Source organism: Micromonospora sp. NPDC005087 (assembly GCF_042872965.1).
In the GTDB taxonomy this organism is placed as follows: Bacteria; Actinomycetota; Actinomycetes; order Mycobacteriales; family Micromonosporaceae; genus Micromonospora.
Genome location: NZ_JBIALB010000015.1, coordinates 57672 through 115342, shown reverse-complemented (window position 1 = coordinate 115342; position 57671 = coordinate 57672). Strand labels below are relative to the sequence as shown.

At 71.0% G+C, this 57671-nt stretch carries 52 protein-coding genes (1 of these 52 only partly in view); 30 read left to right on the top strand and 22 right to left on the bottom strand.

Annotation, left to right across the window (positions count from 1 at the left end; translation table 11 throughout):
• Positions 1-1771 carry the 3' portion of a DEAD/DEAH box helicase gene (locus tag ACFYPS_RS28360; RefSeq protein WP_387328321.1) on the top strand. Its footprint begins 350 nt before the window's first position, so the window shows 1771 of its 2121 coding nt (coding positions 351-2121); its start codon lies beyond the left edge, outside the window; it ends in the stop codon at positions 1769-1771.
• Positions 1772-2226: 455 nt separating this feature from the next.
• Here the strand turns inward: ACFYPS_RS28360 and ACFYPS_RS28355 are convergent, their stop codons facing one another.
• The 4 genes from ACFYPS_RS28355 to ACFYPS_RS28340 form a co-directional block, all read right to left on the bottom strand.
• A complete protein-coding gene (locus ACFYPS_RS28355) occupies positions 2227-2424 on the bottom strand; it encodes a hypothetical protein (RefSeq protein WP_387328410.1) in 198 nt (65 codons plus the stop codon).
• A gap of 496 nt (positions 2425-2920) precedes the next feature.
• A complete protein-coding gene (locus tag ACFYPS_RS28350; RefSeq protein WP_387328318.1) occupies positions 2921-3259 on the bottom strand; it encodes a hypothetical protein in 339 nt (112 codons plus the stop codon).
• Between the two features lie 470 nt (positions 3260-3729).
• Positions 3730-3930 carry a hypothetical protein gene (locus tag ACFYPS_RS28345; protein ID WP_387328315.1) on the bottom strand — a complete coding sequence of 67 codons (201 nt, stop codon included), beginning with the start codon at positions 3928-3930 and terminating at the stop codon, positions 3730-3732.
• A gap of 815 nt (positions 3931-4745) precedes the next feature.
• Complete coding sequence (locus tag ACFYPS_RS28340; RefSeq protein ID WP_387328312.1) at positions 4746-5033, bottom strand: hypothetical protein; 288 nt, start codon at positions 5031-5033, stop codon at positions 4746-4748.
• 490 nt (positions 5034-5523) lie between these two features.
• On the opposite strand from ACFYPS_RS28340, the gene ACFYPS_RS28335 reads away from it, so the two are divergent.
• Positions 5524-5742, top strand: coding sequence for a winged helix-turn-helix domain-containing protein (locus ACFYPS_RS28335; protein ID WP_387328309.1), 219 nt, complete (start codon positions 5524-5526; stop codon positions 5740-5742).
• 115 nt (positions 5743-5857) lie between these two features.
• Here ACFYPS_RS28335 and pcaD read toward each other — a convergent pair whose 3' ends face one another.
• The 9 genes from pcaD to ACFYPS_RS28290 form a co-directional block, all read right to left on the bottom strand.
• A complete protein-coding gene (pcaD, locus tag ACFYPS_RS28330; protein WP_387328306.1) occupies positions 5858-6727 on the bottom strand; it encodes a 3-oxoadipate enol-lactonase in 870 nt (289 codons plus the stop codon).
• A gap of 14 nt (positions 6728-6741) precedes the next feature.
• The gene (locus ACFYPS_RS28325) at positions 6742-7920 is read right to left on the bottom strand and encodes a thiolase family protein (protein WP_387328304.1); all 1179 of its coding nucleotides are present in this window, start codon (positions 7918-7920) and stop codon (positions 6742-6744) included.
• A gap of 85 nt (positions 7921-8005) precedes the next feature.
• On the bottom strand, positions 8006-8725 hold the full coding sequence (locus ACFYPS_RS28320) for a sulfite exporter TauE/SafE family protein (RefSeq protein ID WP_387328301.1): 720 nt from the start codon (positions 8723-8725) through the stop codon (positions 8006-8008).
• A 6-nt stretch (positions 8726-8731) separates the two neighbouring features.
• Positions 8732-10255, bottom strand: a complete 1524-nt coding sequence (locus tag ACFYPS_RS28315) for a methylmalonyl-CoA mutase (RefSeq protein WP_387328298.1) — start codon at positions 10253-10255, stop codon at positions 8732-8734.
• Complete coding sequence (locus ACFYPS_RS28310) at positions 10255-11802, bottom strand: class I adenylate-forming enzyme family protein (RefSeq protein WP_387328295.1); 1548 nt, start codon at positions 11800-11802, stop codon at positions 10255-10257. The genes ACFYPS_RS28315 and ACFYPS_RS28310 overlap by 1 nt, the downstream gene beginning before the upstream one ends.
• A 22-nt stretch (positions 11803-11824) precedes the next feature.
• Entirely contained in the window at positions 11825-13057 is a 1233-nt protein-coding gene (locus tag ACFYPS_RS28305) for an FAD-dependent monooxygenase (RefSeq protein ID WP_387328292.1), read from the bottom strand.
• A gap of 83 nt (positions 13058-13140) precedes the next feature.
• On the bottom strand, positions 13141-13905 hold the full coding sequence (locus tag ACFYPS_RS28300) for an ABC transporter ATP-binding protein (RefSeq protein ID WP_387328290.1): 765 nt from the start codon (positions 13903-13905) through the stop codon (positions 13141-13143).
• Positions 13902-14774 (bottom strand): ABC transporter permease, encoded by an 873-nt coding sequence (locus ACFYPS_RS28295; protein WP_387328287.1) that lies wholly within the window; start codon positions 14772-14774, stop codon positions 13902-13904. Before ACFYPS_RS28295 ends, ACFYPS_RS28300 begins: the two co-directional genes overlap by 4 nt.
• A gap of 47 nt (positions 14775-14821) precedes the next feature.
• Positions 14822-15802 (bottom strand): ABC transporter substrate-binding protein, encoded by a 981-nt coding sequence (locus tag ACFYPS_RS28290; protein ID WP_387328284.1) that lies wholly within the window; start codon positions 15800-15802, stop codon positions 14822-14824.
• Between ACFYPS_RS28290 and ACFYPS_RS28285 the strand changes: the two genes are divergently transcribed.
• Together ACFYPS_RS28285 and ACFYPS_RS28280 are read left to right on the top strand one after the other, a co-directional pair.
• Positions 15801-16718, top strand: coding sequence for an IclR family transcriptional regulator (locus tag ACFYPS_RS28285; RefSeq protein ID WP_387328281.1), 918 nt, complete (start codon positions 15801-15803; stop codon positions 16716-16718). The genes ACFYPS_RS28290 and ACFYPS_RS28285 overlap by 2 nt on opposite strands.
• The gene (locus tag ACFYPS_RS28280; RefSeq protein ID WP_387328279.1) at positions 16706-17746 is read left to right on the top strand and encodes an NAD(P)H-quinone oxidoreductase; all 1041 of its coding nucleotides are present in this window, start codon (positions 16706-16708) and stop codon (positions 17744-17746) included. Before ACFYPS_RS28285 ends, ACFYPS_RS28280 begins: the two co-directional genes overlap by 13 nt.
• Positions 17747-18248: 502 nt before the next feature.
• On the opposite strand, the gene ACFYPS_RS28275 is transcribed toward ACFYPS_RS28280, so the two are convergent.
• Positions 18249-18755: a site-specific integrase gene (locus tag ACFYPS_RS28275; protein ID WP_387328276.1), complete on the bottom strand. Its 507-nt coding sequence runs from the start codon at positions 18753-18755 to the stop codon at positions 18249-18251.
• Between ACFYPS_RS28275 and ACFYPS_RS28270 the strand changes: the two genes are divergently transcribed.
• Complete coding sequence (locus ACFYPS_RS28270; protein ID WP_387328273.1) at positions 18754-18960, top strand: DUF6924 domain-containing protein; 207 nt, start codon at positions 18754-18756, stop codon at positions 18958-18960. The two genes, ACFYPS_RS28275 and ACFYPS_RS28270, sit on opposite strands and share 2 nt — an antisense overlap.
• Positions 18961-19168: 208 nt before the next feature.
• Here ACFYPS_RS28270 and ACFYPS_RS28265 read toward each other — a convergent pair whose 3' ends face one another.
• From ACFYPS_RS28265 to ACFYPS_RS28235, 7 genes are all read right to left on the bottom strand, one after another.
• A complete protein-coding gene (locus tag ACFYPS_RS28265; protein WP_387328270.1) occupies positions 19169-19894 on the bottom strand; it encodes a hypothetical protein in 726 nt (241 codons plus the stop codon).
• 141 nt (positions 19895-20035) lie between these two features.
• Positions 20036-21499 carry a tyrosine-type recombinase/integrase gene (locus tag ACFYPS_RS28260; protein WP_387328267.1) on the bottom strand — a complete coding sequence of 488 codons (1464 nt, stop codon included), beginning with the start codon at positions 21497-21499 and terminating at the stop codon, positions 20036-20038.
• A 130-nt stretch (positions 21500-21629) separates the two neighbouring features.
• Positions 21630-21941: a helix-turn-helix domain-containing protein gene (locus tag ACFYPS_RS28255; RefSeq protein WP_387328264.1), complete on the bottom strand. Its 312-nt coding sequence runs from the start codon at positions 21939-21941 to the stop codon at positions 21630-21632.
• Complete coding sequence (locus ACFYPS_RS28250) at positions 21938-22831, bottom strand: hypothetical protein (RefSeq protein WP_387328260.1); 894 nt, start codon at positions 22829-22831, stop codon at positions 21938-21940. Before ACFYPS_RS28250 ends, ACFYPS_RS28255 begins: the two co-directional genes overlap by 4 nt.
• Positions 22800-23348, bottom strand: a complete 549-nt coding sequence (locus tag ACFYPS_RS28245) for a DNA cytosine methyltransferase (protein ID WP_387328257.1) — start codon at positions 23346-23348, stop codon at positions 22800-22802. The genes ACFYPS_RS28250 and ACFYPS_RS28245 overlap by 32 nt, the downstream gene beginning before the upstream one ends.
• Positions 23345-24415 (bottom strand): TRM11 family SAM-dependent methyltransferase, encoded by a 1071-nt coding sequence (locus tag ACFYPS_RS28240; RefSeq protein ID WP_387328254.1) that lies wholly within the window; start codon positions 24413-24415, stop codon positions 23345-23347. The genes ACFYPS_RS28245 and ACFYPS_RS28240 overlap by 4 nt, the downstream gene beginning before the upstream one ends.
• Complete coding sequence (locus ACFYPS_RS28235; RefSeq protein ID WP_387328252.1) at positions 24408-25307, bottom strand: hypothetical protein; 900 nt, start codon at positions 25305-25307, stop codon at positions 24408-24410. The genes ACFYPS_RS28240 and ACFYPS_RS28235 overlap by 8 nt, the downstream gene beginning before the upstream one ends.
• Positions 25308-26106: 799 nt before the next feature.
• On the opposite strand from ACFYPS_RS28235, the gene ACFYPS_RS28230 reads away from it, so the two are divergent.
• The 8 genes from ACFYPS_RS28230 to ACFYPS_RS28195 all read left to right on the top strand — a co-directional run bounded on the left by ACFYPS_RS28230 (position 26107) and on the right by ACFYPS_RS28195 (position 37274).
• Entirely contained in the window at positions 26107-26976 is an 870-nt protein-coding gene (locus ACFYPS_RS28230; protein ID WP_387328249.1) for a hypothetical protein, read from the top strand.
• Positions 26977-27741: 765 nt separating this feature from the next.
• A complete protein-coding gene (locus ACFYPS_RS28225; RefSeq protein ID WP_387328246.1) occupies positions 27742-28128 on the top strand; it encodes a pilin in 387 nt (128 codons plus the stop codon).
• Positions 28128-29045: a hypothetical protein gene (locus ACFYPS_RS28220; RefSeq protein ID WP_387328407.1), complete on the top strand. Its 918-nt coding sequence runs from the start codon at positions 28128-28130 to the stop codon at positions 29043-29045. Before ACFYPS_RS28225 ends, ACFYPS_RS28220 begins: the two co-directional genes overlap by 1 nt.
• Positions 29042-29992, top strand: a complete 951-nt coding sequence (locus ACFYPS_RS28215; RefSeq protein ID WP_387328244.1) for a PrgI family protein — start codon at positions 29042-29044, stop codon at positions 29990-29992. The genes ACFYPS_RS28220 and ACFYPS_RS28215 overlap by 4 nt, the downstream gene beginning before the upstream one ends.
• Positions 29989-31779 carry a VirB4 family type IV secretion system protein gene (locus ACFYPS_RS28210; protein WP_387328241.1) on the top strand — a complete coding sequence of 597 codons (1791 nt, stop codon included), beginning with the start codon at positions 29989-29991 and terminating at the stop codon, positions 31777-31779. Before ACFYPS_RS28215 ends, ACFYPS_RS28210 begins: the two co-directional genes overlap by 4 nt.
• An 86-nt stretch (positions 31780-31865) precedes the next feature.
• A complete protein-coding gene (locus ACFYPS_RS28205; protein WP_387328404.1) occupies positions 31866-34301 on the top strand; it encodes a type IV secretory system conjugative DNA transfer family protein in 2436 nt (811 codons plus the stop codon).
• 251 nt (positions 34302-34552) lie between these two features.
• Positions 34553-35509, top strand: a complete 957-nt coding sequence (locus ACFYPS_RS28200; RefSeq protein WP_387328238.1) for a replication-relaxation family protein — start codon at positions 34553-34555, stop codon at positions 35507-35509.
• A gap of 556 nt (positions 35510-36065) precedes the next feature.
• On the top strand, positions 36066-37274 hold the full coding sequence (locus ACFYPS_RS28195) for a low temperature requirement protein A (RefSeq protein WP_387328235.1): 1209 nt from the start codon (positions 36066-36068) through the stop codon (positions 37272-37274).
• Between the two features lie 311 nt (positions 37275-37585).
• Here ACFYPS_RS28195 and ACFYPS_RS28190 read toward each other — a convergent pair whose 3' ends face one another.
• Positions 37586-39643, bottom strand: coding sequence for a glycogen debranching N-terminal domain-containing protein (locus ACFYPS_RS28190; protein WP_387328232.1), 2058 nt, complete (start codon positions 39641-39643; stop codon positions 37586-37588).
• 1177 nt (positions 39644-40820) lie between these two features.
• Between ACFYPS_RS28190 and ACFYPS_RS28185 the strand changes: the two genes are divergently transcribed.
• The 17 genes from ACFYPS_RS28185 to ACFYPS_RS28105 all read left to right on the top strand — a co-directional run bounded on the left by ACFYPS_RS28185 (position 40821) and on the right by ACFYPS_RS28105 (position 57621).
• Positions 40821-41639 (top strand): hypothetical protein, encoded by an 819-nt coding sequence (locus ACFYPS_RS28185; protein WP_387328229.1) that lies wholly within the window; start codon positions 40821-40823, stop codon positions 41637-41639.
• 148 nt (positions 41640-41787) lie between these two features.
• A complete protein-coding gene (locus tag ACFYPS_RS28180; RefSeq protein WP_387328226.1) occupies positions 41788-42366 on the top strand; it encodes a hypothetical protein in 579 nt (192 codons plus the stop codon).
• Between the two features lie 624 nt (positions 42367-42990).
• Positions 42991-43854, top strand: a complete 864-nt coding sequence (locus ACFYPS_RS28175) for a MarR family transcriptional regulator (RefSeq protein WP_387328224.1) — start codon at positions 42991-42993, stop codon at positions 43852-43854.
• A gap of 89 nt (positions 43855-43943) precedes the next feature.
• Entirely contained in the window at positions 43944-44582 is a 639-nt protein-coding gene (locus ACFYPS_RS28170) for a GGDEF domain-containing protein (RefSeq protein WP_387328221.1), read from the top strand.
• Positions 44583-44670: 88 nt separating this feature from the next.
• A complete protein-coding gene (locus ACFYPS_RS28165; RefSeq protein ID WP_387328219.1) occupies positions 44671-45516 on the top strand; it encodes a hypothetical protein in 846 nt (281 codons plus the stop codon).
• A 218-nt stretch (positions 45517-45734) separates the two neighbouring features.
• The gene (locus tag ACFYPS_RS28160) at positions 45735-46235 is read left to right on the top strand and encodes a hypothetical protein (protein WP_387328216.1); all 501 of its coding nucleotides are present in this window, start codon (positions 45735-45737) and stop codon (positions 46233-46235) included.
• Positions 46236-46838: 603 nt separating this feature from the next.
• Positions 46839-47339 (top strand): C40 family peptidase, encoded by a 501-nt coding sequence (locus tag ACFYPS_RS28155; protein WP_387328401.1) that lies wholly within the window; start codon positions 46839-46841, stop codon positions 47337-47339.
• 343 nt (positions 47340-47682) lie between these two features.
• Complete coding sequence (locus ACFYPS_RS28150; protein WP_387328213.1) at positions 47683-48585, top strand: hypothetical protein; 903 nt, start codon at positions 47683-47685, stop codon at positions 48583-48585.
• 89 nt (positions 48586-48674) lie between these two features.
• Positions 48675-49541, top strand: coding sequence for a DUF4314 domain-containing protein (locus ACFYPS_RS28145; RefSeq protein ID WP_387328210.1), 867 nt, complete (start codon positions 48675-48677; stop codon positions 49539-49541).
• A gap of 43 nt (positions 49542-49584) precedes the next feature.
• Positions 49585-49890, top strand: coding sequence for a hypothetical protein (locus tag ACFYPS_RS28140; protein WP_387328207.1), 306 nt, complete (start codon positions 49585-49587; stop codon positions 49888-49890).
• A gap of 256 nt (positions 49891-50146) precedes the next feature.
• On the top strand, positions 50147-51268 hold the full coding sequence (locus ACFYPS_RS28135; protein ID WP_387328204.1) for an AAA family ATPase: 1122 nt from the start codon (positions 50147-50149) through the stop codon (positions 51266-51268).
• A gap of 14 nt (positions 51269-51282) precedes the next feature.
• The gene (locus ACFYPS_RS28130; RefSeq protein ID WP_387328201.1) at positions 51283-52881 is read left to right on the top strand and encodes a VWA domain-containing protein; all 1599 of its coding nucleotides are present in this window, start codon (positions 51283-51285) and stop codon (positions 52879-52881) included.
• Between the two features lie 228 nt (positions 52882-53109).
• Positions 53110-54324 carry a monooxygenase gene (locus ACFYPS_RS28125; protein ID WP_387328199.1) on the top strand — a complete coding sequence of 405 codons (1215 nt, stop codon included), beginning with the start codon at positions 53110-53112 and terminating at the stop codon, positions 54322-54324.
• 150 nt (positions 54325-54474) lie between these two features.
• Positions 54475-55479 (top strand): DUF4192 domain-containing protein, encoded by a 1005-nt coding sequence (locus tag ACFYPS_RS28120; protein WP_387328196.1) that lies wholly within the window; start codon positions 54475-54477, stop codon positions 55477-55479.
• A gap of 227 nt (positions 55480-55706) precedes the next feature.
• On the top strand, positions 55707-56135 hold the full coding sequence (locus tag ACFYPS_RS28115) for a DUF3085 domain-containing protein (protein ID WP_387328194.1): 429 nt from the start codon (positions 55707-55709) through the stop codon (positions 56133-56135).
• Between the two features lie 77 nt (positions 56136-56212).
• Positions 56213-56743: a hypothetical protein gene (locus tag ACFYPS_RS28110; RefSeq protein ID WP_387328191.1), complete on the top strand. Its 531-nt coding sequence runs from the start codon at positions 56213-56215 to the stop codon at positions 56741-56743.
• Between the two features lie 59 nt (positions 56744-56802).
• Positions 56803-57621, top strand: a complete 819-nt coding sequence (locus ACFYPS_RS28105) for a hypothetical protein (RefSeq protein WP_387328188.1) — start codon at positions 56803-56805, stop codon at positions 57619-57621.
• Positions 57622-57671 lie beyond the last annotated feature (50 nt).

Genomic DNA, 57671 nt, shown 5'->3' with positions numbered 1-57671 from the left:
GGCTGCCCGCCCGGACGTGCTTCTGACCACGCCGGAATCCCTGGAATCGATGCTGGTCAGCCGTAACGTCGACCATCGGGCGTTCTTCGCTGGCCTGCGGACCGTGGTCGTCGACGAGGTGCACGCCTTTGCCGGCGACGACCGTGGCTGGCATCTGCTCGCTGTCCTGGAACGTCTGACCCACCTGATCGGCCGTCCCGTTCAGCGGATCGGGCTCTCGGCAACCGTGGGCAATCCGGATCGCCTGCTGACCTGGCTGCAGGGCTCCGGCGCGGGTGTTCGGGCCGGACGCGTCATCGCTCCTGACCTGCCGGTCGCCGCGACAGCGACTGCGGCGACACCTCCGCCGGGCGAGATCGAACTCGACTTCGTCGGATCCCTGCAGAATGCTGCCACCGTGCTCGCCGGGCTGCACTCCGGTGAGAAACGGCTGGTCTTCTGCGAATCCCGCCAGGCCGTAGAACAGCTCGGGAGTCTCCTGCGGGAGCGCGGCATCACCACCTTCCTGTCACACGCCTCGCTGTCCGCTGACGAAAGAAGACGCTCGGAAGAGGCGTTCGCCGAGGCGCGTGACTGCGTCATCGTTTCGACCAGCACACTCGAACTGGGAATCGACGTCGGTGACCTCGACCGCGTCATTCAAATCGACGCCCCATCGACCGTGGCGTCATTCCTGCAACGACTCGGACGTACAGGTCGGCGTCCCGGCAGCATCCGCAACTGCCTCTTTCTCACCCGCAGCGGCGACGCCCTGCTGGAGGCAGCGGCTCTGCTGCTGCTCTGGGGCCGCGGATGGGTCGAGCCAGTCGTCGCCCCGCCCGAGCCACGGCACATCGTCGCCCAGCAGATGCTCGCGCTCTGCCTGCAAGAACACCGAGTGGGAGATCAGAACTGGCCGCAGTGGTGGAACGGTCTCGACCCCTTCGGCCGCGGCGCCACCCCGATCATTCGCCATCTGATTGATCAGGGCTACCTCGACAGCGACAGCGACATGCTTTACATCGGTCCCGAAGCTGAGCGGCGCTTCGGGCACCGACACTTCATGGGCATGACAGCAGTATTCGTCGGAGCACCCGAGTTCACCGTCCTGGTAGGCCGCGACGAGCTGGGCCGCGTCGACCCCGCGCTGCTCACGGAGGAGGTGCAGGGCGACCGCCGACTGCTACTCAACGGGCGAAGTTGGCGGGTCACCTACATCGACTGGCGGCGCCGGCGCTGCTTCGTCGAACCCGCCGAGAACGGCGGAAAGGCTCGCTGGACGACCGGGGGCTGGGCAGGCCTCGGATTCGAGCTGAGCCGCGCCATGCGGGAGGTGCTTCTCGGTGCTGATCCCCCTGTGAAGCTCACTCAGCGAGCAGCGAAGCGGCTCGCTCACGAACGGGATGAACGATCCTCGCTGGTGCATCCGGGAGGCAGCGTCATCCTCCGCGATCGGAATGGTGGTGACCTGCGGTGGTGGACCTGGGCCGGTTTCCGCGCGAACGCCACCTTGGCGGCCACGTTGACCGAGGTGGTCGACCCGGTCCAACGCTTCGATGACTGCCAGGTCCGCCTGCGGGCGAATCTCTCTCGGGACGAATGGCGGACACTCATCGCCGACGCAGATCAGCGTCTGTGCTTGCCCGAGGTCAACAAGAACGCTCTTGACGGACTCAAGTTCAGCGAAGCGCTGCCGGAGCGGCTCGCGCTGGCGACGTTAGCGTCTCGCCTCGCCGACCTCGGTGGCGCAACTGCTGTCCTGCAGGAGCCGACGCGGTTCGTTCAGACATAGCCGGGCAGTGTGTCAATCTGGCTGTGTGACGTGTTCGAGTTCGGCTACGAAGTTCGCGAATGTGGCCTCTCCAGTCTCGGGCTCGAGGGGGACCTCCGACACGACGCTCTGGCCCTCTAGAGTGCTGACCCTGGCACACCTCACCCTCACCGACCGGGCCCGCCGGCTGGGCGACAGCGACGGGGGCCTGCACGTGCAAGGGCTCGTGGAGGTGTATCAATAATTGTCGTTCCGGGCGCGCCCAGGTCCGGTGCTGCTCCTGCCGAGTTCTCGGCGACGCTGTGCCTGTTCGCGCCTCGGTCCGGCGGTGCCGGTGCCCAGCAGGCGATGGACCGTGCGCAGGGGGCCGGCTCCGACTCGAACTCCCACCGCAGCACCGTGCCCGTCTCGGTGTCGTCGGCGCGGCCGACGCCAGGGCGGGGTGGCGCTTTACTGCGGGCATACGGACGGGCAGATCACTCGCAGCGGTCCTCGGCGCCTCGGCCGTACGGCTCACAGCAGTCAGGGCGGTGCCGGTACACGCGCAGGTCGCGTCCGTGCCGGCGGCCGTACTCGCGCGTGATCTCGTACGGGCAGGCCTGCCAGACGACGGCCTCCCCGCCGCCGGGCACCACCTGGCCGTCACCGGGTCCGCCGCGCAGCAGCACGTCCACGTCCACGACCGTACGCAACCCACCAGCGCCGGGACGTGGCGTATGAGTCTTCGACCCAAGCGGTACCCACCCGAACCGATCTCAACGGCCGGTGTCACAGGCGGGTGAGTCGGTGGTCGGGGGCGGTGTGGCGGGCGGCCGGCGCCGACGGTAGGCATGGAGAGGACCAGCGGCGACCTGACATCAGTCGTTGACATCAACGGTGGCGGCCAAGGCCGAACGAGTGCGGACGGGCGCCGCCGCCGCCTCGGAGCCGGGCCCCATGAACGTCGGCGGACGCTGCGACCTTGGCCAAACCGCCTTGTGAGGGAGGCATCACGGCAGCCGTCGGCGGGTGCCCGTTGCATGCCCGATCCGGCGGTCGCCGAGGGGCAACAGCGGTCAACGACAGCCGGCAATTGACGTGCTCGACCTGCGCGAACTACAGGTACTTGTGGGTGCGCTGGTTGCGCCCGATGACGTCTTGCTCGTCGCCGCTGATGAGCTTCTGCTTCACCTACCAGGCTCTTCCGCGGATCGGGGGGACGTCGAGGTCGCGCTCGCCGCCGCGGTGCTCGGCGAGGAGTTGCCGACGGATCGCGCACCAGGCGACGCGCTCTTGCCGGCGGGCGAGCTTGCGGTGCGACTGGAAGCTGCAGAACTGGCAGCCGCACAGGTTCGGCGCCTGGGCCGACGGCTGCCGGTAGCAGCGGGTGCGGATCCAGTTGGGCGAGGCGAGGAACTCGTCAATGTCGCAGGGGCCGGAGCCGTGCTCGTGGGTGTCGGTGAACCAGTGACGCAGCAGTAAGTCCCGCCGCTGCACTCGCTTGGGTCGGTGAATGTCGGTACGGGCCATGTGACGACCTGCCCTTCGGCAGCCCGCGCACCGTGCGCGGGGCTAACGCCTTGATGACATGCCGATCACCTCCGAGATTGAGAGTGGATGCGGGTACGCGAGAGGGCGGGGGCCCGCCCACCTCCCGAGTTAGCAGGGAACGCGCTTCGGAGCATCCCTCGTCACGGCGTACATGGTAGGCCGCACGTCCGACGGGATCCGATCACCGTGACGAGCGGCCGCTCTCAAACACGGCCTGGCCGAGCAGCGAAGCGAGCAGCAAACCGGCGAGCATGAGCGGACGATGGCGGACCGTGACGCCTCGTCGTACACGTGACCGAACGGTCGGCCCCCACTTGGTCAGCACTGCGGAACCGACTCGCCGTCCTTGACACCCGCAATGCGTATGTCAGCAGGTGGTGCGGACGCAACCGCGTAGGAAGCCTTCGCCAGGAGTTCGGGACGAACATGTCGCGCTCGGCCGGCGGTAGCTAGGGATCGGCCGGCCGGTGGAGGTGCAGTGGTTGCGCGGACACGATGATGCTGGCATGGGCCCATCCGAGCCATGCAGAGACGATGATGTCGAGGCACTCTTGCGCTTCATCGCGTCGAGGGCTGACCTTGAGATCGACTGCCGCGAAAGACGGACGTACGGTCACATGGGCGGGATCCTCGCCGATGCTGTGCTCCAACCGAGAATGCATTACCGCCGTGTTGTCTGGCCGAGGGTCCGTCAGTTCATGGCTGACTGGCCGCATGCCGACACGACGTCGCGAGTCCTGGCGATCGGAGATGGGGACGCGCTAGCCAGGACACTGCGGTGGCGCGGCACCAAACCGAGACGGCTATACGGGCTAGCCGTCGCCCTTCAGCGCCTCGGTGTGGAGACGGAGGAGGACCTCCGCAGGTTCCTGCGGACTGGTGAGAACATGCCCTACCTCCGAGCAGTTCCCGGCATCGGGCCGAAGACGTGCGACTACCTGGCTCAGCTGGTAGGTCTTCCGGCGGTGGCGATCGACCGGCACCTTGACACGTTTGCCAATGCTGCTGGCGTCTCATGTCGCGGCTATGTCTCGCTTCGGACGATCTACGAGAGAGCGGCGGATCGCCTTGGGTGTCCCAGGCGAGCGCTGGACCGCGCTGTGTGGCGCTACGTCTCTGAAGGGCGTCTTACGGAGTAATCGCGGGGCTCTCCCGGCCACCGGCCCCACCCCGGACGTGGTGAGACGTCGTCCCCGCACGCGCGGGGGTCTTCCGAGGCTCGGCTCCGACGCCTCCCATTCCGCCACGTCGTCCCCGCACGCGCGGGGGTCTTCCGCAGACCGGCCCGCCGGCCGGGCTCGGCACGCTGTCGTCCACGCACACGCGGGTGTACCTGTCGTACCGGCTCAACTCCGCGGCGTCCCCGCACACGCGGGGGTCTTCCCTGTCGACGGTCAGTTGGGTGACCCAAGGGCTGTCCCCATGCTCAGGCCGCGTCACCAACAGCCGCTACTTTAAGATCAAGCTAGGCCGGCACCCGTGACCTGACGCGCCTCTGTTGCCCCGGTCTCCCGATGGTGGGTGCCGGGGCGACGCGCAGCCCGGCCTTCATCACGTACACCTCTCGCTTGTTGACCGCCTCGCCCCGCTTGTTCAGGACATACCCGGTGAGCCAGATCCACCCCTGGTAGGTCGGGGTCGAGTCGACGGACACCACCCGCATCCGGAGCGCCCGTTGTTTCGCGAACTGCACCGAGCACTCCCGGCCGATGAAGACCACGTCACCGGGGTGAGGTGTGGTCACCTCAGCCATCCGAGGAACCTGCGGTGGAGGGTGCCCGCCGGTGCCCAGCTCATGTCCTGAGTTGCGGCCACCAGGTGCGAGCCCATGTAGATGCTCAAGGACACGGGAGCGCCGGCGTACTCGGCGAGCAACTCTTGTCGACGAGTACGGCAGGGCCAAGGGGCACCGCACCCGCCGCAGGTCCAGATCGGCAGCACCGGTCCGTGCGTGGTCATCTGTCCTCACCCGGCCAGTGCCCCCGGTTGATCGGCAGGCGGTGCCTCGCCCGGCAGGGCAGGTCGGTCCCGCATCGGCAGATCCGCCTCCACCTTCGCCACGACCACACCGGCCGGTGCCGGCGGGCCAGGGTGAGGGCAGCGGCTACCACGTACTCCTCGTACCGGACCATCGGAGTCCCCTTCTGCAACCTACGTTACCTAGTACTCTGGGTATACCGACGATACCCCGTGTCGCCATATAAATCCCCCTGCGTGTTGTCTTGTGGCAGGGAGGACGACCGATGGCTCAGCCGCTGTATCAACAGATTGCCGACGACATCACGCGGCAGATTGAGTCGGGTGTGTTGAAGCCTGGGGACCGCCTGCCCAGCACCCGTCAGCTCTGTGAGCAGTACGAGGTCAGCGAGACGGTCATCCGGTTCGTCATGATCCAGCTCAAGGCGCGGGGCCTGGTCTACGGCCAGCCGGGCCGAGGTGTGTACGTCAGCACGAAGGACTGACCCGGCCGGGCCCGTTCATCACCTGCTCATCGTGGGCGCCCGCTGCTCACATAATCGGCACGACGGTGTAGGCGCCAGTGTCACGCAGCCAATCGCACGTGGGACGGGCCTCCGGTCACTTCTCCTCCCCGAGCAGGTGCTCGAGTAGGAGACGGGTGATGGTTTCTGGCTGCTCGACGTTGGCGAGGTGCGCGGCCGGCGACAGCAGCTCGAGACGTGCGTCCCTGATGCCCTCGGCGATTGCCTGACCGTGCTCGGGTGAAGTGGACGGATCCTCGTGGCCCGCGATGACGAGCGTTTTGGCGTGGACACGAGGCAACACGTCGGTCAGGTCCATGTCGCGGATGGCGCTGCAGCAGGAGGCGTAGCCTTCCGCCGGCGTAGCTGCCACCATCGCTCGCATGTCCCTGACGGCCTCGGGGTGCGCCTGTACCCAGCCGGGCGTGAACCATCTCGTCACGACACCATCGGCCACCGCTGCGGTTCCCTCTCGGCGGACCAGGTCCGCTCGTTCGTCCCAGAACTGTGGTGGTCCGAGGCGGGCGGACGTGCAGCATAGGACGAGCCGGCGGACCCGTTCGGGAGCGTGCGCCGCGAGCCACATGCCGGTCATACCGCCCAGGGAAAGCCCGCAGAAGTGAGCCGCCGGTACCTCCAGCCGGTCCAGCAACCGCAGTACGTCGGCGCCCAGATCGGCCAGCTCATAAGGTCCGGGCGGTGCGGGTGACGCGCCGTGGCCGCGGTGGTCGTAGCGCACCACGCGGAACCGGTCGCGGAGTGCTGCGGCCTGCGGCTCCCACATTGCGTGGGTGCTGCCGAGGCTTGGGGACAGAACGAGAACGGGGGCGTCTTCGGGGCCTTCCACAACGGCGTGGACATCGACGGCGCTGCGGCCAGCGACGTGGTGCGTGGGGTACGAGACGTGCTGCAAGCCTTCCTCCTGTTCGTGGTCACGCGGCAATGGCGCTGCTTGGTTCGCGTTCACAGGTGTACTCATCCTCACGCCTCGAGTACGACGGCGAGCCCTTGGCCGGCACCGATGCAGAGTGCGGCGAGGCCCCAGCCACCGCCGCGCCGGCGAAGCTCGTGGGCGAGGCTACCGAGAATGCGGGCGCCTGAGGCGCCGAGTGGATGACCGATGGCGATCGCGCCGCCGTTGGGGTTCACGATCTCCGGATCGAGTTCCTTCCATTCGGCGAGGCAGGCCACGGCCTGCGCCGCGAACGCCTCGTTGAGCTCGACTACGGACAGGTCGTCCCAACCGATACCGGCGCGTTTCAATGCGATGCGTGCAGCTTGCACGGGTCCGATGCCGAACATATGGGGGTCGACTGCGGCGGCTGCCCGACCGGCGATACGGGCCAGCGGCGCGCGGCCGATGCCGCGTGCGCCGGTCTCGTCGCCCAGCAGCAGGCCCGCCGCTCCGTCGTTGAGCGGAGAGGAGTTGCCGGCGGTTACGGTGCCGTCTGGACGGAAGACCGGTTTGAGGCCGGCGAGTGCCTCCGCCGTGGCATCACCGCGGACGCCCTCGTCGCTGGTCAACCCGGTTCCCTCGACGGGCACGACCTCGCCGTCGTAGACGCCGTTCCTCCACGCCGCCGCAGCGCGCGTGTGGCTGCGCAGCGCGAAGGCGTCCTGGGCCTCCCGCGAGATGCCGTAGATGTCGGCCATCAATTCCGCACCCTCGCCGAGGGCGACCGTCCACTCCTGCGGCATGCGCGGGTTGACCATGCGCCAGCCGAGGGTCGTCGAGTGCAGCGTTTCGTGCCCCCTCGGGAACGCCCGGGAGGGTTTGGGCAGTACCCACGGCGCGCGGCTCATGGACTCGACTCCCCCGGCCAGCGCAAGCGAGGCGTCACCGGTCTCGATCGCGCGTGTGCCCTGAACGACGGCCTCCAAGCCGGATCCGCACAGCCGGTTGACCGTCACGCCCGGCACCGACGTGGGTAGTCCGGCGAGCAGAACCGCCATCCGGGCGACATTGCGGTTGTCCTCACCGGCTCCGTTGGCGTTTCCGAAGACAACCTCGTCGATCATGGTCGGGTCGAGGGCCGGGGACCGGTCTACCAGCGCTCGTACGACATGGGCGGAGAGGTCGTCGGGCCGCACGTCCGCCAGCGCGCCGCCGTAGCGGCCGACGGGCGTACGCGCGGCGTCGAGGACGAAGACTTCAGCCACTTGAGGCCCTTTCCGTTCAGTGCGTCCGGGACTGCCTCGTGGCGTACCGTCGCGTCTTGTCGTAGGTGGCGGATCTCGGGGTCTTCTATATCGCGGCCCTGGCAAGCAGGGCTGTGGCGGCGCAGGCGGCGACGACGAGCACGGCAGGCCGGATGCGTCCCGCGTCGAGGTGCCGGCGCAGCGGGGCCGCCAGTGCGAATCCGATCGCGACGAAGGGGAGGATGAGCAAGCCGCCAATGACCGAGCGTCGTTCGAGATGGCCGGCCAGTTGCAGCATGCCAAGCGAGCCGACCGCGCCGACGACGAAGAACGCCCCGAGGGTGGCGCGCAGTCGGGCGGCCCCCGCACGCTGGTAGATGAGCGCCATGGGCGGTCCTCCGATGGCGGCTGTGGTGCCGGTGACTGCTGCGACGCCGCCCGCGACGGACAGGGTCAGACGCGTCCGGGGCACGTCCACGGGTAGCAGGCTGATGCCTACGGCCACCAGTACCGTCATGGCGACCACGGCCTCCATGCCGCGTCCGGGGAACGCGGCGACCAGCCAGACGCCGCAGATCGTGCCGGGGATGCGGCCGAGCAGCGCCCAGCCGAGGCCGCGGAAGTCGATGTGCTTCCACTCCGAGGCCAGTGTCAACAGCGGCAATAGGCCGTTGATCACGAGTAGCGACGCGGGCATCAGCGACGGGTCGGCGACGGTGATGACCGGTGCCGCGACGACACCGAGGCCGAAGCCCACGCAGCTCTGGACGAGGGCGCCGACGCATGCGGCGATCCCGACGACGAGGAGGAGCTGGTAGCTGAACATCGGTAGTCAGAAGGATGTGCTCGACATCCACGGTCCGTGGACCTCACGGAGCCGGTCGACGATCTCCCCCACCGTCGCATACGCACGGACCGCGTCGATGCACGCCGGCATGATGTTCTCGCCGGCCTTGGCTGCGGCGGTGAAGTCCTCGAGCGCCGCGGAGACGGCCGCGCCGTCGCGGCGGTCCCGCAACGCGGCGAGCGACCGCGCCTGGGCTTCCTCAAGCGCGGGGTCGACCTTGAAGACCTCGAGCGGCTCGGTGGGCGCAGGATAGCGGTTGACGCCCACAATGACCCGCTCGCCACTTTCGACCTCACGGGCGTGGGCGTAGGCCGCGTCAGAGAGCTCCCGGGCGAACCAGCCCGATTCGATGCACGCCAGCGCGCCACCGCGCCGCTCGATACGGTCCAGCTCGTCGGAAATGCGCCGCTCCAGGTCGTCGGTGAGCGACTCGACGGCAAAGGAGCCCGCCAGCGGGTCGAGAGTGTCCACGACGCCGCTCTCGGACGCCACCACCTGCTGGGTACGCAGGGCCAGCGTCGCGGCGGCCTCGGTCGGGACCCCGAGCGCCTCGTCGTAGGCGGACACGTGCAGGGTCTGCACTCCGGCCAGCGCAGCGGCGAGGGTCTCGACCGTCGTACGTGCCACGTTGTTGAGCGGCTGCTGCGCGGTGAGCGTCGAGCCGGCCGTGAACGCGAAGATGCGCAACTGCTGCGAGCGGGGGTCCCTGGCGCCGTAGGTGTCGCGCATGAGCCGGGCCCAGACCCGGCGCGCCGCGCGGAGCTTCGCAACCTCCGGCAGGAAGTCCATCGTGACGGCGAGGAACGTGAAGAGCGTCGGGGCCACCTCGTCGACCGACACCCCGCGCCGGACCGCCTCGTCGAGATAGGCCCGGGCGTTGGCGAACGTGAACGCGATCTCCTGGACGGCGTCGGCGCCGGATTCCCGGATGTGGTAGCCGGACATTGCCAGCGGCACCCAGCGCGGGACCTTGCGGGCGACGTACTCGATGGTGTCCACGGCCAGGCGCAGCGACGGTTCGGGCGGGAAGATCTGAGTCCCGCGGGCGATGAACTCCTTGAGCACGTCGTTCTGGATGAACATGCCGAACTCGCCCGGGTCTACCCCGCGCTGCTCGGCCAGCACGATGAACATCGCCGCCCACACGTAGCCCACCGAGTTGGCGGTTGTGCGTACCTGGGATATGGACTCGAGCGGGATGCCGTCCATAAGGGTCTCGATGTCGGCGAGCGAGTCGATGGCGACGCCGACCCGGCCGACCTCCCCGAGTGCCCGGGGGTCGTCGGAGTCCAGACCCATCTGGGTCGGCAGGTCCAACGCCACGGAGAACCCGGTCACTCCGGCGTCCAGCAGCGTCTTGAACCGGCGGTTGGAGTCGGCCGCGGTGCCGAAGCCCGCGTACTGGCCCATGATCCAGGGCTTGGGTTCGGGCGAGACACCACGTGTGTACGGGTACTCGCCGGGTCGCTCGGCCCCGACCGGTGCGTAGTCCGCCTGCAGCCGACGCATCAGCGTTCCGCCGTCTCGGCGGCGATCCGCTCGCGGAGTACCTTCTTGGCGATCTTTCCGGTGGAGCTGAGCGGAAACCCGTCCATCCGGCGCACCTCCTTGGGTTTCTTGTAGGAGGACAGCCGGCGGCGGCAGTGCTCGAGCACCTGTTCATCGGTGACGGTGGCGGCGCTGTGCACCGTGTAGAGCGCGGTCACTCGCTGGCCCCAGTCCGGGTCGTCGACGCCGAGCACCGCGACCTCGGCGACGCCCGGCACCTCGGCGATGACGTCCTCCACCTCGCGGGGGTAGATGTTGTAACCGCCGGAAATGATCATGTCGCCCTTGCGGTCGACGAGGTAGAGCCGACCGGCCGGGTCCAGCCGGCCCAGGTCGCCGGTGTGCAGCCAGCCGTCGCGGACGGCCTTGGACAGGTCGTCGCGGCCCTCGGCGTTCCAGTAGCCGCGCATCACGTGGTCGCCCCGGGTGATGACCTCGCCGACCTCGCCAGCGGGCAGCCGCCGACTATTGGCATCCACGATGGACAGCTCCACGCCCAGCGCGGGCCGGCCGGCCGAGGTGAGTAGTTGCGGGTCGTCGGCGAGGCCCCGCGCGTGGTCGGCCGCGTCGAGGACCGTGACCGGGGGGATCGCCTCGACCAGGCCGTAGTACTGCACGAGGTGTGGGGTGATGCGCTCGTACGCCTGGCGCATTTGCTCCGGCGGCATCGGGGCGCCGGCGTAGCCGAGCATCTTTAGCCCCGACAGCCGCTGGCGATCGATGTCGGGGCGGGCGAGCAGCCGGGCGGCCATCGTCGGGACCAGTGCGGTGTGCGTGGCGCCCCGGCGCTCCACCGCCTCGACGAACGCGTCCGGGTCCCAGGACGGCATGACCAGCTGGGTCGCGCCGGCCACCAGGAACGGCAGGACGAACAGTCCGCTGGTGTGGGTGATCGGCCCGGCGTGGACATAGACGTCGTCGGGGCCGGGGCGTCCGCCGAGCACGTCGTAGCTCATGTTCACAAGGCTGGCGAACCAGTTGCGATGGGTACGCAGAGCGCCCTTCGGGTGGCCGGTGGTGCCGCTCGAATAGTGCAGTCCGCACAACGCGTCGACATCGAGCGGCGCCGGCGCGGCGCTGCTGGCATCCGCCAGCAGCCGCTCGTACGGCGTACCGGGGCCGTCGCCGACGACGACGAGCCGGCCGGTGAAGCCCGAGCACAGCGACTCCGCCTGCTCGGCGAAGCGGGCGTCGTAGATCAGCGCCGTCGCCCCGCAGTCGTCGGCGATCCGCGCCCAGTCTTCGGGGTGCAGCCGGTAGTTGAGTGCGACGCGTACCAGGCCGGCGCTGCGGATGGCCAGGTCGGTCTCGACGTAGCTGTTCTGGTTGGATTGCAGGTCGAGCACCCGGTCGCCCGGCTGCAGCCCCATGGCGCGCAGCCCGTTGGCCAGCCGGGTGACCCGGTCACCGAGCTCGGCGAAGGTCACGCTGCCCGCGGGTCCGTCCACCGCCACCCGGGTGCCGTACCGCTGGGCGGCCCGGGCCACGAGCTGGCCGATGTCCCTCATGGTTTTGTCTTCCTCTCCCGGTTCAGACGAGGGTCGGCGCCTCGGCCGCCGCCGTCCGGTCGATCGGAGCGTCGGCTGCCGAGACCACGTCGTAGCCCCACAGCCAGCCGCGCAGCCACAGGCCGTAAGGGTCGGTCTTGGCGCGCTCGCGCATCTGCTCGTTGCGCCTGGCGATGGCGGCGGGGTCACTGAGGTGGTACGTGGTCGCCATCTCCCGCGAGACCCGGGCGACCTCTGCTACCCGGCCCCACCGGCGCTGCTGGAACTCGCGCAGGGACTCGGCGACGGTGTCGACCGAGCCGCGGGCGAGACACCGCGACAGCACGTACGCGTCCTCGAGCGCTTGGGTGGCGCCGTTGGCCAGGAACGGCCAGATCGGGTGCGCCGCGTCACCCAGCAGCCCGATCCGCCCCACCGTCCACTGCTCGAGCAGCGGCCGGGTGAAGATGCCGGTGATGAAGGGCGTGTCGATGGCGTTGACGATGGTGGCCAGCGGCTCGATCGCGCCGGCGTACGAGCGCCGCAGGTCCTCGATGTCGCCGCGGGACTCCCACGCCTCGGACCGGACCTCGCCGGAGGGCACGGTACCGACGAAGTTCATGTGGGTGCCGCCGTTGACCCAGAAGACGACGCCGCTGCGGTCGGGCCCCCACCACGCCGTGCAGCTCGGCGGAACGTCCACGCCCTCAAGGCGCTCCCGCGGGATGAGCGCCCGCCAGCACACGTAACCGGACGCGTCGGGCTGCCCGGCGTCGAACAGCTCGGCCCGCAGGGTCGATCGGATGCCGTCGGCCCCGATGACGACGTCCGCCTCGACGACGTCACCCGCCGTGGTGGTGAGCCGCACGACGCGGTCGTCCTGCTCCACCCCGGTAACGGCGGTGCCCAGCCGCAGCCGGGTCCGCGAGACGGCCCTGTGCAGGATGTCGAGGAGGTGGTGGCGGTGGATGTGGAAGAACGGCGCGCCGTAGGTCTTCTCACCCCACTCGCCGGCGCGCGTCTCCAGGATCAGCTCGCCGTCCTCGATGTCGTAGTAGTAGTTGCCCCGGCTGACGACGCCCCGCGCCCGCAGCTCGTCCTCCAAGCCGAGGTGCCGCAGCAGGCGGGCGCCGTTGTTGGAGACCTGGATGCCGGCGCCGATCTCCTTGAACTCGGGCGCCTGCTCCAGCAGGACGATGTCGTCGAAGCCCTGCCGCTCCAGGCACACGGCAGTGGCAAGGCCCCCGATTCCGCCGCCTACGATCGCAATCCGCATCTTGTACGCCCTCTCGCTCGCACCGAGTGCCCTCGGCTGTGGGTTGTCCGCCTAACCTTTGTTGGTCACGTGCCGGTCTCGGCTCAGCCCGACGGGACGGGTGTCTCCTCGGCCAGCCGGGCCCGGATCTCGGTGCTGACCGCCTCCAGCTCCGCCTGGCCGGCCGCGCGTACCGGCGCCGCGTCGTACTCGCACAGCACCCGGGCCGGCCGGCCGAGCACGATGACCCGGTTGGCCACGGCGAACGCCTCTTCGATGCTGTGCGTGACGATGACCGCCGAGGTTCCCGTCGCCTCGCACAGCTCGACGAAATCGGCCCGCAGGCTGCGGGCCGTGACCTCGTCGAGCGCCGAGAAGCTCTCGTCGAGGAAGATCAGCTCCGGCTTCACGGCGAACGCGCGCGCCAGCGACACGCGCTGGCGCATGCCGCCGCTCAACTGGCTCGGGTACTTGTGCAGGGCGTCCTGCAGGTGCACCCGGCCGAGCCACTCCTCGGCAATCCGCCTGCGTTCGGCCTTCGGCCGGCGCAGGATTTCCAGGCCGACGGCCACGTTGCCGAGCGCGGTCCGCCACGGCAGCAGCCGCGGTGTCTGGAAGGCCATGGCAACCCGGCCCTGGAGCTGGGCGTGCTGCGCGTACGGGTCCAGCCCGAGGATGCGCACGCTGCCCGAGGTCGGCCGCATCGAACCGACCAGCAGCGACAGGATCGTCGACTTGCCCGCGCCGGTCCGTCCCATTAGCGCGACCCGCTCGCCGGGCCGCAGTCGCAGGCTGAACCGGTCGACCGCGCACACCGAGTCGAAGCTCACCGAAGCGTGGTCGATGTTGACCAACGTTTCCTCAGTCATCGGACGACCGCCTCCCTGCGCCACTTGAGCAGATGCCGTTCGGCCAGATCTACGACCGCCGTGAGGAGGAAGTTGAATACGACCAACACCACGGTCCAGGCGAAGATCAGGTCGATCCGGAAGTTTGCCTGTGCGAGTCCCATCGAGTACCCGACGCCGGCTGTCGCGCCGATCAGCTCGGCGAACACGAGGATCCGCAGGCAGAACGCGCCGGCGCTGCGGAGGGTCATCAGCATGTAGGTCAGCGACTGCGGAACGAACAGCACCCGCAGGATCTGCAGGCGGGACGGCCGGAACTGGCCGATACCCTCCATCAGCTCGTGGTCGATGTTGCGGATGCCCTCGAAGACGGCGACCACGAAGAACGGGACGCCGATGACGAAGACGATGAAGAAGATCCGCGCCTCGACGCTGTGCAGCCAGATTACCGAGACCAGGATCCACGACAGTGCCGGGACAGCCTGCATGATGCCGAACACTGGTCGCAGCAGTTCGCCTACGGTGTTGCGGAACGCGCCCATCAGCAGGCCGATGGCCCAGCCGGCGACCATCGCGCCGAGCAGGGCGCCGGTGAACCGCAGGACGGTGGCGGTGATGTCGCCGCGCTCGTCGCGCAGGATCTCCATCAGCGCCTGCCCGATCGCGGGGAGGTCCGGGAACACGTACTCGGGCATGAACAGGCTGGTTATCTGGATCCCGGCGAGCACGACCAGCAGCACGAGCGCGGTCCACAGCTGGGATTGCCGCGAGGACAGGCGCCGCCGCCAGCCGCCGGTCGCGGCGGCTGGGGGCACCGCCGGCTCAGGGATCGCGGCGCTGGGGTCGTGGTCTAGTGGGGTCGGACGGGTGGTGACTCCGGTGTCGGGCAAGGTCTGCCCCTCTCACTGGCTGGCTGATGGAGTGGTGGTCGGGAACGTCAGTTCGACACGCCGTAGAACCGTGCCGGCGGTTCCTTCTCATCGGTTCCGGTCCGGTGGATCAGCGCGAGCTGCTCCTTGAGCTGCGTGACGATCTCGCCTTCGACCGGCTTGATTACGAAGGCGTGCACCGACTGCTGCATCACGTTGGCCGCCGTGCCCGGCTTGAACCCCTGCTTGGCGGCGTACTTGTCGGCCTCGTCCGGGTGCTCGTTCAGCCACTGGGCCGCCTCCTGCAGCCGCGTGACGGCGCGCTGCTCGGCGTCCTTGCTGACGCTGTCGCGGACCGCGAGGACGAGCTGCCAGCCGGTGCCGAAGGTCTCACCGGGCTTGGCGCCGGACGAGCTGAATGCCACCTTCATCCCGGGGTTGGCCCGCACGGCCGACGTGACGGCCGGCTCCCAGCCGACCGCGAAGTCCGCGGTGCCGGCGGCCACCTGGGTCACGCCGCTCTCGGCGTTGGGCACGTTGACGAGTTCGAAGTCCTTGCCCTCCTTGACCCCGAACTTGTCGGCGAGCAGGGCCTTGGTGATGCGCCACCCACCGCTGGTGGTGATGGCGGCGATGCGCTTGCCCTTGATGTCCGCGGCCGACGTGATCTCCGACTTGCCGACCAGGGCGGTGGAGTTCGGCGAGACCGTCGCGGCGATGTGGATCGGCGCACCCTTCGCGGCCTGGCTGGCAAACACGTCCGGGCCACCGATGGTCATGTCGGCCTTGCCCGAGAGCACGTCGGTGTACAGCTGCTGGAGGTCGGAGTAGTTAGTGACCTTCAACTGCTTGTCGCCAGCGGCCGTCTCGGCGACGCGGTCGGTCAGGACGACGCTGAAGCCGCGCGTCCACGAGCCGATCACGTATTGCTTGTCGCCCTGGTCATCACCGCCCGAGGCGGATCCGCATCCGCTCATCGCGAGCGCAAGCCCGGCGACGAGCAGCGCATAGGCATGTCTTGTTGTCCATCGACTCCGGCCACGCCGCATGGTCTGCCTCCCGCGAGGTTCCACAATGTGGAGGTTGCTTCTACAAGGTGGAGCCACTGTAAGATGCACCACAGCGGCAGTCAATAGAGGTCCGATCACGGAGCCACGTGGGGGTACAGGGGTGAACGCCGAGGGCGCACGTCCAGGGGCACAGGCCGTCTACCGGGCGCTTGCCGTACTGGACGCATTCAGCTCGTCACGACCCGCAATGACGATTGCGGAGATCGCGGAAGCGACCTCACTGACCGTGCCGACCGCGCACAGGATCGCCCTCGCATTGGCCGACCAGGGGTTCCTCAATCGCGACGAGGTGTCCCGCCGGTTCAGCGTCGGCCCCGCGGTGTTGCGGCTGGCGCAGCTGACCGACATCGGCCACTCGGCGTTCGCTCATGTCGGCCCGCTTCTCGAGACCCTGAGGGCGGAAACCGAGGAGACCGTGGGCCTACACGTACGAGTAGGGAGCCGGCGCGTCTGCCTCCGGGAACTCGAGAGCCCGCACCGCGTCCGGGTGGTATCAGGAATTGGGCACACCTATCCGCTGACAGCGGCGGCGGCGAGCAAGGCGATCCTCGCCTGGCTGCGACCCGACCAGATCGGATCAGTGCTCGGTGAGGCTCCGCCCGGGCTCGATCAGGTGAAGCTCCGCGCCGACCTCCGGCAGGCACGCCACGACGGATACGCGATCAGTTTCGGCGAAACCATTCCCGGCGCACATGCCGTCGCCGCACCCGTTCTCGACTCGTCCGGCGAGGCGACCGCCAGCGTCAACGTCACCGGGCCAGCCCACCGGCTGCCGGAGAGCCGACTGCGAGAGATCGGTGGGGAGCTGTCGCAGAAGCTGCACCTCATCCACCAGTCGCGCCACGTCCCCCCACAGATGAACAACCTGGAGGACTTCGCACCATGCACGCGATAACAGTCACCAGCGATGGCGCCCTCGAATGGGCAGAGGTTGACACGCCCAAGCCCGGGACGAACGATGTCCTCATCCGTGTCGCGGCCTCCGCGCTTAACAGGGCGGACGTCCTGCAACGCAGGGGTCTGTACCCCCCGCCCGCCGGCGCATCGCAAGTTCTCGGCCTCGAGTGCGCGGGCGAGATCGTAGAGGTCGGCGAATCGGTCTCGGCACATCGAATCGGCGAACAGGTGTGCGCCCTGCTCGACGGTGGCGGGTACGCCGAGTACGTGTCCGTGGACGAAACGTTGACTCTTCCGGTGCCGGAGGGCATGTCTGTAGCGGTCGCCGCCGCACTGCCAGAGGTCGCGGCCACGGTCTGGTCCAACCTGGTGATGGTCGGCCAAGCCCAGCCGGGCACCACCATCCTCGTACACGGCGGCGCGAGCGGCATTGGGACCACCGCCATTCAGGCGGCTGCCGCACTCGGGTGTCGCGTCTTCGCCACCGCCGGGACTGGCGCCAAGACGAAGGCCTGTATCGAACTGGGCGCCGAGGATGCCTGGGACTACCGACAGGAAGATCTGCCCTCCCTGGTCCTCCAGTCGACCGGAGGTCGGGGAGTGGATCTCGTCCTCGACAACGTAGGCCCGAACAACCTGGACCGGAACATCGGCCTTCTCGCCCGGGAAGGGCGGATCGTCATCATCGGATCCCAGGGTGGCAGGCAGGGCAGCTTCAACGTCGGGCCGTTCATGGCCAAGCAGGCAACCGTCCATGCCACGTCCCTGCGCCAGCGCGGACGACCAGAGAAGGGCGAGATAGTACGGGCCGCACAAAAAGCCTTCTGGCCATTGATCGAATCCGGGCAACTCCTGCCCGTCGTCGATTCACAGTTCCCCATGTCAGACGCTCTCCAAGCGCACAAACATCTGGAAAGCGGAGTGCACATCGGGAAGGTCCTGTTGACGCAAAAGCCGAACAGGGGAGCCGACGGCCTCGACGGCTCTCACCCACTCTCGCCGGCACGACACACCGCAATCGGATGAGCTAGCGACCGTTAGATCGGACGTCGTGGATCTCGGTCAGACTGCCTTGCAGCCCCAAAAAATGCATCAACCCAGCTGACCGCCAGCATCGGCGATCATTCACACCTGGATACGCCCACGCTCGCGCGCCTTGGGTCAACACGATCCGGTGGCCGTCCGGGTCATCACAGATCAACTCGTTGACCTTCCACGGCGCGGCCGTCGCGCTCACTGTTCCTGCGCGGCTGCTCTCACCCGAATGGCGATCGCGACAAGGTCGTCCTCGTGCGCTGCGAACCACAGCGCCAGTGCAGCACCCGCCCGGGCGGCGTCCGGGGCTGGTTACCACCAGGATGTTCGATCCCAGCTGGCCTGCGAATGCTCCGCACGAAAGAACCCAAGGCATGCAGCTGGTCTTGCCCCTGCAGCGGCGGCGACCGTCCAAGTGGCTGGGTGTAGACGCTGACAACAGCAACAACGCGGCGACCGCTCGCTCAGGCGATACGGCCCCGCTTGTTCTTGATCATGTCGGCGACGGCGGTTGCGGCTTCATGGTGCAGCCGCTTGACGACGCTTGGTACGTGTCGCGGGTGAGTGTGGTGGTGGAATGGCCGAGTTGGTCGGAGACGACTTTGATGTCGACGCCGGCGTCGAGGGCGAAAGTGGCAGCGCCGTGGCGAAGGTCGTGCAGGCGGATGGGTGGCAGCCCGGCCCGTTTGACAAGCCGGCGGAAGCGTTGGGTGACCGCACTGGGGTGCCATGGCCTGCCGTCGGGGCGGACGAAGAACAGCCCGGTGTCTGGCCATTCTCTCCTAGCGGCAAGGCGCCAGGCGGCGCGGCGGGCTTTGTAGGCGGTAAGGACGGCGACGGTGTCGGGGTCGAGGATGACCTCGCGGTTGCCGGCGTCGCTCTTGGGTCGCTTCTGGTGGGTGGCGATCTGATTGACGATGCTGACCTCGCTTTTGGCGCGGCGGACTTCGGCGTCGAGGAGTCCGCAGGCTTCGCTGCGGCGGGGTCCGCGGTAGGCCATGAAGTTGCAGCAGGGGGTGCGGGTCGGGGGCGTGGTCGGCGGTGTAGTCGAGGGCCTCTACGACGAGCCTGGCCGCACCTTCCGGGTGCCGCTCCGCTGGTACGCCGAAGTCTCCGCCAACATGTCCATCACGAACATGGACTTCGCCGACTTCGCCGATACCGCCGACGAGTCCGGCACGTTCCGCGGCTTCGAGGGTGAATGACAAAGCCCTAGAGGAGAGGCCAATGGCCCGCCGAATCGGGCACACCGCGGACTGGAGAGCGAGGCACAAGGTCTACCAGTACCGGACGCCCGTGCTGGAGACGACAGACCGCCAGCTTGTCGCAGCACGTCGACGGCCCCCGCCGTCAAGATTTATCCCGCGCCTTGAAGCGACACCCCTGTTGGCCCATTCCCGGTACCAGGTTTCCCTACTCGGAAAATGGCCCGGCTTGCCGGCGACGCAGCGTGCGGATCCACCCCTGGGCGGTGTGCCGGGGCACGTTGTAGTGGTCGGCGACTGCAGTCACACTCCCGGCTTGCTGGTAGACCGCTTCGAGATCGGCCGGTGAGCGCCGGTACACCCGCCCCTCGCCTACGGAGGACCCGCCTTTGGCGGTCCGCTTCGTGGCCTTCCCCGCCGTAGTTGTGGCCTTGGCACCCGCTGCGGTCTTCGGCTTGCCCGCTCGGCTCCGGGTCGCGCCAGCGCCTGACGCCCGGCTGGCCTTCTTCGCCTCGCTTGCCTTGGTCGCCGGTGACGCCTGCTTGGGCACCACGACGTCAACAGCACCAGCACCCTCAGGGTTACTCGTAGCAGGCTCATCCGCAGCCGCCGTAGGGGCGGTGGCCTGGACCGCCGTCGATTCGGCGGCGGGCTCACCGTCGTCGACGGACACACCGCCGGCTGCGGGCACCGCGTTGGATACGGCGATGGGAAGTGTAGCTACCACCTGCCGCCCGCTGGCGGCGGGCGCGATCGCCCTCAAGAGCAGGTCCAGGTCGACCGCGGGGATCTGACCGACGGTCAGCCCGTCCCCCTGCCCGGCGCGTACCAGCAGTTCTGTGATGCGCGGGATGGTGTCGCTTACCTCGACCTTGAGAGTTGTGGTCGCTCGACTGGGATCGTCTGCGGTGATTGTGATGGTGTAGGAACTCATCGGAACATGGCCTCCAATGTGGATACGGTTGTCGCCTTAACTTCACCTGTTCACCGATTGGTGTTGGTCAAGAAAGTACCGCAGGCCCCCTGAGCTGATATTTCAACCCATCGCCCCTCACCCATCGCCCAGGTCGGTCGCTCAAGCGGTACGGCGCCGCCTGTTCTTAATCCTGTCGGCGACGGCGGTTGCGGCCTCATGGTGCAGCCGCTTGACGACGCTCTGGTACGTGTCGCGGGTGAGTGTCGTGGTGGAGTGGCCGAGTTGATCGGAGACGACTTTGATGTCGACGCCAGCGTCGAGGGCGAGGGTGGCGGCCCCGTGGCGCAGGTCGTGCAGGCGGATGGGTGGCAGCCTGGCTTGTTTGACGAGGCGGCGGAAGCGTTGGGTGACCGAGTTGGGGTGCCACGGTTTGCCGTCGGGGCGGACAAAGAACAAGCCGGTGTCGGGCCAGCCTGTGCCGGCGGCGAGCCGGCACGCGGCGCGGCGGGCTTTGTAGGCGGTGAGCACGGCGACGGTGTCGGGGTCGAGGATGATCTCGCGATTGCCGGCCTGGCTCTTGGGCCGTTTCTGTCGGGTTTGGTAGCCGTGGGTGGCGATCTGGTTGACGATGCTGACCTCGCTTTTGGCGAGGCGGACTTCGGCGTCGAGGAGGCCGCATGCTTCGCCGCGGCGGGGTCCGCGGTAGGCCATGAGGTGCAGCAGGGGGTGTAGGTCGGGGGCGTGTTCGGCGGTGTAGTCGAGGAACTGGGCGAGGAGGTCGTCGGTCCAGACCATGACCGGGCCGGGGACGGTGCCGGTGGTCTTCCACCTGTCGACGCGTTCTGGTTCCCAGACGATGGGTTTGGCGCGGGTGTGGGGGGTTTTGACGAGGGTGGTGGGGTTCGGGATGCCGCTGACCACCTCGCGGGCGAGGGCGTCGTTGAAGGCCTTTCGAAGGGTCGCGCGGATGCGGGCGATGGTGGCGGGGCCGGTAGGTCGGATCCCTCGGACGCCGGCGCGGGTGTCGGGGTCGGTGCTGGCTTTCGCCGCCTGGATGTCGGCGTTGCGTTTCTCGATCTTGTCGATGAGGTCCTCGATGTGGTGGGGGCGCAGCTTGTCCAGGACGACGTCGCCGATGTGGGGGATGAGGTGCACGCGGACGTGGGATTCGTAGCCGCGTCGGGTGTTGTCGTCGACCTTGATCCGTTGCAGCCAGGTGGTGAGCCAGTCGGCGAGGGTGGGCACTCCGACCAGTGGGGTGTCGGTGCGGAGCCGGTTGCGGACGGTGTCGACGTCGGGCAGGGTCCCGCCGGCGCGGAGGGTGGCTTGCAGCAGGTCGCCGATCTCGGTGCGGTGGCCGCGGTTGCGTCCGGCGAGGTCGAGTAACTGGCGGGCGCGGTCGAGTTCGCCGGCGGCGGCGATGCGGGTGTCGAAGCCGGTGGGGCGTAGCTGTCGGCGGCGGCCGTCGGCGGTGGGTGGGAGTTCGAGTTGGTAGGCCCAGTGGCCGTGGTCGGGGTTCCAGGACCGGTTGGCTCGTCGGAGTTTCGGGCAGAGGTTGCCCAGGGGTTTGCGGGTGCGCGGGTCCCGGCAGCCGCAGCGTTTGAAGATCGATCCGTGAGACATGTGCGGGACTCTCCAGGTGCGGTGGGAGTTGGGTGGGTCGCGTGGGCGGCAGCGGTTTTGTCGATCGACATGCACGCTCGACTGCCCGCGACGATCAAGTCGTCGCGGGCAGTCGCCGCTGGGCGGGGTTCTACGGTGCGGGTGGGTGCGGGTCGCCGCCGTCGGCTGCCGGCGGGGTGGGGTCGAGGTGCAGGGCGGTGAGGAGGCCCGCGACGGGTATGCGGTACTGGTGGCCTGCCTGGATGATCGGGACGGGGAAGGTGCCGGCGCGGGCGAGGCGGTAGGCGGTGTTGCGGGACAGTCCGAGGATCTGTGCGGCGGTGACGACGTCGGTGGTCACGCCCAGCGCGCGCACGTCGACCTCGGTCCACCGCCGCGTGGTCGCGGGTTCGGCTGGTGGGGCGTTGAGGGATGGTGTGCGGGTGCGTCGCCGGTCGCTCACGGCCCGGTGTCCTTCATGGTGGGCTGAACAACCGTGCTGACCGGTGGGGTCGTGGGTTGGTTGGCCTGGCGCGGCGGGCGGGTTGGCGCGGGGCTGGTCATGTCGGCTGCCCAGCGGTGCGGGCACAGCAGCAGCCGCAGCGCTGCGGCTGCTTGTTGGGGGACGACGCCGTTGCCGAGCACGCGCAGTGCGGCGGTGCGGGGCAGGTCGAGGTCGGTGACCCAGCCTGGATCGAGGCCCATGAGCCATTGCACGAACGGTGGTGCGAGGACGGGTTTGCTATGGCGGCCGGTCTGAGTCGGTTCGGGGACGGGCTGAGCGAGTAGTAGTTCCCATCGGGCGATCGCGGCGGCGTAGGGCCCCCAGCGGGCGTCGTCGCGCTGTCCGAGTTCCGTGGGTAGGCCGGCGATGGTGGTGCGCAGGTCCGCGCCGCCGTCGCCGTGGGTGCCGGGGCCGCGCCCGTCGGACGCGCGTGGTGTGGGCAGTGACCGGGTGGGGACCTGTACCGCTGCGGAGGGCAGGGTCAGGTCGCCGTGGGAGCCGCGTTGTCCGGGGCAGCCCTTGGCGCCGTCGGTTGCTCTGGGGGTGGGGAGCAGGACCTGCGAGAGGGGCGGCCGGAATCCGTGTCCGGCGCGTCTTCCGGCGGTGCCGGTGTCGCTGGCCCTGGGGGTGGGCAGCAGCCGGTCGGCGTCGGCGAGGACTAGCGCCACCTTGCCGGCGTTGGCGGTGTCGGGTCGGGCAGTGGAGTTGGCCGGCGGGCGGTGGTTGGTCAGCGTCGAGGTGGGCAGGAGACCGTGGCGGGTGCCGCCGGGCTCGATGAGGTCGGGCAGCCCGTGTTGGTGGCCGGGGCCCTTGCCGTCACGGGCGCAGGGCGTGGGCAACGTCCGCACGGCCGGTGAGTCGTTGGGTGGGGGTGGCCAGCAGGAACAGCCGGTCGCGTCGGTGGGCGGCGCCGATGTCGGATGCGCGTAGGCATAGCCAGCTCGTGTCGTACCCGAGCGTGGCCAGGTCGGCTTCGACGACGTCGAGGCCTCGGCGGCGGAGGGCGGCGACGTTTTCCACGAAGAGGAGCGGCGGTCGAAGATGGCGAACGGCGTCGGCGACGTGTGTCCAGAGGCTGGAATGTTGGCCGGTGATGCCGGCGCGTTTGCCCGCGTTGGAGATGTCCTGGCAGGGGAATCCGGCGGTGAGGACGTCGACGGGTTCGACGGTTGTCCAGTCGACGGTGCGGATGTCGCCGAGGTTGGGCACGTGCGGCCAGTGATGTTCGAGGACGGTGCGGGCGTGTCGGTCGGTTTCGGCGTACCAGGCGAGCCGGCCGCCGAGCACCAGCTCGACGGCCAGGTCGAGGCCGCCGTACCCGGTGCACACCGATCCGAGGCGTGGCCCGGTCGGACAGTCATTCAACCTCCCTCCCCCAGATCCCCGGCAACGTCCCGGCTGGACGAGCCCTGGTGGCCGCCGGATTCGCCGTGGGAACACGTGGGTTCGGCGGAACTCGCGGAACTTTGTGGCTTGGTGAAGATCAGCACGTCTTCGTGGGTGATCAGGTGCAGTGGGGTGCCGGTGGTGCGGGCCTTGCGTACGGCCTGGAGTTGGAAGAACGACGGTCGGGCGACGAGGTGCCCGTCGCGGACGGCCGCGAGGAGGGCGACGCACCGCTCGGTCGGGATCAGGCCGGCGCGGGTGCCGGCGGCGATGACGGCTGAGGGTAGGTCGACGAGTTGGCCGTTCTTGCGCCACGGCCGGGCGGTGACCACGACGGTGCCGCCGGGGCGCAGCAGGGCCGCGCAGCCGGCCAGGATTTGTTCGAAGCCGTCGGCGAGGCCGGTGAGGTCGCGGTAGGCGAGGTTCCCGCGGTCGGTGCCGTCGTTGTAGGCGTTGTCGAACTTCGCCACCCCGCCCGCGCCCGGACGGACCAGACCGTGGACGGTCGGCCCGTACGGGGGTGAGGTAACGACCAGGGCGACCTGCCCGGTGAGCGCGGCGGGGAGCAGGGACCGCAGGCGGGTGGCGTCGCCGCGGACCACGGAGGCCCGTCCGGTGGCGCCCTGGTGTTGGGCGTGGGTGATGTTGGCGTCGGCAATGTTCGACCAGCGCGGCTCGTACTCCACGCCGATGGCGTCGCGGCCGGCGTGGGCAGCCTCGACGAGGGTGGTGCCGATCCCGCACATCGGGTCGAGGACCAGGTCACCGGGGCGGGTGTAGGCGCGCACCGCGTGAGCGGCAATCGCCGGGAGCATCCGGGCGGGGTGCTTGACCGACTCGGGCACGTACCGGCCTCGGCGCTGCACCGGCCCGGTCTGCTGCGCGGTCGCCCACACCGACAGGTCCGTCGGCCCGTCGGGCGCGCGGTGGCGCCCGCCGGTGTCGCGGTGGCGGCCAGGGTAGTCACGGTGCTGGCTGCGGTAGGTGTCCTCCGCCCGGCTGGCCGGCTGGTGCGGGTCGGTGGGGAAGGGGGTGTGCTCAGCCACGACGGTCACCGCCCTGCCGGCGACTCGGCTTCTGCGGCGCCGAGGACGGTGGTTGGCCGAACACGAGCAGGTCGGCGTGCACGCGCAGGTGCGCCACCGCCCACGGGTGGCTGGCCTGCTGGGCGAGGGTGAGCAGTTCCTCGTCGGTGACGTGGTAGACGAACGCGTCGCCGCCGGTGTCGGCGGCGACGGCGACGATGTGCTGCAGGTAGCCCAGGCCGACGGCCGCGGCGGCGGTGGCCACCGGGGTGAAGTCCTCCGGCCCGATGCTGCCGTTGGGGGCGGTGACGACGAGGACGAGGCAGCCGCCGGGGCGCAGCAGCCGCGCGCACGCGGTCAGCAGCCACGCCAGCCGGATCCGGTTGGTGGCGTCGGCCGGGTCGAGGGGCCAGCAGGCCACGACCAAGCTGGTCGCCTCCACCAGCGAGGCGCGAACAGGGTAGGTGGCGGCCTCGTCGGCGGGCAGGTCGGGGTCGGTGAGGTCGTCGCCGAACCACGTGCGCATGTCCGGCAGGTCGCCGCTGCTGTCGTCGGGCAGGGCGGCCGGCTCGGGGCGGGCCGGCGGGGTGGCCGGGCCGATGATCAGGCTGGACGCGTCGGTGAACCAGCCCGGGTGGTGCCGGCGTGCGCCGGCCGCGCAGACGGCGGTCAGGGCGTGGTCGCCGGTGAGGTCGACGACGGCCTCGCCGGGGCGGCTGTAGGCGGCGACGAGCCGGTAGGCCAGTCGCGCGCCGATGCTCCGGCCGGCGTCGGCCGGGCCGCGGGCGGTGCGCCACACGGTGACCGGCACCGGCGGGTCGCCGGCAACCAGGTCGATCAGGGTCAGGTCGACGTCGTGCGGGTCGACGTGCTGGACAGGGTCGGGGTGGTGCTGCGGCGGGTGCTCGCTCATCTGGATGTGGGCTCCGCGCCGCGCCGTGATGCGCTGACACCCCTCAAACCGGCATTTGTCAGCTCTGGCGGACACCCCCTGGTCTCACAGCGCTCTGACAGCACCACCGTGCCGGCCCCTCAAGCAGGCGGTCCAACGCGGTCAGACCGGCACCCCGGGGCCGTCGTCGCCGCTCATCGTGACGCAAGGTCACGGGCATCCCCTGCCCGGCGCAACGACGGATGCCGATGACATCGGTGCGTGGACCGTACTGTCAGACCGGCGCGTCGTCGCGCCAGGGCCCGCATGTCAGGTCTGGTGCGGTCACGCAGTGTCGTCGATGACATCGCCGCGACGTCGCGTCATCCGGCGGTGCCGCTGTCAGATCACGGTTCGCCGCCGCCGGGGTGCCGCCGTGACAGACACCGTGCCGCCGTCAGGTTGGCGGCGTCCGACAGCGGCAGGGCTGTCAGACACCGCTACGGCGTCACGGCGCGGTTGCCAGACCGCTGTCAGAGCCCTCTGACGGGCGCGGCCGGGCTGTCAGAGCCGCCGGCGCGGCTGGTGTCACCACCCGGGCTGGTGGTGTCAACGCGCAGGTCAAGGCCAGTTTGTCAGACCGCTGTCAGAGTCGGCGCCGGTGGCCGCCGTCGTCTGTCAGGTCGGCGCGCCGGCGTGCGGACGCGGTGTCATCGTGGCGTTGGCCTGGGCTGTCAGAGGTCTGTGAGGTCGCCGTGGCGCAATCGATGTCTTCCGCGCCGGGGGCGACACCCACCTCGGCACGTCATCGACGATTTTCTCTGACATGGAGTGTGTGGACATGAGCGTGTCCGACCCGGACTGGCCCGACTCGCCGTTGGACGCCGTCGACGCCGCTTTCGCGGCGCTGACATGCGGCCCCGCCCCGATGACACTCGACCTGGACACCCTCGGACCTGACACCGGCCTGCCGGGCGGTGTCATGACACTCCCGGCGCTGCGCGACTGGCTGCTGCGCCACCCCCGCGCCTACACCGCGCGTGACGCGGTGTGGCGGGATCTGGTCCGCCGCGCCCGCCTTGACGGACCGTCCTGGGTCATCGCGGCGGTGGCGATGGCGATGCCCGCGCTACGCCGGCACGCCGGCCGGCTGCACGCCGGTTGGTCCGGTGACGCCGCCGACCTCGACGCAGAGATTTTGACTGGTTTCCTCACCGCCTTGCGCGACCGCGTCGACCTGGCCAAGCCCGCCCCGCACGCGGCGCTGTGCATGGCCGCCTGGCGTGCCGGACACGAACTGCTGCGCGCCACCGGCACCGCGGTGCCGGTGGACGACATCGAGCACGTCACCGGCCCCCGCACCCCGCACGTCCCCTACGGCCACCCCGACCTACTCGTTCGCCGCGCCGCCCGCCTCGGCCTACTCGAAAACACCGACCTTGACCCCTACATCGACCTGCGGCTCGGGCGCCGGTCGATCGAACCCATCGCCGCGCGTCTGGGCATCACCGTCGACGCCCTGCGCAAGCGGATGAACGGCATCGACGAACGCCTCGCCGACGCCCTGGCCAAGGGACTACTCACCGGCGTCGTGTCCCCCAAGGCCCGCGCGTACCTGCAGAACCAGTCCATGCACCGCACGCGGACCCGCACCGGCCGCGTCACCACCCGACCCGGGCGGACGGCGCCACCGGCAGCCGCCGCTGCCTGACCTGCACCGCATTCCTGAAGCGGGGTCCGACCATGGGGTTGGACCCCGCCGCTGCTGTCGCGCCCCCACTGCCGCGATGCTGGCGAGCGCTGCGGCACCGTGTTGGGGCAGCACCGGGGTGGCCCGCGCGCCTGAGTTCAGCTGGGGCCGGGGCATGTCGGCGCACGGCACGGCCCAGCCGCTCGCGAGTGCGGCGCTGGGTCCGGTGCGACCCGGCCATGCCCGCCGAGCCGTCGGCCGCGGGGTTCCGTGCCCTGGATGTCAAGGGCTGTCAGAGCCTGAAGACCTTGCCGAGGTCCGGCTCGGGACACCACCACCGGCATGTCCGAACTGACAGCGGGCGGTCCGCGCTGTCAGCAGCGCCACGCCAGCGCCCCGGCGGTGCCGTCTGAGCTGGGCTGCCAGACGTGCGGCTGCGCTGCCAGACCCGTGTCAGGTCCAGGGGTGCCCGCCAGAGCTGACAAACGCCGGTTTGAGGGTGCGGAACATCTCCCGCGGCGCCGCACGAGGCGCTGCGGGGGTTCCGCCCGCCGCCGGGCCCCGAGGTTGGGGCCGACCGTGAGCCGGGCGCCTCGGGTGCCGCGCCGTCTTGGTGCGCTGACACCTCACCGATACCGCCACACCCGACAGGGAGGACGTGCTCCTCCCGAGGACCTGTCGCGGCTCGACGACGCCCCCTGCCTCCCGCGCCCGGCGGCGGCCCCCTTGACCGCCGTGTTTTGACGCCCCACGCCTGGCATGGGTGGGGCCGGAGGTGACAACACCATGTCCCGCATCCCGGCACGTCTTCGTGCCCTCACCCGCTCCCGCACCGCCCGCCCGGTCGTCCGCGTCGCCGCCGTCACCGGCGAGGTGCTGCTGTTCCTGTCCGTGCCCGCTGCCGCGCACGCCGACACCGGCATGCCCATGCTGGCGGCGAACTCCCTGCCGGTCGTCATCTTCAACCTGCAGACCTGGCTGATCGGCATCCTCGCCGCCGTGGCCACCCTCTTCCTCGTCCTGGCCGGCGTCTACTGGGCCACGGCCGGGGGCGACCCGGCGCAGGTCGACAAGGCCAAGAGCGCGCTGAAGAACGCCCTGGTCGGCTACGGCCTGGCCATCCTCGCGCCGATCCTGCTGCAGATCGTCAAGGGCATCGTCGGTGCACCGTGATGGGCTTCGTGCTCAACCAAATCCTCGACTGGCTCGCCGGGGCGATCCTGGCGACCCTGGACGCGCTGTTCGGGGTGATCAGCAGCGCGCTGCTGATCACCCCGAACGTCACCGCCCTGCCGCAGGTGCAGGCCCTGACCGGCCGTTCCGTGCTCGTCGTGGACACCGTCTTCGTCCTCGCCTTCGTCACCGCCGGGGTGCTCACCATGACCGCCGGCGGCGACGAACGCTCCCGCTACACGATCAAAGACCTGCTCCCCCGCCTGATCGTGGGGTTCGTCGCCGCGCACTTCTCCCAGCTGTGGTGCGGCATGCTCATCGACCTCGCCAACGCCCTCACCGCCGCCCTCACCACCAGCGACGGGGACAGCGACGGCGCGCTGCGGGCGATCAAGACGCACATCACCGCCGGGCAGGACAAGACCGCGGTGCTGCTGTTCGTGATCTGCGTGGCGATCATCGCCGTGCTGCTCGCCTCCACCGCGTTCAGCGTGATCGTCCGCTTCGCCATCGTGCTGATCCTGACCGCCTTCGCGCCCCTCGCCCTGGCCTGCCACGCCCTGCCACACACCGACCCGATCGCCCGGCTGTGGTGGAAGGCCTACGCCGGCACCCTCGCCGTGCCCATCGTGCAGGGCTTCACCCTGTACGCGGGGCAGTGGATGCTCACCGACCCCGACAACCTGTTGCCCGTACTCGGGCTGCCGGTGGACCCGGGCGGGGTGATCAACCTGTTCGTGGTGATGGTCATGCTGTGGACCACCCTGCGGGTGCCCGCGATGATGAGCCGCTTCGTCTCCACCGGCAACGGCCGAGGCGCGAGCATGATCGGCGCGTCGGTGCGGGTGATCCTGGTGCAGCAGGTCACCCGCTCGGTTCCCGGCCTCGGCCGGGGCCTTCGGGCGGTGGGCCGATGAACGACCACACGGACACCGGTCGGGCGCGGATGCCCGCCGACGTCGACGCCCCCGACAAGGTCGCCTACGGGCTGACATTCCGGCAGTTGGCGATCCTCGCCGTCGCCGCCCTCGCCTTCTACGGCGCCTGGCAGGGCCTGCACACCCTCGTGCCGGTGCCGGTGCTCGTCGGCGCCGCCGTTGTCGTCGGCGGGCTGGTCTTCGGTGTCGCGGTCGGCCGCCGTGACGGGCTGTCCCTGGACGTGTGGCTCCTCGCCGCCGTGCGCCACTGGCGGGCGCCTCGGGCGCTGTCGACCACCGACACGACGTCGAAGACCCCCGACTGGGTGCAGGCGCCGAAGACGACGGTGATGCTGCCGGCGCCGCTGAAGCTGCCCGCCGACGCCATCGACGACGGCGGCGAGATCCGCCTCGGCGGGGTACGGGCGGCGATGGTCGCCGCCACCAACGTCAACCTCGCCCTCCGTACTCCCGACGAGCAGGCCGCTCTGGTTGACACGTTCGGCCGCTGGCTCAACAGCCTGTCCACGGCGACGCAGATCGTCGTGTCGGCGCAGCCGGTGGACCTGCGCTCAGCCGCCCGCACCCTCGCCACCGCGGCGGACACCTTGGCGCACCCGGCTCTGGCCGACGCGGCAACGGATCACGCCCGCTTCCTCGACGACCTCGCCACCCGCAGGGATCCGCTGCGCCGGCAGGTCCTCATCGTCACCCGCAGCGCGGGCGAGCGGGGCGAGCACGCCGCACGGCGCCGCGCTGACGACACCGTCCGCGCCCTGTCCGGCCTCGGCGTGAGCACCCGCGCCCTCGACGGGGCGGCGGTCACGGCGGCGATCGCCGCCGCCGCCGACCCCTACCGCCCGCCCCGACCCGGCGGCCTCGCCGCTCCCGACAGCGTCATCACCGGGCCGGACATCCACACCGACAGAAGGAAGCATCCCCGATGAAAGCCCGCACCCGTTTCCGCACGCCCACCGACGGTGGCCGCCAGCCCTGCACGCTGGCGGCCACCGTCGCTCCCGCCTCGGTCGAGGTGACCCCGCGGATGCTGCGCGTCGGCGACGGCTACGCCGCGACCCTCGTCGTCACCGGCTACCCGGCCGAGGTTGGCCCGGCCTGGCTGGAGCCGCTGCTGTCCTGGCCGGGCCGCCTCGACCTGGCCCTGCACATCGACCCGCTGCCCGCCCCGGTCGCCGCGTCCCGGTTGCGTAACCAACGCGCCCGCTTCGAGTCGTCGCGGCGCGCCGACGCCAAGGCCGGCAAGCTGTCCGACCCCTCCGTCGAAGCGGCGGCGGACGACGCCGCCGACCTTGCCCAGCGCCTCGCCCGCGGCGTGGCGAAGCTGTTCCGCGTCGGCCTGTACCTGACCGTGCACGCCCGCACCGAAGACGAACTCCTGCACGCGTGCGCGCAGGTGAAAGCCGCCGCCGCGTCGACGCTGATCGAGGTGCAGCCCGCCACGTGGCGGCACCTCGCCGGGTGGACCACCACCCTGCCCCTGGCCACAGACTCACTGCAGATGCGCCGCACCATGGACACCCAGGCCTTGGCCGCCGCGTTTCCCCTCGCGTCGGCGGACCTGCCCGCGCCGCTGCCCGGCGACCCGCCCGCCGAAGGCGGCATCCTCTACGGCGTCAACCCGGACTCCGGCGGCATCGTCTGGTGGGACCGGTGGGCGCAGGAGAACCACAACTCCGTGGTCCTGGCCCGCTCCGGCGCCGGGAAGTCGTACTTCGTGAAGCTGGAGATCCTGCGCAACCTTTACCAGCGGGTGCAGGTCGCCGTCATCGACCCCGAAGACGAGTACCTCAGGTTGGCCGACGCCGTCGGCGGCACCGTGGTCCGCCTCGGTGTGGCCGGGGTGAAGGTCAACCCGTTCGACCTGCCCGCCGGGGACACCCGCCCCGACGTGCTGACCCGCCGCGGCCTGTTCCTGCACACCCTCATCGCGGTGCTCCTCGGCCACCAGCCCCCGCCAGCGGAGCGGGCGGCCCTGGACCGGGCCATCCTCGCCGTCTACCGGACCGCGGGCATCACCGCCGACCCCGCCACCCACCACCGACCCGCCCCGCTCCTGCGCGACCTCGCCGACCGCCTACACGCCGACGACGACCCCGCCGCCGGCCAGCTCGCCGCCCGCCTCGCCCCGTGGGTGCACGGGTCGTTCTCGGACCTGTTCGACGGGCCGAGCACCACTCGCCCGGACGGGCACCTGGTGGTGTGGTCGCTGCGGCACCTGCCCGACGAGCTGCGCACCGTCGGCACCCTCCTCGCCCTCGACGCGATCTGGCGGCAAGTCGACGCCCCCAGCCGGCCGGCGGCCCGCCGGCTGGTGGTGGTGGACGAGGCGTGGCTGCTCATGCGCGACGGCGAGGGCGCCCGGTTCCTGTTCCGCATGTCCAAGGCCGCCCGCAAACGCCACGCCGGCCTGACCGTCATCACCCAGGACGTCGCCGACGTCCTGGGCACCGACCTCGGCCACGCCGTCGTCGCCAACGCCGCCACCCAGGTGCTACTCAAGCAGGCACCGCAGGCCATCGACGCCATCGGCGACGCGTTCGGCCTCACCGCCGGCGAACGCCGGCTCCTGCTCGCCGCCCGCGTCGGAACCGGCCTGCTGATCTCCGGCACCAACCGCAGCAGCTTCGAAGCCATCGCCTCCGACACCGAGCATCAGCTGTGCACCACCCGCCCGAGCGAACTCGCCGACCTGGACGAGGGAGACGACCTGTGACGCCGTCCGCCACCGCCATCGCGGGGGTCCTCCCGCCCACCCCCACGCCGGTGCCTGGCCCTTCGAGGCCGGGCGCCGGCTTTGTCGTGCCCCCGACCGGGCCGACCCGCTGGCTCCTCGACGCCGCCGCGTGGGCCGGGCAGCGGCCGTGGCTGCTGGCCGTGGCCGCCGCCGCCCTCGTGGTCTTCGTCGCCGGGCGCAACCTGCTCGCCCTGTGGAGGCACCGCCGCCACGCCGACGGCGCCCGCCTCGTCACGATCGCCCCACCACCAGAGGTAGACCCGCACAGCGCGCAGGCCCTGTGGGCCAACCTCACCGGCACCCTCACCCCATCCCGACGCAGACGCCTGCTCCACGGCAGCCCGCACCTGGTGTGGCAGTACACCTGGACCGGGCGGCGGCTACTCATCTCCGTCTGGGTGCCCGGCACCGTCCCACCCGGCGCCGTCGAAGCCGCCGTCCGCGCCGCCTGGCCGGGGGCCGCCTGCACCACCGACGACACACCCCCACCACCGATGCCCGTCGAGGTGCCGGCGGCGGTGGGCGGGCACCTGCTGCCCACCGCCGCCGAATGGCTGCCCTTTCACACCGACCACGACAACGACCCGCTGCGCGCGCTGATGTCCGCCGGCTCGGGGCTGCGCGCCGACGAGTACGCCTGCGTGCAGGTCCTGGCCCGTCCCGCCGCACCCCGCCGCGCGTCGCGCGCCCGACGAGCCGCCGCCCGGCTGCGCGACGGCAAGACCGCCATCCCCACCATCAACCCCGCCGCACCGCTGCTCTGGCTCATCGAGGTCTTCCAGACCGGATCCTCCGCCCGCACCCGATCCAGCCCTGCCGCAGGCCGCCGGGACCCAGCAGTGGAACGCGACGTGCGGGCCATCCTCGACAAGACCGCCCACCCGCTGTGGGAAACCGCCGTGCGCTACGCCATCGGCAAGGACAACCACCGCGCCAACAGCGACCAGCGGCCCCGGCTGCGCGGCATCGCCGACACGGTCGCGTCGTCCTTCGCGGTCTACTCCGGCCGCAACCGCCTCACCCACCGCACCCGCATGCTCCACCCCGCCGCGGTCCTCGCGGTTCGGCGCCTCGGTGCCGGGTTCCTCACCTGCACCCCCGAGCTGGCCGCCCTCGCCGCCCTGCCCCGCGATTTGGCCGTGCCTGGCCTGGATCGGGCGCGGGCGAAGTCCATGCCCACCCCCGTCGCCGTGCCCACGGGCGGGCGCGGCACGAAGATGATCGGCGATGCGCAGGTCGGCGGCCACGGCGTCGCCCTGGCCGTCCCCGACGCCCGCTACCACCTGCACGTCGTCGGCTCCACCGGCAGCGGAAAGACCACCCTGCTGGTGAACATGGCCGTCGACGACATCAAAGCCGGCCGGGGCACCGTCGTCATCGATCCCCACGGCGACATGGTCCTCGACATCCTGGACCGGCTTCCCGCCTCCGTCGCCGAGCGGGTGGTGCTGTTCGACCCCGACCAACCCAACCCGCCCACGATCAACCCGCTCTCCGGCGACGACCCCGACCTCGTCGTCGACAACCTCGTGTCGATCTTCGGGAACATCTTCGCCAAGGCGTGGGGGCCCCGCATGGACGACGTCATGCGGGTGGCCTGCCTGACCCTGCTCCGGCACGCCAACGTCACCCTGCAGCACATCCCACCCCTGCTCAACTCGGCGCAGTTCCGCTCGGCGATGACCGTCGACCTCGACGACCCGGCCGGCCTGTCCGGGTTCTGGCAGTGGTACGACGAGCTGAATCCCGCCCTGCGCTCCCAGGTCATCGGCCCCGTCCTCGCCCGACTGCGCGCGTTCCTGCTGCGCGACTTCGTCAAACGCACCATGCGCTACCCGACATCCAGCTTCGACATGGGCAAGGTCCTCGACGGCGGCGCGCTGCTCGTGCGGATCCCAAAAGGCCAGCTCGGAGAGGACACCAGCAAACTCCTCGGCTCCCTGATCCTCGCGCAGGTATGGCAAGCTGCCACCGCCCGCGCGAAGGTAGCCCCCGACAAGCGGCGGGACGCCACGCTGATCATCGACGAGGCGCAGAACTTCCTCACCCTAGCCAACAGCCTGGACACGATGCTCGCCGAAGCCCGCAAGTACCGGCTGTCCCTCGTCCTGTCACACCAGGACCTCGCCCAGTTCCCCAAAGACCTCCTCGCCGCCGCGTCAGCGAACGCCCGCAACAAGATCTACTTCTCGTGCGCTCCCGAGGACGCCCGCGTCCTCGCCCGCCACACCCTTCCCGAGCTCGACGAGCACGACCTCACGCACCTCGACGCCTACACCGCCGCGACCCGACTGGTCGTCGACGGCCGGCAGACACCGGCGTTCACGCTGCGCACCCGCCCACCCCAGCCGGTCGTGGGTGAAGCCACCGCGATCCGGGAGAGCGTCGCCCGGACCGTGCAGGCGCAGAACACCAGCGCCATCGACGCCCTCGTCGACCGGCTGTCCCAGCCCCGCGACGACAAAGGCGCAAGGACCAGAGGCGGCAGAGGCCTCTCCTGACCGGGCGCAACAGCCCTGCAGGACCAGCGCTTCGGTGTCTGTCACCGCAGCCAGATCGAGGCCGCGATGCCCCTTCGGCCAGCGCATCACCACCCCTTCACCACCGTCAGCTCCGTGCCGCTGACAGAACGGCTCAGGTAGGCCTGTCAACGCTGCACACGCCCCGTGATCAGCCACAGCCGCAGGGTCCACCAATTCCAGACACCCCTCCCACAGAGGGGATCCTCCTTCCTGCGTGAAGGGAACCCCGCATGTCCGCCGAACACTCCGACCCGCAGCGTCCTGCCCCCCCTCACCCCCACTCCCCCGAGCCTTCCTCGCCCGGCCGCTCCGCGTCCTCGCGCCGCCCGACCCGCCAGGACCGCCTGCAACTCCTGCGTCGGCTGACCCTGCGCGACCGTCAACTGCTCGACTGGCTCGCCGAGCACTACCTTCTATCCACCGACCAGATCGCCCAAGCGCTGTTCCCATCCCGGCGGGCGGCCCTGCTACGCCTCGCGGCGCTGCACACCATCGACGCGGTCACCCGATTCGTGGACGTCACCACCGGCACCAGCCAGTACCTCTACGCCCTCGGCCCGCTCGGCGCCGTGGTGCACCCCACCGCATACACCGACCCCGACCGGCCGTCGGCGCGACCGCCGCGCAGCAGCATCGAGCGCACCGAACGCATCGTCGGCAGCCACAAGCTGCGCCACCTCCTCGGCGTTAACCAGCTCTTCGTCGACCTGCACGCCTACACCCACACCGACCCCAACGCGCAGCTGGCGCGGTGGTGGTCCGAGCAGCACGCCACCGCCGCCTACGCCGCCGCCGACATCCGCCCCGACGCCCACGGCGTCTGGACCGTCGGCGAGCGCAGCGTCGGCTTCTTCCTCGAACACGACAACAACACCGAGAACCTAGGCAGGGTGCTGCGCAAGCTGCGCGCCTACGAACGCCTCGCCGAGTTCGGACCCCGCTACCCCGTCCTGCTGCGCGTGCGCAGCCGCCGCCGAGAGGCCAACCTCCTGCGCGCCCTGGCCGGCGTGCCCACCGCCATGCCGGTGGCCACCGGCATCCACGACGAACACCCCGCCGGCCCGGCCTGGACCCTCACCACCGACCCGAGCCTGCGCCGGTGGCTGCACGAGCTGCCCAGCGACCACGGCCCCGACAACCCCGCCACCAACCCGCACCGCTTCACCCACCCCGACACGAGCGACTAGCCCCAACGGCGGTGCCACCGACACCGGCGAGGGTGCCTCGCCCGAGACTCGCCGCCATGTTCGGGGTACGGAAGGCCATGAGACCCGCTTCCCGCCCGTTCGGCGCACAAACATGGTGCCGCGACCGGCCAATGATTGCCCGCCGATCCCGGCGAGGCCCGCACGGGGGTCCCGACCACGATAAGCCGACTTTGCGAAAGCCGGCCGGGGTCGCGGGCGGCGAGGTCCGCGTCCCGCTGCAGGCGAGAGCGGGTGTACGCAGAGCATGCTGGCTAACCTCATCCAGAAGGAAGGCAGCGCGGGCAAGCTCGAGCGGATCGGCCACGAAATAGGCGAACGAGTTCTCGCTACCGCATAGCGGCCTCGGAGGTCGGAGCAGCGAACGGGTAGCAGTCACCGTCGTCCCTTGGTTCGGTCTGGGGCGCCTCGCATGCGGCCGGTGGAGTCGACTTCCACGCACGTTCACGTGAACTTTGGTGAGCGTCGGTACGGGACGGGCCGCGGTCGGAATGATCAGCGGCAGGAATCGTCTTCGCGAGCCGTCCGAGGTGCTGCCATGTCCGACACAGTGACTCCTCCACGGCCTCCCGTCCGGGCCTGGTACCGGCCCATGGTCGCCCGCCCCACCGACGAGCCGTACCGGACCGTGACTCCGCTGGAACTGCTCTTCGACCTATGCTTCGTGGCCGCGGTGAGGCAGGTCGCCGACCGGCTGCACCACAACCTGGGCGAGGCCGACATCGGTCACGGGATTGGCCTCTATCCGGCGGTGTTCTTCGCGATCTGGTGGGCGTGGATGAACTTCACCACATTCGCCTCCGCGTACGACCCCGAGGACGACGTCTACCGCCTCACCACCCTGGTCCAGATCGCCGGGGCGCTGGTGATCGCCGGTGGCGTGCCTCGCGCTTTCGACCGCGGCGACTTCTCCGTCATCACCTACGGGTACGTGATCATGCGGCTGGCGATGGTCGCGCAATGGTTGCGCGTCGCCCGCAGCGATCCGGAGCGGCGGGCCACCGCACAGCGCTACGCCGTGGGCGTCATCGTGCTGCAGGCGGCCTGGATCGCCCGGCTGGCACTGCCCGGAGGGTGGCACTGGCTGTTGCCCGGCTTCCTGGCGATCGTCCTCGCCGAGCTGCTCTTACCCTTCTGGGCGAGACGCCCCGCTCCGATCATCTGGCACCCACGCCACATAACCGAGCGGTACGGCCTATTCACCATCATCGTCCTCGGCGAGTCGGTACTCGCGGCCAGCCTCGCCGTCCAGACCGCCTTTGACCGAGGGACCAAGGCAAGCACTCTTCTGTCGATCGCCGGTGCCGGCATCGTGATCGTCTTCGCGATGTGGTGGCTGTACTTCGATCGCCCAGTTCAGCACCTGGCGGCCTCGCCGCGCGTGGCGCTGCTGTGGGGATACGGTCAGTACCTGATCTTCGCATCGGCGGCTGCGCTCGGCGCGGGCCTCGCCGTCGACGTCGACTACCAAACCGGCACCGCGCACCTCGGGCCCGTCGCCGCAGGGTACGCGGTAGCCGCGCCGGTCGCCGTCTACCTGCTCGCAGTCTGGACGCTGCACATCCGCCCGTATGAGCAGCTGAAGATGACCGTGCCGTACTTGGCCACGACGGCGCTCGTACTGCTGACACCGTTCACGCCGGCACCGGCGCGCCTGACCGCTCTGCTCCTCGCCACCCTCGTCGCCACCACCGTGATCGCTACCCGGCGCAGGCAGGGCGCTGGCGGGACCGCGACGGATCACTAGCCTCGGCCTGTCGCTAAGTGTGACCAAGGGTGGCCGACCGCTGGTTGATCTTTCCTTGTGGTTCGTCCGGCATATGGGCATGGCGGTTACCCGGCGAGTGGCGGGTTCCTCGGGGAACGGGTCGTCGGGCGGAATGGGTGAGGCGGGCGGGGACGTGTAGCAACCGGTGACGCGGTGTTGTGGAGGTGGGCGATGGCGGGACGAGGTATCGGTCAATCTGCGGGACGGCGCCGTCGTCGTCGCGCAGGATCTCCCAGCACAGTGTCCGGCCGCTACCGTCCAACGGTGATCTCGACCGAATGGTGTGTTGTTCACTGAAGCTCGCGGGCGCCCGGTATCGGCTTCAACCGATCTAGGTCGTGTGCGGCGGTGCCCGCGAGGGCCTCGACCCGCGTGCCGCGGAAGCGCACTCCGTGCAGTGCCAGGCGGCGGAGATCCTCAGGTAGGTGTGGGCGCACGGCCAGAGTGTCGGGCTCCGGATCGATGCCGAGCATCGTGCGGAGCAGCATCATCGGCGCACCGGCGGCCCACGCCTGTGGGGAGCAGGCGGTGGGGTAGAGCACGGGCACCAAAGTGTTCTTTCGTGGGTAGCCTGCGAGTGCCTCGGGCAGTCGATGGCGCAGATGATGGCCGGCCTGCAACAGCCCCATCGCGAGTTGGTTGGCCTCGTCGCGGTGTCCGTACCGGGCAAGCCCGGCTGCGGCGATCGCGGTGTCGTGCGGCCAAACGGTGCCGTTGTGGTACTCAAGCGGGTTGTAGGCTGGCTGCTCGTCAGCGAGGGTGCGCACGCCCCATCCCGTAAACATCCGGGGTCCGCAGAGCAGCGCGGCGAGCGCGTCAACGCGTTCGGGCGGCACGATCCCGCTCCACAGCAGGTGTCCGATGTTGGAGGTCAATGTGGTCACCGGCTTCTTGTCCCCGTCCAACGCGAGTGCGTAATAGCCGTGGTCGGGTAGCCAAAAGTCGGTGTTGAACCGGCGATAGAGTTCCTCGGCGTCGCGTTCCAGACGCTCGGCGAGGTCGGGGTCGTTCCAAATCTCCCGTGCGAGCCGCGCCGTTCGGCGGCGCGCGTCGTAGGCATAGCCCTGAATTTCGCAGGTGGCCCGGGGAAGCTTGGCGAGGCTGCCGTCGGGGTGGACCACCGAGTTCCAGGAGTCCTTCCAGCATTGGTTGACCAGACCGCTGCGCGGGTTGCGAGTTTGGTATTCGATGTAGCCGTCGTGGTCGAGGTCGCCGTACGTCTCCAGCCACCGCAACGCGGCGCGGGCCGCGGGCTGGAGGTCCTTTACGGTCTGCGTGTCACCGGTCCACCGTTCGTACTCGTCTAGGACGATCAGGAACAGCGGCGTGGTGTCAGCGGCCCCGAAGTACGGGGACTGCGGACGCTCGCCGAAATGGGCAAGCTCCCCGTGGCGCAGTTCGTGCAGGATCTTCCCCGGTTCGGCATCGCGGTGGTCGTCCTCATGGATCGCCTGCCGCTCGGCGAGGGCCCGCAAAGTCGTATAGGCAAGTTCGGGGTGGAACGGCAGCATCTGATAGCTGACTAGGAGGCTATCGCGGCCGAACACCGCCATGAACCAGGGCAGCCCGGCTGCGGGCAGAGAGGCTCTATCTCCGACGAAGGGGTAGAACCTCAACGCGGCGAGGTCGAGCAGACTGCGGTGGTAGATGTGCAGCAAGTCGTCCCAATCCGTGTCCAAGATGGGTGACGCGTCCAGCCATTCTCGGATGCTGTAAGGCATGTCCGGGTGGTGGTGGCGGCGCTGTAGCGCCGCGTCCGCTTCGACCCCAACCCGGATCTGGATGTCGATGCCCCACTCTTGTCCAGGTGGTAGCTCGTGTCGGAAGGTGAGCGACTCCTCGGTAACGAAGGCACCGGGGGCGTCGATGTGGGTTTCGCGGCAGAAGTCGGCGCGGCTGTAGCCCAACGTGATCCCGCCGTCGCGCCGACGGCGGTACAGATGGCCGGTTTTCGACATCTGATCCTTGACGTCGAAGATGTCGGCGAAGTCGGCGTCGAATATCATCGTGAGTTCGAACGCGACCGGCGTCTTGCCGAAGTTGTGGACCGTGATGCGCTCCTGCATGCCAGTCGCCACTTCGCGGCGGCGGGTGACCGACAGCGACGGGTTCCGGTAGATCGTTCCGGTCGGCTCGATCAGAAAGAAAGCAACTTCGTCGTACTCGAGGTTGTCCGCGCTTAGCGCCTCCATTTGGTGGCCGTTGAGGCGCAGCTGCCACCGCGATAAGTGCCGCATGTCGCGATAGAACAGCCCGTCGGGAACGTTGGCGGCCGGGTTGATGTCACCCTGCCGGTCGCTTACAACGAAGGCGTCTCCCTGCAGGATATTGATCTGGTCGACCCGCACGCTGCCCCTCCGCTCTGGCCACACGAGCCGCCGCCGCTGGCCAATCCGGTGCCTAGTGGAGTGGTGGTTACCCTTCTAGGTGTGGTTACACCACGGCTTCCGAATCGGAGTGTTAGCCGGATACGGGACAATCTGCCCCCCGCCAGCCTCGGCCCTTCCGAAGGGGCGGCAAGTGAGGGTGGCGAGGTCGTCGGCCACCACGGTCGCTTCGACCTGCGCGCACAGCACACCGAGCTTGACCTGTGCATACGCGGGGCTTGACGCGGCGGTCGGCGCCGGGGCGCTATCGCTGGAGCATCACCGCCACATCGGTCGCGACCCGGCCCGGATCGTGGCCGGCCTGCCCGCGGCGCAGCGGAGCCAGCGCCTCCGCGTAGCCGGCGGGCAGCGCAGTCACTTCGACCCTGGCGTGCTCCAGCGCGGTGTCTCCCGGTCACCGGCCACCCGGTCAACGACCGGGCGGCCAAGGAGACTCTCCGGGCCCGGTTCGACCACGCCGTGCACCCGGATCTCCGTCGTCCCCACTCCGTACCACCAATCTTCTCGTCGCTGGACGGGCGCGGATACCGCCGACCGGGCCGGTACGCCCACACCGCGGCCCCTACCGCTGCAGAGGAAGCTGGGCACGACGCGGACCAGCGCTGGTCCGCTTGGCGGACTAGCCCGCCGAGTAGGCCTCCTCAACAGGCCTGCCAGCCGCCATCGCTGTCTGACAGCGCAGGTCACGGCCCTACCTCCCGCGCGACCGGCCCGGTGAGCGGCCCCGCCTCTCTGACAGCCGACAAGGTCGTCTGTCAGATCTACCGGTTCTGACCGACGGCCCGCCTCACCAGCCCGCGCTGGCAACGAAAGCGCCTGACAGCGCTGCTCAGCGGCGGTCTTGCGCCGACGAAGCGCGCGACAGGCGCTGACAGACCGCGCCGCTACCGTTTTCGGCAACACCACACCCCACATATCGCTTCACCCCGGTTCGGTCCCACCTCAGGGACACCCCGCCGCACCCAGCGGTACGCGACGCCCACCCGCTCAGGCCGGTCGGCACGCGCCCCGCGCGACGGCCCTCGAGGTCGCACCAACCACCCGCACACCTTCTCCCCATTGCCCTGACCCGACCCATGCACCCGGTGGGCCGGTCAATCCCGCGTGCCTACACGCACCGACGAAGGAGGACCTGCGCATGTCCGCTCTCAACGGCATCCCGCTGACCCGTCACGGCAGCCGCGTGCCCGCCATGCCCACCCGACCGGCCACCGTGCAGGCCACCTCGGCGCCCGCACGCCGACCGGCTCCCACCCAGGCCACCACCGCCGCACCGACCGTCACGCCGGCGCCGACCATCGCCACGATGGTCGTCTGCCTGCCCGACGAGCTGCCCGCCGAGGCGCTCACCGCGCACCAACTGCACACGCAGTTCGGGGTCGCCGGCACCCTCACGCCCCTGTTCTGGGCGGTTCCGCAGCTGCGGCTGTGGCAGCGCCACCAGATGATCGGCCTGCGCAAGGGCCGCCCCGCGTCGTGCGCGGGCGGACCGGTCAGGCTGCTGGACCTGCAAGGGATGCGCCACGCCGCTGGCGTCGGCGCTGGGATCCGCTACCAGGTCTGGCAGCAGGCCGTGCACGGCACCCGCCCGGCCACCCCGTGGCCGGTGTTCGAGAGCCGCCACCTCACCGACCCGCAGAAGTACCCGTTCGAGGCCGCCACGGGCGACTTCCACGCGCAGCCGCGGGTCAACGCGATGCGGATGCACGCCGCGGCGACGCCCGGCACCGGTCAGCCCAACCCGGGCGAGCTGGAGATGTACCAGGCAGGCCAGATGGCCTACCAGCACTACCACGCTGCCAGCGCCATCGCCGGTGACGCTCTGCTCACCGCCGACGGCCGCAAGCTGGCCCCGGCCAGTGACGCCCTCGCCCACCGGGTGACCTACCTGGAGCAGGCCCTGCGCCACCTCGACACCCTCGAGCCGGACCAGCGGCTGCTCGCGATCGCCCTCTAACCGCACGACAAGCCGCCCGGACGGCGCGCCCCTCATCCCTGCATCTGAGGGGACCCCCAGGCGCGCCGCCCGGCCGGTGCGCGTCCACGGCCAGACAAGCGCAGGCACCGCCCTGCGCACCCCTCACGCAGTAGGAGGCATCCACCTGATGAGGTCACGACACCGCGTCGCCGCCATCCGCGCGGCGCTCACCGCCGTCGAACACGACGCCGACACCCGAGGCTGGGACGCCCAGCCGGCCCTGCTCGGCCTCTTCGACGCCACCACCCACCGCCACCAGCCCCGCATCGACATCGACGCACTCACCGTCGATCCGGCGTTCTGGTGGCTGCACGCGCAGACCGTCCCCGGCATGCGACTGCCCTACTGGGTCGGCCTGAAGACCCTCACCACCCACCTCACCGCCCCCGAAGCGGCGCCGCTGCTCACCCGGTGGGCGCACACCGGGCAGCGGCGGCTGCTCGCGATGGCGTTCCTCGGCGAGGGCCTGGACACCAGCGACGCCGGCCGCCGCACCGCCGCCGCTCACGGGCTGCCCGCCGACGACGAGGAAATCCCGGTGCGGGCACTCACCGCCTGCGACATCGACGGCCGCCACTACCGGATCCTGCGGTACCGGGGCCTCGACACCACCACGACGCTCGTGCTGGACGACCCGCCGGCACAGGTGCGGGCCACCGTCATCCCGGCCTGCCTGCGCCGCCTGCTCACCACAGCGCGCGCCTGATCGACACAGCCGACGACCGATTGCCGCAATGCGGCACTCCACCCAAAGCGCGCCGACCAATCCGGTACGAGGCGGGTGCCCCCGCGCGCCAATATCGCCTCCGGCCGCTCACCGGCTGCCGCTACCGCGAGCGGGTGCCGGCGGTGGCCGGTCTGACCCGCCCCGCGGCATCTCCACACACCTGTGGAGGGCCGGTGGGCCGCCGGGCGCCCCGGGCTGGGGCGTGTGCCCCGAGCCCGGCCAGCAACAGGCCGCCCCTTCCCTCTTCCCCCAGCGGCTGGGCCTGACCGCCCTCGCCGCGCGCGCCCGCGAGATCGGCGCTTCCCGCCAGCCGCCCCGGCAGACGCCTCCTGCCGACGCCGAGCCCCCGTTCTAGCCGCACAACAGCCGGCGACGGCAAGACGGCAACCGGGCACAGCAGAAACAGGGGGCCCGACCCCAGGGTGCGGACCTGCCAACACGCAGGCCGCCTCTGACCCACCCGGGATTTCCCGACGCAGTAGGGACGACGTCCCTTGCCCGTCCCGAGATGCGGTCCGTGCACTTGATCACCGCCGCTATCGAAGCGTGGATCAGTGCCTGGGCTTCGATCCGCACCAATCCCTATGACGGAAGGACACCAGCATGACCGACACGCACGAGGAACCCGTGCCCGCGCACGGCGCGTTCAAGGTCCTCGGGGCGCTGGCGGAACTCGGCGAGGCCACCGCCGCCGCGGTCGCCGAGCACGCCGGACTCGGCTACTCCACCACCACCCCGAAGCTGCGCGCCTGGGAAGGATCCGGGCAGGCCGAGCGATTCCGCACCGGCGACGGCCGCAGCCTGTGGCGGCTCACCGACGCCGGCCGCACCGCCACCGCCACCGCCGCCACTACCGGCACCCCGCATCCCACGGCGGCCGAGATGCCCGAGCCGACCGCCGACGTTGCGGCCACCGAGGACCAGAGCACGACCGACGACACGTTCTCGCCCGCCGCCGCAGCCGAGACCCCACAACCGGCCGGCGGCAGCCCATCCCCGCAGCCGCATCCCGACCCGCACGCACCGGCCGCCCCCGAGCCAGCCGAGCCCACCGAGCCGAACAGCGAAGTAGACACGCCAGCGGTTGCCACCTCCATCCCCGCCGCCGACGCAGACCAGGACCAGGACCAGGACGCGCCAGGGAAGCCGACGCCTGCGGATGGGCGACCCGACGCCGCGACGGCGGACGCACCGCCGGACGGCAGCCCCCCGGCCACGGCGCGCCGGGTCGGCGGGTCGCTGCGCGGGGCGGTCCTGGACCTCCTGGAAGCCCACCCCGACCGGGCCTACAAGACCGGTGAGCTGAGCAAGCTCATCGACGCCGCGAACGCCGGCACCGGCGCGGCCAAGGCCAGCCCCGGGGCGGTCGCCAACGCCGCGATCAAGCTCGTCGCGACCGGCAAGGCCGTGCAAACCGTGGACCGCCCGGCCACCTTCCAACTCGCCCCCGCCACCGGCGGCCAGTAGCCCATCCGTCAGGTAGCCCGGGGATGGGCGTCGAAGTTGACGCCTCACGCCCACCCCCGGTGCTCCTTCAACCCAAGGAGCGTTCCCGAGTGTCTCCCATCCTGCACACGATCGCTATCGCCGTCGGCGGGATCCTCGCCGGCCTCGCCCTCGCCGGAGCGCTGCTCTGGCGGCAGCAGCAAGCCCTGCACGTGGCCCGCTACGAGGCCACCCACGACGAGATCACCGGCCTGCCCAACCGGCGGCTGTACCTCACCCGCCTGCGCGCCGCCCTCGCCGACAACGCGCCGGTCGGGGTGGTGCTGCTCGACCTCGACCGGTTCAAGACCGTCAACGACACCCTCGGCCACGATTCCGGCAACGTCCTGCTCGACCAGATCGGTCGGCTCCTGACCAACCTGCCCACCCCCGTCCAGATCGCGGCCCGGCTCTCCGGCGACGAGTTCGTCCTGCTCGTGTCCGGCGACCGGGACGACAGCGCAGCCGCGGCCCACGCCGCGTGGCAGGCCGTCGCTGCCGCCCCGATCCGCGTGATCAACGGCGACGTCCGCGTGACCGCCTCGGTCGGCTACACCCACGCCCACGACCCACACGCCAGCCCCCGGCAGCTGCTCACCGAAGCCGACACCGCCATGTACCACGCCAAACGCTCCGGCAGCGGCGTGTGCGACTACCGCCCCCACAGCACGCCCGCCCCGCGCCGCAGCCGCGACCGCCACCACTGCTGACCCCGTCCCACCAGCCCTCGCACGACCAGAAGGACCCCACAGCCGCCGGCTGCGGGGTCCTTCCCCCTTTTCCGAGAAGGAGACCCCTGTGTTGTCCTCCAACGCCGTCCACACCCTCGCCGGGTGCCTCATGGCCGCCGACGCCGACGCCGAGAGGCTGGGCTGGGGCCAGGCCGCGACGCTGCTAATCATCCACGACCGGCCCCTGAACGCCGCCGGGCCGAAGCGGAGGCGCGAGATGCGCAGCCTCGAGTTCCCGCTGCACCGCGACGACCTGCTCACCGACCCGGCCGGGCTGCCCGCGCTGCTGCACCGCCTCGCCGCCGGCCTCGACAACCCAGACGCGCCGACGCCGTATCAGGCCACCCTTGCCACCATCGTCGGGTTGATCCGCGCGACCGCGCCGGACGCGCGGCTGCTGGCCTGGGCCGCCTGCTACGACGACATCCGCACCGTCGCCAGCCAGCCACGCCAGGCCCACCGCGTCGACGCCGTCGACATCGACAGGCGCGTCTACCAGCTCACCCGCCTGCGCGGCGAGGACCACCCGCTGCTGCTCGTCGACGATTCCCCCGACCCGGGCGGCATCCCCGCCACCGGTCCCGGCCTGGCCGCGCTGCTGGCCGCCACCGCCCGTCACACCCTTACGAGCACCCACGCAGACGCGGCATGCGGACCGCAGGTGCCGCCACACGCCGATCCCGACGAGCCGATCTTCGGCGTGTGCGGGCCCGACAGCACGTCGATCCGCTGCCGGATCTGCGGCGCGGTCGACAGGATCACCTCCGCCGAGGTGCCGTCCATGGCCGGGTACGGCGAGGACACCCACATCCGTTGCATTCGCTGCGGATCTGTGGAGACCACCGACCCGATCTTCGGCTGGCGCGCCAAGCCCGCCCCCTGGCCGCCCCACCCCACGCACGACCAGCCGTGAGGAATGGCCGCGGCAGCCGACACCACGAGCTTCACCCCCGCACAGGCGCAGCAAGCGCCGAAGCCACGGCACTGCCACCACGGCGCGTCGTCATCCGCGGCCCACGGCCACGCGCGGATCGCCCGTGATCACCCCCCGCGCGGGCGTTCCGCCGCCAGCCCGCACCCGCGCACACGCACCCGCGCCGCTGATCGCCTCTCGCTAAGGAGCCCTGTCCCGTGAGCACCCACTGCTACGTCGGCGCCACCGACCCCGACAATCCGCACCTCGTGCACGCCCGATTCGTGCTCTTCGACGGCTACCCGGGCGTCGTGCTGCCCACCCTGGCCGCGATCTGGGCCAGCCACGCCCACCGTGACACGGGGGCGCTGGTCACCGCGATCCTCGCCCACGACTGGGAGTACCTCGACCCGGGCACCACTGCCACCACCGGCTCCGGGTTCACCGGGCAGCGCCCGATGCCGGGCGTCGGCATGACCCTTGCGTCCGAGGTGGACCCGCCGGAGCCGGTCACCGTGTTCCCGCTGTGCCACGCCGGGCACCTCGACGCCGACTGGATCTACCTCGTCGAGGCCGACACCGCCGCGATCGGTGTGCACACCGGCGACGGGAACAGCGTGGCCACCTACCCGCTCACCGGCTGCCTGCTCCCGGCCACCGCTCACCGCCGGCCATCGCAGCCCTGCGGCGTGCGGCCGGCGGCGAGAGCGCCACGGTGAGCGCCCGCGCCCTCGCGGCGATCGCCGTCGGGGCGATCGCCGTGCTGGTGCTGTGCGCGGGCGGTATCGGCGCCCTGTTCACCGGCGGCGGCACCGCCTCCGCCGCCTGCTACCAGGCGGTCAGCCCCGGCGGGCAGCCGCTGCTGCCCACCCTCACCCTGTCCCCACCCCCGGGTGGCGGCGCCAGGGTGGGACAGCGGACAGACGGCCAACGCCGCCGTGATCGTCGCCGTCGGCGCCGAACTCAAGGTTCCGCCGCGCGGCTGGGTCATCGCCCTGGCCACCGCCATGCAGGAATCCACCCTGCGCAACCTGCCCGGCGGGGACCGCGACTCGATCGGGCTGTTCCAGCAACGCCCCTCCCAAGGCTGGGGGACACCCGCCCAACTGCCAGATCCCCGCTACGCCGCCGGGAAGTTCTACACCGCGCTGCTGGCCGTCGACGGCTGGCAGGCCATGGCCCTGACCGACGCCGCCCAAGCCGTGCAGCGCTCCGCCTACCCCGGCGCCTACGCGAGATGGGAGGACGACGCAATCGCCCTGGTCCGCGTCCTGGCCGGCGGCACCCCCGCCGGACCCGTCGCCGCCGATCTGGAACAGGCGATGAGCAACCCGCTGTGCCTGCTCGACGGCGGCGACGGCCAACCCGGCGCAGACCAGGTGCCCCTACCGGCCGGGTTCACCCTCCCACCGGGCACCCCGCTGCCGGTCGTCACCGCCATCGGCTGGGCCCTGGCCCAGCACGGCTCCCCCTACACCTTCGGCGGGGACTGCACCGCACCCCACTCCGGCATCCCCGCGCATCAGTGCGACTGCTCGTCGCTGATGCAGCAGGCCTACCAGGCCGCCGGCATCACCATCCCCCGCACCACCAGCGAACAGGTCCACGCCGGGACCGCCATAACCGACTACCGGAACCTCCGGCCGGGGGACCTGCTGTTCATACCCGGCAGCCGCGGCAGCACCGCCCGACCCGGCCACGTCGGCATGTACCTCGGCCAAGGACTGATCGTGCAGGCCCCGCACAGCGGCGACGTCGTCAAGATCAGCCGCCTGTCCGCGTGGGCCAACCAGCTCGCCGTCGTGCGCCGCATCGTCAACTAGCCATTACTCGATCCGATGATCACTGGCTCACGAACACGGCACTCGTTCACGACGAGAGTCTGTGCCAGACGTCGCTGGCCAACGCTTCCGCGTCGTCAACCGGCCGTCAAGGCGCCAGCTGCGACCCGCGCGCGGACACGGGAGGTCGTCTACGCCCACCCCGCGGGCCGCCGCGCAGCCGTGCCGGCATCCGCAGCCGTGGCGACGTCGCCGCCCATCAGCCCGCGCCGCAAGACGGTCGCGCCGGCCGATCCGGCTTCGCGGCGTCCACCCGCTGACCCGTCCCGCGGCGTCCGCGCCGCCCGATTCCTGCGCACCGAACACCGACGAAAGGACAACAGTGATGACCGACTCACCAGATGCCAGCAGCGCGAAGGCGCGGCCGGGGGAACATCCCGGGGACCGCACGGACTGGCTGGCGTTGGGCCGCCGGCTGCAGGACATCCAGAACCAGATGATCCACGGCGGCCAGACGCACCGGTACGGCGACGACTACTACGGCGAGGCGCTGCGGCAGCTGCTCAGCGACTCCCGCTCCGGCTGGATCAGCACCGCCGAGCACCAGTGGCTGATCGACCTGCACACCGGTGTGGACCGGCGCAACCTGCAGGCGGCGAACCGGCAGGCCCGCGAGGCCCGCTCCCGCTACGCCACCGCAGGCCGGAAACTACGCGCCGAGCTGGCCGGGTGGCTGCGCGAGGTCACCAACGAGCGGACCGTCCCGGCCCGCTACCGCCGAGAGGGTGTCCTGCTCGCCGCCGACTGGATCGACCCCGCCACACCCGCACACCCCTACACCAGCCTCGGCCTGACGACCGGCGGGGCGGGCAACGGGGGCCGGGCGCCAGCTGAGCCGGTGGACCCGCAGGTGCTGCTGTCGCTGCGGGCCGCCGGTGAGCGCGACGGCAGCCTGGCCGCCGGCTGGTGGCAGCAGCACGCCATCGAGGGACGCACCCCGGCCGAACAAGCCCAGACCGCCAGCACGGCGCTGGCCGGCATCGACGACAGCGACGAGAAAGCCCTTGAGGCCCTGCCGCGCTTCGACACCGCCGGCTACGACGCCGCCCGCTACCACGCCCACGCGCCGTCAGACGCTCCCGCCTGGGCGGACCTGCCCGACTTCGCCCGTGCGCTGGTCATCGACGCCGTGCGGGACGGGTTCACCCACGCGGTCCGCGACAGTGTCGCCGCCCGATGCCACGCAGTCCTGGACACCGCCGGCACCAGCGCCGGGCCGCAGCAGTGACGCGGCGGCCCAGTGGCGGGATGCACTCACCGCCCGTCACAAACAGCCCTCAGGGCCGCGCCACGGCAAACGATGGCGGCTGGCAGCGGATGCTCGACGCGCTGCAAGCGGCCGGCGCCGCCGCCGGACGCGACGCGGCCCAGTGGTGGGCGCAGCACGTCCTCGGCGGCCGAGCCGTCGGCGAGGTCTCCGCGACCGCCCGGCAGGTCCTCACCGGCCTCGACGACGGGGACCCGGCGGTCATCGACGGGCTCGTGCTGGCCGACCGGTACGTCCTGGCCGAGGACCGAGACCGGTACGCCGAGCACGCCCCGCACGACGCCCCCGGATGGGAACAGCTCACCGCGCACCAGTGCGACCAGACGCGGTGGTCGTGGTGCGACGGGTTCGACGACGCCGCTGAGGCCGAAGCGGCCCGGCAGTGCCGCATCGTCCTGCACCCGGCCGGGGACGACCGGGACGTCAGCCACCTGCACCCCGACCGGGTGCGCCTGGGCGGGCCGGGCGTGTTCGCCGGCGACCGGGCGTGGACACCCAACGCCGGCGGGGTCATGCGCATCCCGGTCGGCTTCGCCGGCACCCTCGTCGACACGTGGAACGGGTGGGCGGTGTTCACCTGCACCCGCCAGGTGGCGGAGGCGATCGTCGCCGACCAGCAGGCCGCCCGCGACCGCTACCGCCAACACCTCGCCGCCGACGACATCACCGGGGAACGCCAGCAGCGGATGGTCGACGAGTCCCTGGCCCGCCTGCGCATCGACGACGACGTCATCGTCGCCGACGAAACCCGCGTCCACGGCGACCCCGACGCCGTCGAGCGGATCACCCCCGACTCGGACGGCCGGTACACGGTGATGGGCCAGGCCTGGACCTGGACCGCCGTGCACCCCTACGACTGCGACCGCATCGCCGGCGACCTTCCCAACCCTCCCGGACAGCCGCAGCCCGAGGCCTGACCTCAGTCCCGCAACCACAACCCCCCGCGGAAGGACCACGACCATGATCGATGACGGCAGCGACGACGAGTTCGGCCAGTACGCCCACGAGGAGATCCTCCAAGCGGTGGTGCGGCACCTACTCACCACCGCTGATCTGGACCAGCTCTGCGACGACGCCGACCTGCCGCAGCTCACCCACGACGACGGCACCCCGGTCACCATCGACTCGGCCCGCGTCTACCGCGACGCGCAAGTGATGACCCTCGACCGGGGTGTGTGGCTGGAACTGTCCGACGGCAGCGTGTTCGGCCTGACCGTGCACATCAGCCGCCGCCCTCGCGGCGAGGTCACCCTCCACCGGCGCTAAGCACCCCCGCGACCCGACCCGGCTCGACTTGATCGACCAGCGGTCGGGTGCGTTCCTTGTCGTCGCCCACCGCAGCGGTGACGGCGACAGCCCACCGGCAGCCCCTGCTTCACGAACCTCACGGAGGTCGCTGGCCGCCCCTGCCACAGGGCCGCGTCCGCCACCGCCGTCTCCGCCGCGCGGACACCGCACCACGTCTGCCCGCGCACCCGGAGACGGGTGCGCGGGCCCACCCCCTGATGACAGGAGACCATGCATGGACGCTGCAACCCCGCCCACCAGCGCCGAGCCCGCCGATCCGGGTGGCGGGCGACGACCTGGCTACCTCTACCGGCAGGTCGCCGCGTACCTCGCCAGCCAACCCGACCAGTGGCTCAAGGTCGGGCAGGTCACCAACGCGATCGCCGCCCGCTCGAGCGGGGCGGTATTCGAGGCGTTGAAGAAGATGGCCGCCGCCGGCTATGCCATCCACTACACCGGCCCGCATCGCTTCCAGATCACCCAGGCGGGCATCGACGCCGCCGGAACAATGCCCCCTCCTACGGGGCGGACCCCTGGCGTCGGCGGCGGACGGTCGACCCGGCGGCAGCCCGTGGCCCGTCCGAACGGTGACCTGTACTTCCCGCGCAAGCTCGCCGGCGGCACGGACGTGGACGTGCTGCGGCGGCTGCGCGACAAGCGGATCCCGGTGCTGCTCTACGGCCCGCCCGGTACCGGCAAGACCGCCCTCGTCGAGGCCGCCTTCGGTGATCTGCTCACCGTCGCCGGCACCGGCGACACCGTCGTGGAGGACTTCCTCGGCAACTTCATCCCCCTCCCGGACGGCGGGTTCGAGTTCGTGTACGGGCCTCTCGTCACCGCCATGCGGCAGGGGCGGGCGCTGCTGGTCGACGACGCCACCCTCATCGCGCCGAAGGTCCTCGCCGTGCTCTACCCGGCGATGGACGGCCGCCGGGTGATCACCATCCCCGGCTACCGCAACGAACGTGTCGAAGCCGTCGACGGGTTCTACGTCATCGCCGGGCACAACCCCGGCGTGCACGGCGCCATCCTCACCGAAGCCCTCGCGTCGCGGTTCGACGTGCACATCGAGGTCACCACCGACTGGGACCTCGCCCGCCACCTCGGCGTCCCCGCACCCGCCGTGCAGGCCGCCATCACCCTCAACGACGACCTCGCCGCCGGGCGGGTGTCGTGGGCGCCTCAACTGCGCGAGCTGCTCGGCTTCGCCCGCGTCCGCAAGACCCTCGGCCTGCCCGCCGCGGTGGCGAACCTCGCCGGCCGTGCCCCGCACGAGGACCGCGAGCAGGTCCTCACCGCACTGCGACAGCAGTACGGCACCGACATCACCGCCCTGACCCTCGGCAAGCAACGCTGAAAGGACGACCCGCCATGGCCCTACCCCGCACCCACCTGCGCACCGGCCACCCCACCGCAACTTCCGCCGACCCGCACTGGCAGCCGTGGAGCGACGCCTGGACCCGGCACATCCCCACCTTGACCGACCGGCACGACCTGCGCGTCACCGTCGCCCCCGGCGCAGGCGGCGGCGCACCGGCCTGCTTCTACCCCGACGCCCGCCGCATCGAGGTCGACGCCACCCACATCGGCGCCCCCGACATCACCAACCCGGCCCGCGCCGGCCACAAACGCCTCGTGCCCACCGCCTACGGGCTGCTCGTCCACGAGGCCGCGCACGCCACCCACAGCCTGTGGACGACACCGCCCGGCACCCCGCCGGTCGTCGCCACGGTCGCCGACCTCCTCGAGGAATCCCGCGCCGAGCACCGCCAGCGTTCCCGGCGGCGCGCCGACCGCAGGTGGCTGCGCCACACCGTCACCCACCTGCTGAATCCCGACGGCGCGCCTATCGACGACCCGTGGCACGCCGGACAACTGGCCGCCCTACTCCTGGCCAGGGTCGACGCCCGCATCGTCACCGCCAAAGACCTCAAGGGCGTGCGCGCCGCCGTCACCGCCGTCCTCGGCCGCAACCGCCTCCTGGCGTTGCGCGACATCTGGCGCCACGCCCACACCGTCGACGACACCGACGCCGCACAGATGCTCGACCTCGCATGGCGGTGGTGCCGCGTCCTCGGCATCGACCCCCACCAGCAGCCCACACCGCCGACGGCCGACCTCGGGGTCTTCGCCGGCCAACTCGCCCAGGCGCTCACCGACTACCTCGCCCACGCCGCCGGGCTCACGCCCGCCGAATACACCGCCGCGCACCTCGAAACCCGCCACCGCGCCCCCGCCGCGTGGACGCACCGCGATCCACGCGACGCCGAACGCGACGCCGCCCGCCACCTGGCCGCCCGGCTGCGCCACGCCCGCATCCGGCACCCGGAACCGGCGACCCGCCCCACCGCGGTGCCACCAGGCCGGCTACGCACCCGCCACGCGATCACCGCCCAAGCGCAGATCGCCGCCGGGGCGCTGCCCACCGCCACCCCCTGGCAGCGGCGGAGCACACTACCGCCGCACAAGCCGACCCTTCACCTGGCCGTCCTCGTCGACACCTCCGGGTCCATGCGCTCCTACGCCGCGCCGATGTCCTCCGCCGGGTGGATCCTCGCCCACGCCGCCCACACCACCCAGGCGGTCACCACCACCATCTCGTTCGGCAGCACCGCCACCCTGCTCGTCGCACCCCGCCGACACCCCACGCAGGTGCTCGAGATGACAGCGGCCGGCGGCACCACCGCGTTCCTCGACGCGGTGAAACTCGCCGACACCCTGCTGCACCTGCGCCACCGCGCCACACTGCGGATGCTCGCCGTCGTCTCCGACGGCGACCTGCCCAACGCCGACGCAGCGCAACGGCTCATCAGCACCCTGCACCACACCGGCTGCACCGTGCTGTGGCTGCGCCCCGCCAACCTGCCCGGACACACCTTCACCCACACCACCACGCTGCTCGTCGACGACCCGGTGCACGCCGTCGGCACCATCGCCGACGCCGCCGTCACCGCCCTCGACAACGCCTAAACCCGGCGGCGCAGACACCCGCCCCGCAGCACACACAGGCTGACCGCGCCCTGCCACGCCAGCACCGCTGATCCCCGGCGGAACGACGCCTGAGCAGGCCAGCCCGCGTCCATCCCACCTTCGCACCGCCGCACCAGGCCGATGCCCGGCCACCCGCGCGCTTCCCGCGCACCCCCGGGCACGGCCGCACGGCCGTGCCCGGGTTCCCCCCACCTGAAAGGGAACCCGATGACACCTCAGCGTCACACCCGCCCGACCAGCGCTCGGCGTACCGCCACACCCGCCCACCGGCACACCACGGCCGGGGGCCGGCGGCCGAGAATCGCCGTGATCGGCGGCTCCCTCACCGGCCCCACCCTGGCACTGCTGCTCCTGCAGGCAGGCTTCGACAGAGTCGCCGTCTACGAAGCCGCCCCCACGGCCGCGCCGCGCGGCGGCGGGCTGATCGGCCTGGAACACCTGGCCCTGGACACCCTACACAGGCTCGACATCGACCAGAGCGAGTTCGTCGCGCACAACTCGGAAACCGTCCGGCAGATCACCCTGCGCCACCGGCAGCACACCGGGGAGACCCAGCGGGTCTATCCCGGACGCAACACCACCTGGACGCTGCTGCACGACGCGCTCACCGCGCGGATCCCCGACGGGCTGCTGCGCCCCTCGCACCGGGTCACCGGACTCGACACCGCGCGCCAGCAGCCGGCGCTGCGCTTCGCCGACGGCCACACCGAACCCGCCGACCTGGTGGTGTTCGCCGACGGCCGTACCTCCACCGGCCGGAGCCTTCTCGACCCCGGCCGGCAGCTGCGCTACGCCGGCTACGTCGCCCACCGCGGCCACGCCCCCGCACCGCACGCGCCACTGCGGGACTTCCTGCGCCTGGAGCCAGGCCCCGGCTGCCAGTACAACGTCGCTCCGATACCGGGAGCCCTGGACTGGACGCTATACCTCAACGCCAGCGCCACCGAGTACGCGCAACGCTTCGGGGCGATGCCCGAGCGGCGGGTGTTCGCCCTGCCGAAGCACGTCAGCCCCGCCGCCCGCGCGCACGTCAACCAGCACGCCGCGCGGCTCCTGACGGCCGAGCACGCCGCCACCGTGCACGCCACCACCGAGCGGATGGCCCTGCCGGTGATGGACATCAACCCGCCCACCCGCATGGTCTGGCCCCTCGGGCAGGGCTACGCGCTGCTGCTCGGCGACGCCCTCGCCCCCGTACGCCCCCACACCGCCCGCGGCGCGAACAACGGCATCGAGCAGGCCGCCGGCCTGGTCGCCGCCCTCACCCAACACCGCTCCTACGGCGCCGACCTCGACGCGGCCCTGCACAGCTGGCAACAACGCCACCTGCCTGACGCCGTCGCCGCCGTCCACCAGGGCCCCGCCCTCGGCGCCCGCCTCGGCCTCGGCATCACCGGCGTCCCGGCCGCCGTCTCCGGCTGACCACCACCGCACCGCCGGTGCCCCGCACCGCCCGCGCGACGGGAGCCGCAACGGACACCCGCCGCCCCTCGCCACGCCCGCCCGGGTCCGCGGCTCGCCCGCGCGGCCCCGGCCGAACCTTGTCGCCCTCACCGAAGGAGCTGTACCGCCGTGCACCATCACGACCGGCCATCCCAGCTGTCCCTGGCCTCACCGGCCGACCTGCTCGCCGCCGTGCCCTACCTCCTCGGGTTCCATCCCACCAACAGCATCGTCACCGTGGGCCTGACCAGCAAGAGGATCACCGTGGCCAGCCGCACCGACCTGCCCGACCCCGCGCAGGTAACCGGATGGCTCGCCACCTTCGCACCGCAACAAATCGCCATGCTGCGCAACGTTTCCGCCACCGCCGCGATCCTCGTCGGCTACGGACCCGCCCCCACCGTCACCCCCGCGCTCGACGCGCTGCGCCCCCGGTTGCTGGCCGCCGGAATCGACCTGCTCGACACGCTGCGCGTCACCGACCGCCGCTACCACTCCTACCAGTGCCACGACCCCCACTGCTGCCCCGTCGACGGGCTGCCGTTCGACCCCACGAACTCCGCCACCGCCGTGCACGCCATCGTCGCTGGGCAGGTCGCCCTACCCGACCGGACCGCCCTCGTCGCCAGCGTCGCCCCCATCACCGGCCCCGCCCGTGACGCCATCACCACCGCCACCCGCCGCGCACGCCAACGCCTCACCGCCGTGCACGCCGCGGGCGGCCGGGCGGCGATCATCCGCGCCGGACGCGCCGCGGTCGAGGCGACGTTCCCCCGCTACCGCCACGACGACGTCGCCGCCGACGACGAGGTGGCCTGGCTGACGGTCCTGCTCACTGACACCGCCGTGCGCGACATCGCCTGGCAAGCCACCGACACCCAACCCTGGCACCTCGCGCTGTGGACCGACCTCACGCGCCGGGCCGACCCGTCCGTGGCCGCCGCCCCGGCGAGCCTGCTCGCGTTCACCGCCTGGCGAGACGGCCTCGGCGCGCTCGCCGCAGTCGCCCTCGACCGGGCCCTGACCGCCGACCCGCACTACCGCCTCGCCCACCTCATCGACCGCGCCCTACGCCACGGCATCCCACCTGCCGCCCTCGATCAGGGGTCCGCCACCGGCGACCCCACCACGTAAATCCATCCCCACAGCCAGCACGCCTCGGACGCCCTGCGCCGTCCGCCGCCCCACCGGCGGTCAGCCAAGCCGAGGCGTTTCGCGCCAGCGGCCCGCAGCTAACGCGCATAAGCAGCCCGGCCTACGCATCAGCGAACTCACCGCACCAGCGACAGCGCCGCCGCACGGCGTCCGGCTACCCGCCCATCACAAGGGCCACCGGCCCAGGACCAGAAACGAGCACACCGATGGCACTGCACCTGCACTTCGACCTCTCCGACACGCTGCGACTAGCCGAACACGCCGACTCGAGCACCGCCCACGCCCCGTCCTTGACCGAGCACGAGGACGACCTCACCTGTCCCGGCGCGCTCGTCTGGGTCCACGACCACGGCGTCTACCTCATGTCCAGCGGCCTGCCCCGCCTCGAGGACCCGAACCGGCCCGACTCCAGCCTCGTCGTGTACGCCCACGGCTGGAACCCCGACCTCGACGGTCACCGACGGGATGCGGACCTCGGCGGGGATGACTTCGCCGAACACCTGCACCTCACCGAACAGCCCACCCCGCTGATCGGCGTCCTGCGCGCCGCCCAAGCCGGCGGCTACCGATGGCTGCAGCTGACCGTCACCGGCGACACCTACGAGGTGCGCCTCAGCCGCACCCGACAGCCCTGACCAGCCCGCACACGCCTTGCCCCGCCTGCCTGGACAGCAGGCGGGGCAAGGGCGCCGCGCCCACGAAGGGAACCCTGATGAGCACACCTGAGGCGACCACGCCGCACCCGCCGACCCTCGAAGCCGTCCTCCGCGACGCCTGGAACACCTTCCAACCGCACCAGCCCGCCCCGCTGGGATGGCTCACCCACACCACCACCCAGATCCACGCCTACCTACGCGACCACACCAGCCCGCCCCCGGCGCCGCAACCGTCGGCCAGCGGCGAGGCCGACCCGCTGGCCCACTTCCGCCGCCAGGTGTGGCAGGCGCTGCGCGACGCGACCAGCGAACACGACGTCGACGTCGACGCCGCCGACCGCGTCCTGCACGCCCTGGACCTGCCAGGACTGCCCCGCCGCTGGCAGGTCCGCCTCACCCTGCCGATCACCGTCGAAGTCACCGCCCCCAGCCGCGAAGACGCCTTCGACACCGCCGAGAACCTCGTCGAGACCACTCTGACCGGCAGCGGCCACGACACCCACATCGACTGGGACCGCCACGCCCGCGACGACGCCACCCCCGGCGAGCACGACAGCACCGCCACCGAACCGGCCGACCTGCGGTGACCGCGACACCGCCACCCACCCCGCACCATGCCGAACCGGCCGCCCGAAAGGACACCCCAGTGACACTGCGTCTCATCCGCAAGTACACCGGCCACGACATCACCGACGACGCCGTCGCCGCCGCCGCCCGACACGCAAGCGGCACCCTGCCGGTGCTCGCCGCCGCGATCGTCGACACCTGCCACGCCCTCACCACCACCGAAGCCAACCTCACCCGCTGCGCCGACGCCATCGCCGCACACCTCGCCGACGTCCGCCGCGCGCTGAACGCCGGACCCGGCGAGCCCGCGCCCACCCTCGATCCACTCGGTGTGCTGCAGGCCCACGGCCCGCGCTTGAACGCCCTGACCGTCCAACGCGCCACCCAGATCAGCCACCTGCAGGCCCTGGCCCGGATCTGGCTGGCCCACCACCAACCCCACCAGCCGCCCACCGCCGAACAGGCCGAGCAGGCACAACACGCCGCCGAGCGCATCCTCGCCGCGATCGACGACGACATCAACGAAGGCACCGTCCCCGCCGGCATCGGCTCCTTCACCGACCTGCACCGCTACGTCGACGCAGGGGACTACATGATCGCCGCCGGTGTCCCCTACGACGGCACCACAGACAGCATCAACCTCGCCGTCGCCGCGCAGGGCCTCGTCGTCGCCAGCCTGCGCACACCCGGGCGCCCGTTCTGCACCCACAGCACCTGCCGCTTCCCCGCACACGACCACACCACCAGCCAAGGGCCCGACGGCGCCGACCTCAACGCGGCCGTGCCCCTGCGCTGCCGGCACTGCGACCAGCCCGCCCACTACGACCACCGCCTCGACGACTACCGCCACGACGACCCCGCCACACCCGACTGCTTCCTCATCCACCGCGACGACTGACCCGCACCCGGTGCTCCGGCGCGGACGGGCGGCGACTTGATCTGTCCGGA

Coding starts and splice junctions, on each gene's coding strand:
- ACFYPS_RS28145 (WP_387328210.1), top strand. CDS start 48,675: ATGCTCGACGCGCTGCAAGCGGCCGGCGCCGCCGCCGGACGCGACGCG.
- ACFYPS_RS28180 (WP_387328226.1), top strand. CDS start 41,788: ATGAGGTCACGACACCGCGTCGCCGCCATCCGCGCGGCGCTCACCGCC.
- ACFYPS_RS28275 (WP_387328276.1), bottom strand. CDS start 18,755: ATGGCCTACCGCGGACCCCGCCGCAGCGAAGCCTGCGGACTCCTCGAC.
- ACFYPS_RS28155 (WP_387328401.1), top strand. CDS start 46,839: ATGAGCAACCCGCTGTGCCTGCTCGACGGCGGCGACGGCCAACCCGGC.
- ACFYPS_RS28260 (WP_387328267.1), bottom strand. CDS start 21,499: ATGTCTCACGGATCGATCTTCAAACGCTGCGGCTGCCGGGACCCGCGC.
- ACFYPS_RS28270 (WP_387328273.1), top strand. CDS start 18,754: ATGAAGTTGCAGCAGGGGGTGCGGGTCGGGGGCGTGGTCGGCGGTGTA.
- ACFYPS_RS28350 (WP_387328318.1), bottom strand. CDS start 3,259: ATGGCCCGTACCGACATTCACCGACCCAAGCGAGTGCAGCGGCGGGAC.
- ACFYPS_RS28220 (WP_387328407.1), top strand. CDS start 28,128: ATGGGCTTCGTGCTCAACCAAATCCTCGACTGGCTCGCCGGGGCGATC.
- ACFYPS_RS28135 (WP_387328204.1), top strand. CDS start 50,147: ATGGACGCTGCAACCCCGCCCACCAGCGCCGAGCCCGCCGATCCGGGT.
- ACFYPS_RS28235 (WP_387328252.1), bottom strand. CDS start 25,307: ATGAGCGAGCACCCGCCGCAGCACCACCCCGACCCTGTCCAGCACGTC.
- ACFYPS_RS28210 (WP_387328241.1), top strand. CDS start 29,989: ATGAAAGCCCGCACCCGTTTCCGCACGCCCACCGACGGTGGCCGCCAG.
- ACFYPS_RS28290 (WP_387328284.1), bottom strand. CDS start 15,802: ATGCGGCGTGGCCGGAGTCGATGGACAACAAGACATGCCTATGCGCTG.
- ACFYPS_RS28110 (WP_387328191.1), top strand. CDS start 56,213: ATGAGCACACCTGAGGCGACCACGCCGCACCCGCCGACCCTCGAAGCC.
- ACFYPS_RS28195 (WP_387328235.1), top strand. CDS start 36,066: ATGTCCGACACAGTGACTCCTCCACGGCCTCCCGTCCGGGCCTGGTAC.
- ACFYPS_RS28280 (WP_387328279.1), top strand. CDS start 16,706: ATGCACGCGATAACAGTCACCAGCGATGGCGCCCTCGAATGGGCAGAG.
- ACFYPS_RS28115 (WP_387328194.1), top strand. CDS start 55,707: ATGGCACTGCACCTGCACTTCGACCTCTCCGACACGCTGCGACTAGCC.
- ACFYPS_RS28125 (WP_387328199.1), top strand. CDS start 53,110: ATGACACCTCAGCGTCACACCCGCCCGACCAGCGCTCGGCGTACCGCC.
- ACFYPS_RS28340 (WP_387328312.1), bottom strand. CDS start 5,033: ATGGCTGAGGTGACCACACCTCACCCCGGTGACGTGGTCTTCATCGGC.
- ACFYPS_RS28315 (WP_387328298.1), bottom strand. CDS start 10,255: ATGCGTCGGCTGCAGGCGGACTACGCACCGGTCGGGGCCGAGCGACCC.
- ACFYPS_RS28200 (WP_387328238.1), top strand. CDS start 34,553: ATGTCCGCCGAACACTCCGACCCGCAGCGTCCTGCCCCCCCTCACCCC.
- ACFYPS_RS28230 (WP_387328249.1), top strand. CDS start 26,107: ATGAGCGTGTCCGACCCGGACTGGCCCGACTCGCCGTTGGACGCCGTC.
- ACFYPS_RS28150 (WP_387328213.1), top strand. CDS start 47,683: ATGACCGACTCACCAGATGCCAGCAGCGCGAAGGCGCGGCCGGGGGAA.
- ACFYPS_RS28285 (WP_387328281.1), top strand. CDS start 15,801: ATGGTCTGCCTCCCGCGAGGTTCCACAATGTGGAGGTTGCTTCTACAA.
- ACFYPS_RS28305 (WP_387328292.1), bottom strand. CDS start 13,057: ATGCGGATTGCGATCGTAGGCGGCGGAATCGGGGGCCTTGCCACTGCC.
- ACFYPS_RS28215 (WP_387328244.1), top strand. CDS start 29,042: ATGAACGACCACACGGACACCGGTCGGGCGCGGATGCCCGCCGACGTC.
- ACFYPS_RS28225 (WP_387328246.1), top strand. CDS start 27,742: ATGTCCCGCATCCCGGCACGTCTTCGTGCCCTCACCCGCTCCCGCACC.
- ACFYPS_RS28185 (WP_387328229.1), top strand. CDS start 40,821: ATGTCCGCTCTCAACGGCATCCCGCTGACCCGTCACGGCAGCCGCGTG.
- ACFYPS_RS28130 (WP_387328201.1), top strand. CDS start 51,283: ATGGCCCTACCCCGCACCCACCTGCGCACCGGCCACCCCACCGCAACT.
- ACFYPS_RS28335 (WP_387328309.1), top strand. CDS start 5,524: ATGGCTCAGCCGCTGTATCAACAGATTGCCGACGACATCACGCGGCAG.
- ACFYPS_RS28310 (WP_387328295.1), bottom strand. CDS start 11,802: ATGAGGGACATCGGCCAGCTCGTGGCCCGGGCCGCCCAGCGGTACGGC.
- ACFYPS_RS28175 (WP_387328224.1), top strand. CDS start 42,991: ATGACCGACACGCACGAGGAACCCGTGCCCGCGCACGGCGCGTTCAAG.
- ACFYPS_RS28300 (WP_387328290.1), bottom strand. CDS start 13,905: ATGACTGAGGAAACGTTGGTCAACATCGACCACGCTTCGGTGAGCTTC.
- ACFYPS_RS28320 (WP_387328301.1), bottom strand. CDS start 8,725: ATGTTCAGCTACCAGCTCCTCCTCGTCGTCGGGATCGCCGCATGCGTC.
- ACFYPS_RS28265 (WP_387328270.1), bottom strand. CDS start 19,894: ATGAGTTCCTACACCATCACAATCACCGCAGACGATCCCAGTCGAGCG.
- ACFYPS_RS28140 (WP_387328207.1), top strand. CDS start 49,585: ATGATCGATGACGGCAGCGACGACGAGTTCGGCCAGTACGCCCACGAG.